The sequence below is a fragment of the Streptomyces sp. NPDC007991 genome, assembly GCF_042958445.1.
Lineage (GTDB): Bacteria > Actinomycetota > Actinomycetes > Streptomycetales > Streptomycetaceae > Streptomyces.
The window spans coordinates 229,156-286,826 of sequence record NZ_JBIBJD010000001.1 but is presented as its reverse complement, the minus strand read 5'-3'; the positions used below and the strand labels follow the sequence as shown (position 1 = coordinate 286,826).

Here is a 57,671-nt window from a genome sequence, read left to right as displayed (position 1 = left end):
TACGCCTTCGACCTGCCGTACCGGGACGAGGACGCGGTCGGGGACATCAAGCAGATCTGGGAGCTGTCCCGGCACCAGTACCTCACCCGGCTCGCCGCCGCCTACGCGGTGACCGGCGACGAGCGGTACGCCGAGCGCGTGGCCGAGCACCTGCGGTCGTGGTGGGCGGGCAACCCACCGCTGCGCGGAGTGCACTGGACCAGCGGCATCGAGCTGGGGATCCGGCTGCTGTCCTGGGTGTGGATCCGCCGGCTGCTCGACGGCTGGCCGGGCGCGGCCGGGCTGTTCGAGGGCAACCCGGTGGCGCTGCGCCAGATCTGGCACCACCAGCGCTGGCTGGCCGCCTTCCCCAGCCGGGGGTCCTCGGCGAACAACCACGTCATCGCCGAGGCCGCCGGGCAGTTCGCCGCGGCCTGCGCGTTCGGGTGGTTCCCGTCCTCGGCGCGCTGGCGGGCCGACGCGCTGCGGTCGCTGGAGCGGCACTTGCGCGGCAACACCTTCCCCTCCGGCCTCAACCGTGAGCTGGCCACCGAATACCACGGGCTCGTCCTGGAGCTGGGCCTGGCCGCGGTGGCCGAGGCGGATGCCGCGGGTGTGCCGGTCCCCATGACGGTCCGTCTGGTGCTGCTGCGGATGACCGACGCGCTCGCGGCCGTCGTGGACAACCGGCTGCGGCCGCCGCGCCAGGGGGACGCGGACGACGGGCACGGTCTGGTCGTGGACGGCGCGGGCACCGACCGCTGGGGCTCACTGCTGGCCACCGGGGACGCCGTGTTCGGCCGGCTCGCCTGGTGGCCGGCGGTGACCGGCACCGATGTGCGCACCCCGCTGCTGGCCGGGCTCGTCAAGCCCACGGAACCGTCCGTGACCCGCCCGGCAAGCCGGCCGGGCCACTTCGCGGACGCGGGGCTCACCATCCTGCGGGGTCCGGGAGAGATCTGGTGCCGCTGCGACGGCGGTCCGCACGGGTTCCTGTCCATCGCCGCGCACGCCCACGCGGACGCGCTGTCCGTGGAGGTCCGGCAGGACGGGGTCGACGTGCTCGCCGACCCGGGGACGTACTGCTACCACGGGCAGCCCGAGTGGCGGCAGTACTTCCGGTCCACCCTCGGCCACAACACGCTGCGGCTGGACGGCGGTGACCAGTCCGTCTCCGGCGGCCCGTTCCTGTGGACCCGGCATGCCGGGAGTCGCGTCCTGGTCGCGGACCCCTCCGGCGAGGGGGTGGGCCGCTGGTGCGCCGAGCACGACGGTTACCGGCCCTCCGTGCACCGCCGACGGGTGGAGCTGACGGCCGCGAGCCAGAAGCTGAGCATCGTCGACGAGCTGCGCGGCCCGCGCCGGGCCGTGCACCTGGCGTTCCACCTCGGCCCGGCGATCACCGCGGACCTGGCCGGGAGCAGGGCACAGCTCACCTGGACCCGGGACGGCGAAGACCGCTCCGCGGTGCTCGACCTGCCCGGGCAGCTGTCCTGGCGGGCGCATCGCGGCGAGACCGACCCGCCGCTCGGCTGGTACTCCCCCGGCTTCGGACGCAAGGAACCCTCCACCACGCTGGTCGGCACCGGCTTCACCGACGGCGCGGAGGACTTCACCACCGTGCTCGGGTTCTTCGGCTAGGGGGACGGGCGCGTGGGGATCAGGAGACGGCATGGGGCGTCGGCGGCGGTACCGCTGGCGCTGGTTCTGCTGTCCGCGACCGGCTGTACGAGCACGCCGAGCGCCGGGGCGGAGCCGGCCGTCGCGCCGTCCACGTCCGGGGCCGTGGCCCGGGTGTGTGCCAAGCCCTCGGCCGGGCCGGGGAAGGCGCCGGCGGGCGCGGTGACGGTCGACCCCGCGAAGGCCGGTGACCTGGCCGCGAAGACCAAGAGCAGCCCCCCGCACACCACGTTCTGGCTACGGCCGGGCAAGCACCGGCTCGACCCGGACCGCTACGCCCAGGTCATCCCCAAGGAGGGGAACCGCTATCTCGGTGCGCCGGGCGCGGTGCTCGACGGCGGGAAGAAGAACCAGTACGCGTTCGGCGGCACCGCCCGCGACGTCACCATCCGCTACCTGACCGTGCAGGGGTTCGTCGCGCCGCATGACGAGGGCGTGGTCAATCACGACTCGGCCGACGGGTGGGTGATCGAGCACGCGGTGATCCAGTACAACTCCGGCGCCGGGCTGATGGCCGGTGCCCGCCAGCAGGTCCGGGCCAGCTGCCTGCGCGGCAACGGCCAGTACGGCATGAACGCGTACAAGGGCAAAGGCCGGATCAGCGGCCTGGTGGTCGAGGGCAACGAGATCACGGGCAACAACACCGGCGACTGGGAGCGGCGGCGGCGGGGCTGCGGCTGCACCGGGGGCGTCAAGTTCTGGGCCGTCGACGGCGCCGACGTACGCGGCAACTGGGTGCACGACAACCGCGGAGCCGGTTTGTGGGCGGACACCAACAACAACGACTTCCGCATCGAGGACAACGTGCTGGAGGCCAACGACGGCGCCGCGCTGATCTACGAGACCAGTTACAACGCGGTCATCCGGAACAACACGATCCGGCGGAACAACTGGGTCGAGGGCCGCAAGGCGGCCGACCGCGGCGACACCTTCCCCTTCGCGACCGTCTACCTGTCCGAGTCCGGCGGCGAACCACGGGTGCGGGCCCGCACGGACAGGATCGAGATCTCCCGGAACGTGCTGGAGGACAACTGGTCCGGGATCACCCTGTGGGAGAACGCCGACCGGTTCTGCAACAGCCCGGCCAACACCTCCTCCGGTGACTGCACGCTGCTGGTGCGGGACACCGACCGCTGTGCGCGGCCGGCGATCGCCACCGCGCCGCTCTACGCCGACTGCCGCTGGAAGACCCAGCGGGTGGACATCCACCACAACCGCTTCCTGCTGGACACGTCCGTCGTGAAGTGCGCCGAGCAGTGCGGCCGCATGGCGGTGCTGGCCAACTACGGCACCTACCCGGACTGGTCGCCGTACCAGGGCGAGCGGGTGGCCGAGGCGATCACCCGCGCGCAGCACAACCGCTGGCACGACAACGTCTACGTCGGACCCTGGACCTTCGTCGCCCACGACCCGAGCCAGGAGCTCGACCCGGCGCAGTGGCAGGCCCCGCCGTACCAGCAGGACGCGGGCAGCACGTTCCGCGCACAGGACGGTGGTTGAGATGGCCGCAGACCGCACGCCGAAGATCGTCGGGACCGTCTGGGGGCTGCTGGTCCTCAACACGCTCGGCTCCGCCGGGGCGAAGACCATCGTCCCGTTGCCCCGCTCCCTCATCCAGATGGTCACCATGGGCGCGCTGGTCGCCGCCTTCGCGCTGGCGCTCGCCGTCAATCTCCGGCTGCGCATCCGGGCCAGCGCCTTCGTGTTCCTGCTGACCCTGCTGCTGGTGCCGAGCGTGATCTCCAGCGTGGACCTGGAGTCCGGGTTCGGCGCGCTGTTCCGCTGCGCCCGGCTGGCTCTCTTCGTCGGCACGCTGTGGCTGCTCAGCCGCTGGTGGGACGGCGGCCTGACGTTCGTCCGGCATCACATCCGGATGTACTTCGCGGTGCTCGGGTCGGTGGCGGCCGGCCTTGCCATCTCCCCGGGCGCGGCCCTGCCCGATCTCTACGGCGGGCGGCTGGTGGGCGCGCTGTGGCCGCTCACCCCGCCGCAGATCGGACAGTACGCAGCGGTGATCATCGGGCTCACCGTGCTGCTCGTGCTGGGCCGCCGCACCGACCGGGGCAGCGCGGCGGTGGTCATCGTGCCGTCGCTCGTCCTGCTCGCGCTGACCCATACCCGCACGGCCACGATCGGCCTGCTCGCCGGGCTGGCGCTGGCGATCGGCTCGCTCGTCCTGACCAGCGCCGCCGCCCGCCGGTTCTTCGCCTGGGCGGTGGTGTGCGCCACGGTGGCCGCGGTGGCGTTCAGCTCCGCGCTGCGGGCGTGGTTCCTGCGCGGGCAGAGCCAGGAGAACTTCTCCAACCTCACCGGCCGGGCCAAGGTCTGGGACGCCCTGCTGGCAGCGCCCCGGACGACCTCGGAGTACCTGTTCGGCGCGGGCCTGGGCGACAAGTCGTTCGGCGGGCTGCCGATCGACAACAGCTGGCTGGCCGTCTACCAGGAGCAGGGCATGACCGGCGTCGCGCTCGTGGCGGCGGTCATCGTCGTGCTGGGCGGCGTCGCGTTGCTGCGGCCGCCGTCGCTGTCGAGGGCCTGCGCGATCTTCCTGATCAGCTACTGCGCGATCGCGTCGTACACCGAGGCCGGGCTGGGCGACGCCTCGCCGTATCTGCTGCATCTGGGCGTGGCCGCCTCGCTGCTGGCGGCACCTGCCGCGGCTCCTGCCCTTTCGGCGCCCGAGATCCCCCGACGGCGTGTCCCGCGACGAGCCCGGAGAACGGAGGTGGCCTGAGCATGCACGTCCTCGTGGTGCACAACCGCTACGCCTCGGCCCAGCCGAGCGGGGAGAACAGGGTCGTCGACCAGGAGGTGGCCCTGCTGCGCGAAGCCGGCCACCGGGTCGGGGTGTTCGAGCGGCGCAGCGACGACATCGCCGCCCGGTCCTTGCTCGGCAAGGCCGCACTGCCCCTCCTCGTGCCGTGGAACCCGGCGGTGCGCACGGAACTCGCCGCCCGGCTGCGCTCCGAGCGGCCGGACGTGGTGCACGTCCACAACGTCTTCCCTCTCCTGTCGCCCGCGGTGCTGGCGGCCTGCGCCGACGCCGGTGTGCCCGCCGTCGCCACGCTGCACAACTACACCCAGGTCTGCCCGCCCGGCACGCTGCAGCGGGACGGCCGGCCGTGCACCGAGTGCGTCGGGGCGGCGCCGCTGCCCGCCGTCCGGCACGGCTGCTACCGCGGCTCCCGCCTGGCGACGGTGCCGCTCGCGGTCAGTCTGTCGGTCAACCGGCGGCGGTGGTGGTCCGGCGTGGAGCGGTTCTTGTGCATCTCCGCGGCGCAGCGCGACGTCCTGGTGCGGGCCGGCCTGCCGGCCGAACGGCTGGCGGTGAAGCACAACTTCGTGCCCGACCCGGACGCCCGCCGCGCGGGCGCGGGCGAGCAGTTGCTCTATCTCGGCCGGCTCGCCGAGGCCAAGGGTGTGCGGCTGCTCATGGCCGCGTGGGACGAGGTCGCCGCGGGCGGCGGTGTGGGCGTGCCGCTCGTGATCGCCGGCACGGGGCCGCTGGAGCGCGAGGTGACCGCCTGGGCGGCGGGCCGGGACGACGTGCGCTACGCCGGCCTGCTCGACCCGGCGGAGTGCCAGAAGGCCGTCGCGCGGTCGGTCGCCGTGGTGGCTCCCTCGACGTGGCTGGAGGCGTTCGGCCTGGTGGTCGTGGAGGCGATGGCGGCCGGGGTCCCGGTCGTCGCCGCCGGTCACGGCGCCTTCGTCGAACTCGTCGAGGACGGCGTCACCGGGCTGCTGCACCAGCCCGGCGAGGCGGCCTCGCTCGCGTCCCGCATACGCCGGATCGCGGCCGAGCCGGGCCGCAACCGGGAGATGGGCCAGGCGGCCCGGCGCCGCTACGAGCGGGGCTTCAGCCCGGCCGTCGGCCTGGAGCGCCTGGTGGAGGAGTACCGCACCGCGATCGCGGGGCGGACGGAATCAACGGGGGACGGAATCAGTGGGGGGCAGTAGATGACACGATGCCGACTGTGCGGCTCGGCGGCGCTGGCGAGCGTCGTCGATCTGGGGGCGACCCCGCCGTGTGAGAGCTTTCTCGCCGCGGACCGACTTGACCAGCCGGAACCGGCGTACCCGCTGCACCTGCGGGTGTGCACCGACTGCTGGCTGGCGCAGATCCCGCCGCTGATCACGCCGGAGGAGACGTTCATGGAGTACGCGTACTTCTCGTCGTACTCGACCTCCTGGGTGGAGCACGCGCGCACGTTCGTCGCCGACGCCGTGGAGCGGGTGGGACTCGGCACCGAAGGCTCCGACGCCTTCGTGGTCGAGGTCGCGAGCAACGACGGGTACCTGCTGAAGCACGTGGTGGACCGGGGGATCCGCTGCCTCGGCATCGAGCCGTCGGTGAACGTGGGCGCCGCGGCGCGCGAGGCGGGCGTGCCCACACTCACGGAGTTCCTGAGCCCCGGCACCGGCTCGGCCGTCCGCGCCGAACACGGCCCGGCGGACCTGGTCGTGGCGAACAACGTGTACGCGCACATCCCCGACGTGGCCGGGTTCACCCAGGGGCTGCGCGCCCTGGTCGCCGACGACGGCTGGGTCTCCATCGAGGTGCAGCACCTGCTGACCCTGATCGAGGAGAACCAGTACGACACGATCTACCACGAGCACTTCCAGTACTACACGGTCGCGTCCGCGATCCGGGCGCTGGCGAGCGGCGGACTCACGCTCGTGGACGTCGAGTTGCTGCCCACGCACGGCGGCTCCATCCGGCTGTGGGCCCGGCCGGCCGGGGTGGCCGGCGAGCCGGGCGAGCGGGTGGCCGACGTGCTGGCCCGGGAGAAAGCGGCCGGGCTGCAGGAGCTGTCCGGGTACACCGAGTTCTCCGCCCGGGTGGCCAAGGTGCGCCGGGATCTCCTCAGGTTCCTCATCGAGGCGGCCGAGCGCGGCGAGACGGTCGTCGGCTACGGGGCCCCGGGCAAGGGAAACACCCTGCTCAACCACTGCGGCATCCGGCCCGACCTGCTGGCGTACACGGTCGACCGCAACCCCTACAAGCACGGCAGGTTCACCCCGGGCACTCGCATCCCGATCCTGCCGCCCGAGCAGATAGCCGCCGACAAGCCGGACTACGTCCTCGTCCTGCCGTGGAACCTGCGGGCCGAGCTGGTCGAGCAGCTGTCCTACGTGCACGACTGGGGCGGCCGGCTGGTCTTCCCCATACCGGAACTGAGCATTGTCGAGGTCAAGGCATGAAGGTCGTTCTGTTCTGCGGCGGTTACGGGATGCGGATGCGGAGCGGGGCCGCGGACGACGTGCCCAAGCCGATGGCGATGGTCGGCCCCAGGCCGCTGATCTGGCATGTCATGCGCTACTACGCGCACTTCGGGCACACGGAGTTCATCCTGTGCCTCGGCTACGGGGCCCACCACATCAAGGACTTCTTCCTCACCTACGAGGAGACGACGTCCAACGACTTCGTGCTCAGAGGCGGGCGGACCGAGCTGCTGTCCACCGACATCTCGGACTGGACGATCACGTTCGCGCAGACCGGCATCGAGTCGCCGATCGGGGAGCGGCTGCGCCGGGTGCGGCACCACCTGGACGGCGACGAGATGTTCCTCGCCAACTACGCCGACGTGCTCACCGACGCCCCGCTGCCGGAGATGATCGAGAAGTTCGCCCGGCGCGACGCGGGCGCGTCGATGATGGTGGTGCCGCCGCAGTCGTCGTTCCACTGCGTGGAGCTGGGCGAGGACGGCCTGGTGGGGGGCATCACCGCGGTGAGCGAACTGCCGCTGTGGGAGAACGGCGGCTACTTCGTGCTCCGCCAGGAGGTCTTCGACCACATTCCCGAGGGCGGGGACCTGGTCGCCGACGGGTGCGCCCAACTGGCCAAGCAGGGCCGCCTTGTGGCGCACCAGCACCGCGGCTTCTGGAAACCGACCGACACCGTGAAGGAGCGGGCGGCGCTCGACGCCGCGTACGCCCGGGGCGAGCGCCCGTGGGCCGTGTGGGAACGGGACAGCGCGACGGTGAGCGCGTGATCCGGCTCGGGGCCGGTCCCCTGGAGCGGATCGTCGCGGTGGGCGCGCACTGCGACGACATCGCCATCGGCGCCGGCGGCACCCTGCTGACGCTGTGCCACGCACGGCCGGGTGTCCGTGTCGACGCGCTGGTGCTCTCCGGCGGTGGCAGCGAGCGCGAGCAGGAGGAGCAGGCCGCGCTCGCAGCCTTCTGCCCGGGCGCAGACCTGCGCCTGACCGTGCTCAAGCTGCCGGACGGCCGGCTGCCCGCGCACTGGGAGGAGGCCAAGGCCGCGGTCGAGGAACTGCGCGAGCGGACCGACCCGGATCTGGTCCTCGCCCCGCGCACCGACGACGCGCACCAGGACCACCGGGGCCTGGCGCGGCTGATACCGACCGCGTTCCGCGACCACCTGGTCCTCGGCTACGAGATCGTCAAGTGGGACGGCGACCTCGGCCGTATGGCGGCGTACCAGCCGCTGTCGCCGGAGATCGCCGAGGAGAAGGTGCGGCTGCTGCAGGAGCACTACCCCTCGCAGCGGCAGCGGCCCTGGTACGACCGGGAGGCCTTCCTGGGCCTCGCCCGGATCCGCGGCATCGAAAGCCACGCGCGCTACGCCGAGGCCTTCGCCGTCGCCAAACTCACGCTCAACCTGGGGGGTTGAACCATGCGCGTACTGCTGACCGGACACCAGGGCTACCTGGGAACCGTGATGGCCCCGGTCCTCACCGCCGCCGGACACGAGGTCGTCGGCCTCGACGCCGGCCTGTTCGCCGACTGCGTGCTCGGCCCGGCGCCCGCGGACCCGCAAGGTCACCGGGTCGACCTGCGCGACGTCACAGCGGAACACGTGGCCGGGGTGGACGCCGTGATCCACCTGGCCGCGCTCTCCAACGACCCGCTGGGATCGCTGGCGCCGGAACTCACCTACGACATCAACCACCACGCGTCGGTACGGCTGGCCCGGCTGGCCCGCGACGCCGGGGTGCGGCGCTTCCTGTACGCGTCGACCTGCTCCGTCTACGGCGCCGCCGGCGGCGACGACCTGGTGGGCGAGGACGCCCCGCTGCGCCCGGTCACCCCGTACGCGGAGTCCAAGGTGCGGGTGGAGGACGACCTGCACGCGCTGGCCGACGGCGACTTCACCCCGGTGTTCATGCGCAACGCCACCGCCTTCGGCCACTCGCCCCGGCTGCGCGCCGACATCGTGCTGAACAACCTGGTGGGCCATGCCCTCCTGTCCGGCGAGGTGCTGGTGCTCTCCGACGGCACCCCCTGGCGCCCGCTGGTGCACGCCGCCGACATCGCACGGGCCTTCACGGCCGCGCTGAGCGCGCCGCGCGAAGCGGTGCACGACCGGGCGTTCAACATCGGCAGCGAGACCAACAACGTCACGGTCGCCGAGATCGCCGAGCAGGTCGCCGAGGCGGTACCCGGCTCCAAGGTGGTGATCACCGGGGAGACCGGCGCCGATCCGCGGTCCTACCGGGTGGACTTCTCCCGGTTCCGCGCCGCGGTGCCCGGCTTCGACTGCGAGTGGACGGTGAAGCAGGGCGCGCTCGAACTCGCCGACGCCTACCGCGGCCACGGGCTGACCCGGGACGACTTCGAGCGGCGCTTCACCCGGCTGGCCGTGCTGCGCGCGGCGTCCGACGCCGGTGCCGTCGACGACACCCTGCGGTGGCGCCCGTGACCGAGACCGGCGAGGAGATGTACGCCCTGGTGGAGCGGCTGTACCCGCTGTGCCGGAGCATCACCGGCGACGGCGTGCGCGCCACCCTGGACATCGTCGGGGAATACCTCCCGCTGCGGGTGCACGAGGTGCCGACCGGGACTCGGGTTCTCGACTGGACGGTGCCGCAGGAGTGGAACATCCGGGACGCGTACATCGCCGACGCCGACGGCCGCCGGGTCGTCGACTTCGCCGCGTCCAGCCTGCACGTGCTCGGCTACAGCGTGCCGGTGTCGGCGACCATGCCGCTGGCCGAGCTGCGCGCACACCTGCACACCCTGCCGGACCATCCGGGTTGGGTGCCGTACCGCACCAGTTACTACAAGCCGGAGTGGGGTTTCTGCCTGGCCCAGGACACCCTGGACGCGATGCCGGACGGCGCGTACGAGGTGCGCATCGACTCCACCCTCGCCGACGGCCACCTCACCTACGCCGAGCACGTGGTCCCGGGGCAGGTCCCCGACGAGGTGATCGTCTCCTGCCACGTCTGCCACCCGTCGCTGGCCAACGACAACCTGGCCGGCATCGCCGTGGCGGCGTTCCTGGCCCGGGAGCTGGCGGAGCGGGCGCCGTACTACACGTACCGGTTCCTCTTCGCGCCCGGCACCATCGGGGCGATCACCTGGCTGGCCCGTAACGCGGAGCGGGTGGAACGGGTCAAGCACGGCCTGGTGCTGGCCTGCGCCGGCGACCCGGGCTCCCTGACGTACAAGCAGAGCAGGCGCGGCGACGCCGAGATCGACCGGGTGATGCGGCATGTGCTGGCCGCCTCCGAACGCCCGCACCGTGTCACCGAGTTCACGCCGTACGGCTATGACGAGCGGCAGTTCTGCTCGCCCGGGTTCGACCTCGGCGTGGGCTCGCTCACCCGGACCCCGTACGCGGGTTACCCCGAGTACCACACCTCGGCGGACAACCTTGACTTCGTCTCCCCTCAGGCGATGGCGGACACCCTCGCGGTCTGCCGCGAGGCGTTCGCCGTCCTCGACCGCAACCGTCGGTACGTCAACCTCAGTCCCTACGGCGAACCGCAGCTGGGCCGGCGCGGGCTGTACGACGCGCTCGGCGGCCGCAGCGACACCAAGCAGGCCCAGATGGCCATGCTCTGGGTGCTCAGCCTCTCCGACGGCGAGCACGGTCTGCTGGACGTCGCCACCCGGTCCGGGCTGCCGTTCGACACCGTCGCCGCAGCGGCCGACGCCCTGCGCGGCGCCGGGTTGATCAAGGCATGACGCCGATGACCACCGAGGAGGAGACGACGGCACCGGCCGGGTCCGCCCGGCGGGCCCTCGTCGGGCGGCTGTCCTGGGGGCTGGCCGACCAGGCGGCCTCCAGCATCAGCAACTTCGTGGTGGGCCTCTACGTGGCCCGCTCGCTGGGGGTGACCGCGTTCGGCGTGTTCAGCCTGGCCTGGGTGACCTACGGCGTGGTGCTCAACGTCTCCCGCGGGCTTGCCACGGACCCGCTCGTGGTGCGCTTCAGCGGGGTGCCGGACGCCTCCTGGCGCGCGGCGGTGGCCCGGTCGACGGGTACCGCGCTCGGGGTGGGTGCGGCCATCGGCGCGGCGTGTCTGCTGGTCGGGCCGGCCCTCGGCGGCCGTGTGGGGCCCGCGTTCGCCTGCCTCGGCGTCATGCTGCCCGGGCTGCTGCTGCAGGACGCCTGGCGGTTCTCGTTCTTCGCCGCCGGCAGCGGGCGGAAGGCGTTCGTCAACGACGTCGTGTGGGGGGTCGCGCTCGTCCCGGCCATGGTCGTGGCGGCCCGCGTGGGCAGCGTGGCCGCGTATCTGCTCGCCTGGGGCGCGTCCGCCACGGTGGCGGCGGGGTACGGCTGCCTCCAGTCCGGCATCCGGCCCCGGCTGACCGGGGCGCGCGGGTGGCTGCGCGAACAGCGCGATCTCGGCTACCGGTACCTGGTCGAGAACGTCAGCCTCAGCGGCGCGAGCCAGCTGCGCGCGTACGGGCTCGGCGCGATCGTCGGCATCGGCGCGGTGGGGGCGGTGCGGGGCGCCGAGCTCCTGATGGGCCCGTTCCTCGCCGTGCTGATGGGTCTTTCGCTGGTCACCGTCCCGGAGGCGGCACGGGTGCTGCGGCGGGCCCCGCGTCGCCTCGGCTCGTTCTGCCTCCTGCTGGGCGGCGGGCAGGCCGCCGCCGCGCTGCTCTGGGGCGGGGCGCTGCTGCTGATGCCGGACCGGCTCGGCGAGTTGGCGCTCGGCAGCGTCTGGCACTCCGCCTCGCAGCTCATCGTGCCGATCGCCCTCGGCGTCGCGGGCGCCGGCCTCGGCACCGGCGCGGCGGCCGGGCTGCGCGCGCTCGGCGCGGCCCGGCGCAGCCTGCGCTCCCAGCTGTTCGCCTCCGTCTGCTACGTCGGCGGCGGGCTCGGCGGGGCGGCCGTGGCCGGCACGGTCGGCTCGGCCTGGGGCGTCGCCGCCGCGACGGTCAGCGGCTCGGCCGTGTGGTGGCTGCACCTGCGATCCGCCCGGCGCGAGCACCACGAAGACCCCATCCGCGAAGAGAGGACGCCATGACCGACCGACCCAGGCTGAGCATCGGCCTGCCCGTCTACAACGGCGAGGAGTACCTGGCCGAGTCGCTCGACGCCCTGCTCGGCCAGACCTACGAGGACTTCGAGCTGATCATCTGCGACAACGCCTCGACCGACGGGACGCAGGACATCTGCCGCACGTACGCGGCGCGGGACTCCCGCATCCGCTACCTGCGGCTGCCCCGGAACATCGGCGCCACGCCGAACCACAACCGTGTGCTCGCCGAGGCCCGCGGCGAGCTGTTCAAGTGGGCCTCGCACGACGACCTGTACGGCCGCGACCTGCTGCGGCGCTGCGTTCAGGCGCTGGACGAGCGGCCCGACGTGATCCTCGCGCACACCGACCAGGCGGTCATCGACGGCACCGGCCAGGTGAAGGTCCCCTACGAGTACACACTCGCCACCGACTCCCCGCACGCGCCGGAGCGCTTCCGCAGCCTGCTGTTCGAGCCGGGGGGCGACGACTTCTACGGGGTGATGCGGACCGACGTGCTGCGCCGGGTGAAGCCGATGGACAGCTACCACCACGCGGACCGCACCTACGTCGCCGAGATCACCCTGCACGGGCGCTTCCACCAGGTGCCGGAGCTGCTGTACTTCCGCCGCGACCACCCCACCCGCGCCGAGCGGGCGAACCCGTCCAAGCGCGCCCGGTGCGTCAACCTGGACCCGCGCCGGGCGGGCCCGCTGCACCCGACGCCCCGGCTGCTCGCCGAGTACGTCTGGGGCTTCGCCTCGGCGATCCGGCGGGCGCCGTTGTCCACTGCCGACCGGCGGGCGTGCTTGCGCCACCTGGCCGCGTGGATGACCAGCCGGGTCCGGCCCGGCGCCGGCGAGCGGGTCGAGGACCGCGCCCCGGTCGACCCGGCCGGGCTCACGGTCTCGGTCGACGCCCTGGTCGCCGGCCGTGAGGGGAGGCAGGCGTGACCCCGGTGCGGGTGGGGGTGTTCGGTCTGCTCGGCTCCGGCAACCTCGGCAACGACGGGTCGCTGGAGGCCGTGCTCGGGTACCTGCGCGCCGAACACCCGAAGGCCGTCGTGGACGCGCTGTGCGGCGGCCCCGAGGCGGTGACGGCCCGGTTCGGGATCCCTGCCACGCGGCTGCACTGGTACCGCGGGGAGTACCGGACCGCGTCGCGTGCGGGCGCGATCGCGGCGAAGGGACTGGGCAAACTCGTCGACGCCGTCCGCACCGCCGCCTGGGTACGCCGGCACGACGTGGTGATCGTGCCGGGCATGGGCGTCCTGGAGGCCACGCTGCCGCTGCGGCCGTGGGGTTTCCCCTACTCGCTGTTCCTGCTCTGCGCGAGTGGCCGGCTGCTGCGCACCCGGGTCGCGCTGGTCGGTGTCGGCGCGGACCGGATCAGCGACCGGCCCACCCGGGCCCTGGTGCGCTGGTCGGCGCGGCTGGCCGCGTACCGGTCGTACCGGGACACCCTGTCCCGCGACGCGATGCGGGCGATGGGCGTGGACACCTCGCGCGACGAGGTCTACCCGGACCTCGCGTTCTCCCTGCCGGCACCGCCGGCGAGCACGCCCTCGGGCTCGCCGGGCACGGTCTGCGTCGGCGTGATGGACTTCCACGGCGGAAACGACGACCGCGCGCGGGCCGACGAGATATACCGGCGCTACCTCGACGGGACGATCCGCTTCGTCCGCACGCTGGTCGAGGAGGGCCGGCCGATCCGGCTGCTCACCGGCGACCGGTGCGATGGGGCGGTGGTCGACGCGATCCTCGACGCGGTGGACTCGCCGCTGGTCACCGCTGCCGAGCCGGCCTCGCTGGCCGACCTGATGAAGGAGATGGCGGCCGCCGACACCGTGGTCGCGGTCCGCTACCACAACCTGATCTGCGCGCTGAAGACCGGCACACCGGTGCTCGCCCTCAGCTATGCGGCCAAGAGCGACGCGCTCATGGACCGGATGGGCCTGGGCGCCTTCTGCCATCCGGCGCGCGAGGTCGACGCCGACCGGCTGCTCGAACGGTTCCGGGCGCTGGAGAAGCGGTCGGCCGAGCTGCGCCGGACCCTCACCGAGCGGAACCAGGCGGCCGGACAACAACTCGCCGACCAGTTCGCCGCGTTGACCGCAGCCGCGTTCCCGGCGACGGACCACGCACCCGCCCACGCGCATCGGGAGGCTCGATGAAAGCGACCGAAGTCCCAGAGATCGCCGGCGCGTACCTGTTCGAACCCACGCCGTACGCCGACGAGCGCGGCTTCTTCTGCCGCACCTTCGACGCCGACGTGGTCCGCTCGGTCGGCCTCGACCCGGACGCCTTCGTCCAGGACAGCCTGTCCCGCTCGGTCCGGGGCGTGCTGCGCGGCCTGCACCTGCGCTCCGGCGCCGGCGAGGCCAAGCTGGTGCGGTGCTCGTACGGGAAGGTCTTCGACGTCGTCGTGGACCTGCGCCCGAACTCGCCGACGTACCTCGGCCGGGCCTTCTTCGAGCTGTCCGGCGACACGCAGGCGACCCTGTACATCCCGGCGGGGTGCGCGCACGGCTTCCAGGCGCTGACCGAGACCGCCGACACCTCGTACCGGATCGACCGCCCGCACGATCCGGCCGAGGACGTGACGATCGCCTTCGACGACCCGGAACTCGCCATTCCCTGGCCGCTGCCGGTCACCTCGATGTCCCAGCGGGACCGGGAGGCGCCGAGCCTCGCCGAGATCCTGAAGCACAAGGAAGGGTGAAGTCAGCTTGGACACCGAAGAGTTCCGGCTCCCCCGGTCGCGGGCGGCCAACGAACGGCTGCACGCCATGGTCCCCGGGGGCGCGCACACCTACGCCAAGGGCGACGACCAGTACCCCGAGAATTTGGCCCCGGTCATCAGCCACGGCAGCGGCGCTCACGTGTGGGACATCGACGGCAACCGCTACATCGAGTACGGCTCCGGCCTGCGCTCGGTCAGCCTCGGCCACGCCCATCCCCGCGTGACCGAGGCGGTACGACGAGAACTCGACCGCGGCAGCAACTTCGTCCGGCCGTCCGTCATCGAGGTCGAGGCCGCGGAGCGCTTCCTGGCCACGGTCCCCACCGCCGACATGGTGAAGTTCGCCAAGAACGGATCCGACGCCACCACCGCCGCGGTGCGCCTCGCCCGCGCCGCCACCGGGCGCCCGCGGGTGGCCCTCTGTGCCGACCATCCCTTCTTCTCCACCGACGACTGGTTCATCGGCACCACACCGATGTCCGCCGGCATTCCGGCGCCGACCACCGACCTCACCGTGTCGTTCCCCTACGGGGACCTGTCCGCCACGCAGGAACTGCTCGCCCGCCACCAGGACGAGATCGCCTGCCTGATCCTCGAACCCGCCACCCACACCGAGCCGCCACCCGGATACCTCGAGGGCCTGCGCGAACTGGCCGACCGGCACGGCTGCGTACTGATCTTCGACGAGATGATCACCGGCTTCCGCTGGTCCGAGGCGGGCGCCCAGGGCCTGTACGGCGTCACCCCCGACCTCTCCACGTTCGGCAAGGCGCTGGGCAACGGCTTCGCCGTCTCGGCGCTGGCCGGGCGCCGCGAGCTGATGGAACTCGGCGGGCTGCGTCACTCCGGTGACCGGGTGTTCCTGCTGTCCACCACGCACGGTGCGGAAACGCACTCCCTGGCCGCCGCGATGGCCGTGCAGACCACCTACACCGAGGAGGGCGTCACCGCGCGGCTGCACGCCCTGGGCGAGCGGCTGGCCGCCGGTGTCCGCGACGCCGCGGCCGGCATGGGCGTCGCCGACCACATCGTCGTCCGGGGCCGGGCCAGCAACCTGGTCTTCGCCACCCTCGACGAGAACGGGCAGCCCTCGCAGCGGTACCGCACCCTTTTCCTGCGCGGGCTCCTCGCGGGCGGGGTGCTGGCCCCGTCGTTCGTGGTGAGCGGCGCGCTCAGCGACGCCGACATCGAACACACCGTGGACGCGGTGGCCCAGGCGTGTGCGGTGTACCGGAAGGCCCTGGACGCCGCCGACCCCACGCCGTGGCTGGGCGGACGTCCGGTGAAGCCCGTGTTCCGCCGCCGGGCATGACACGACGCGGCGACATGACGTCAGCGACGCCCCGGCCGACCGGCGTCGGCCACCCGGTCGACCAGCCACGCGGTCGCCGGTACCACCGCCAGCGCGGTGCACCAGCCGCCGAGGACGTCGGTCGGGTAGTGCGCGCCCAGGGCGACCTGCGCCCAGCCCATGGCGGCGCCGGCGAGGAGCGCCGCGGCGAGCACGAGTGACGTGCCGGCCGTCCCGCGCAGGCCGAGCCGGCCGGTCGCGAACAGTGCCACCACCAGGGCGAGCGCGGTGAGGAAGGCGGTGTGCCCGCTCGGATAGGAGAGGTTGCCGTCGCCGTGGATGGTGCGTCCCACCACGTGCTTCAGCGACGTCGCCGTCGCCACGCTCACACCGGCGCCGGCGACGACGAGCACCGCCGCGCGAGGGCGCCGCAACAGCAGGCAGGCGGTCACCAGGGCCACGACCAGCGCCGCCGCTCCCCCGGGCTCCCCCAGAAAGTCCGTGGCCAGAGCGAGGTACCGCCAGGGCGGCCCCACACTGTCGGCCGTCGGCCGGACGACCCACCTGTCCACCCTGCCGGGCTCACTGTGCCCGGCGTACAGGACTCCGAGAACGACGACGACCACCGCGGCAAGGGCCGCGATCACCCCGAGCCACACGCGCAGCACGCAGGGCAGCACCGCGGGCTTGCGCAGCAGTGCTTCAGCTCCCGGTCCCATGTCCCCCGCCATCACGCTGCCGCCCCCGCCGGTCTCTGATCGCCACCCTAACCAGCAACGCGGCCGCGGAGAACCGCCGCTCGACGAGTGACACCGACAAACGGGTAGGTCACGATGCTTTCAGGAGAATGTGTGCGGTGCCTTCGGGGCCTTCGGCCACCACCCGCCAGCAGCCTGGGCCGGGCAGTTCGACCTCCATGGGAACGGGCCCGGGAACACCTTCCGAAGTGGGTGACAGATCCGCCCGGCCGGTGCCGGCGGTGCCGCCGATTCCCTCCACCGAGACACGCGGGAGGGTCTTCTCACCCACCCACAGAGGGAATTTGCCACCACGACCGGTTCCTCGCCGCTCCAGGAGATCGCCCCATTGGTTCGTCTGTGGCGCGATGAACCAGACGCCATTGTCTCCGACCGCTTTCATACCCTGCCGGGACAGCTCGACAGGAACGTGGGAATCCGGGACGACCGCGTCGTCGCAGGCCGGCCTGTCAGCAGAAGATGTCGTGTCGTGTCGGTCACTGCAAGCCGCAAGGACCGACACGACACAACAGGACATCAGCAGGAGAACGGCTCTTGGTCGAGGCATGGCGTCACGTAACCAGGAAATGACTCCACAGGACACCCAGGGGCAGCAGCAGCAGAACGCTTATGCCCCCTCCCTGCGTCACACGCGTCAGCATGTACCGGGAAGGGCGACCGATCGCGGACGGATCCCCAGTCAACGTGCCGATGATCAACGGCACTCCGAAGAATACGCCATAGGCCAGGCCGCACCACTGCGGAGCAACGTTCAGCAGAGAACTCAAGAGCAGCACCCATGATGCACACGACATACGGAACGTCGTCCACACCAATCCGGTGTCCAGTCCCCACAGCAGCGCTATCACCCAGCCCGGGGTGTCACCAGTGCCATTGGACAAGGTCTTTGCGGTCTGCCGGTGCAACCCGACCGAGAAAGTTCCCCGCTTGACCGCACGGAAGTCCAGGGCGATACCGACCACTGCCGCCACCGCGCACATCACCACCCGAACCGCAAGTGGTATACGAGCGAACGTCACCGTGCCGATCTGATACAGGAGCGCCACCATGAAACCGGCGGCGGCGATATGAGCGAGTGCGAGAATCCCGACGAAGCGCAGGTTTCTCTTCCGCATGTCTTCGGAGTCCCCTTGCACGAAGGGGCGGACGAATCCGATGAAGGACTGGCCTCAAGGACTGAACAGCTGGGCGAACCCGGCCACAGCAGCCAGGCTCACCGTCCACATGGCCACCAGAGTCACGAGCGAAACCAGATGGAGCAGGCAAACGGGCCTTGCCAGCAAGTGGAGCCCTTGGCGCACTCTCCGCAGAACCACGTGAAGCCTTGCGACACACACGTCCACGTTCTTCGGTTGTAACCACTCGGACAGGTGTACCGGTCCTTGGCCACCGCGTAGTAGCACTGCTTGCACATGGCCAGACTGCAGCACGGTGAGCCCTGACAGTCGGCAACGGCGCGGCCCCCCAGGAACAGGGTCGCGATGCCGGCGATCAACGCGGTGGAGGAGGCGCGCAGCACGCGGCGTCGCCGCGCGGGCCGACTGCTCAGTTCATCGAGTTCGGTCGCGACGCCCGTCGAATCGGCGCACAACGTAGGAGTGCTCATACAGCTGTCTTCCCTTCCTCAGCGGGATCAGCGACCAGGGATGCCGCGACATCGTCCGCCGTCAGAAGCGGATCGAGCTGGCGGAACGAGGGGACGGTCTGCCCCAGCACGACCTCGCCCCTTCGGTAGACGAGCGCCGCAGGTGTGATGTCCAGTTCGAGCGCGTCGCTGATGCGCCCGTCAAGGTCCACCGTGCCCTGATTCCGCGGCACTCCCGTGCTGGAGAACCACTCGGCGGCCCGCTCGGCAGACCCCTCGACCAGCACGATCCAGAGTGTCTGCGGCGGCTTGCCATTCAGTTTCTTCGCGATCGTCCGGCAGGTGTCACAGGTGGTCGACAGGAACAGGACCACCAGATGCTCGTGATCGTCGAGTTCCGCCGGAAGACCGATCGCGGACGGCGCGAGCGCTCGGTCGAGCGGAAGATCGATCGGGCTGGGGGCGTCGTCCAACTCAAGTCGCCGCCGGATCAGTTGCTGTGTCTGGTACTGATCGACCAACGCGAGCAGGCAGACCAGTACGAGCACCGACAGGACGGCCACCACTATCCACAAGAAGATCATTTAGGCACCATCGCTCGCATGTACTCCCGGTTCTTCCGAGTCACGGCAACCACCTTGAGGGCTGTGAATCCCGCCAACGCCAGCACCACGGCGACCGTCACTCCCGGACCGGTCGGCGAACGGTCCGGTGTCCAGAAAGCCAGCGCCCCGACCCCGGCCCACACCGGAAGCAGGACGATTTGCCGAGGGCCCAGAAGGCCGGCGTCGACCTGGCCGAAGCATGCGCATTTCACCCGAGTTCCCCGGGCCATCGCCAAGGCCCCCGCGAACGCGAACGCGGCACCGAGCCCGACCACCAGTGCGACGGTGAGCCAAGAGCGCGGAACGCTCAGCAGAGCGAACGCGGCAGCGAGTTCGACGAGGGGGACGCCTATCGAGACCGGGACCATCCACGGGATCCGCAGCGCCGTGAGCGTCGAGCGGAACGAGCGGGGCGCCGCGAGTTTCTCAGCCCCCGCATAAAAGAACAATGCGGCTGCCGCGATACGGACGGCAGCATTCACTACGTCGTATACCGTCACGCCGTGGCAGCCTGGACTGCCATCACCTGGGCGGTGTCCAGCTCCGTGTCCAGCAGACAGACGGCGATACGACTGCGAGTCCTGCTGGCATCCTCCAGCAAGGGGGTCGGGGCGGTGCGCCGGTCGCCGATCCGGTAACCCCCATCGGCGCTCCGCTCGGGAACGCCCGTCACCCACGAGACCACGGGAACGGCCGCGATCTCTTTGCCTTCCCACCAGTTCGTAATCACCACGCGGTCACCGGGACGTGGAATTATCCCTTCCGGAAATCCCACAAGGGGAACCGTCTCCTGTGACGACGTCGCATCAGGTGCCATGGTCGCACGCGAACGGCTTCCCGCTCTGGGGAAATCAACGACCAACTGCCCGTCTTGCGCCTCGCGGACCCTTGCCAGATCGCTCCGCAGCCGGCCGCCCGTGCCTTCGTCCGGCACACTGGCCGACGCGCTACCGGCGGCCGAAACACCCACGCCCAATGCCGCTGCGCCGGTAAGTGCGGTTCTTCGCGCAAAAGACCTTCCACGCCAGTCCATAAGCCACCCTGCCAGGTCGGACTCGATAAGGACCTGGTCACCCTGTCCTAAAGAAGGCCCCCTGTCAGCCCGGGCCGCGCTGGACAGCGGCTGAAACCTCACCACACCACGGAACACCCGAACAGCGCGAAGTACTGTGACTGCAGGTAAGCAGGCTGGAATACGTCCTACCGTTTTTGGTCACGTCTTTGAGGAACGTCTCAAATCCGCCACCTGGTCAATCACTCGGGGTTCCCGCGCCCTTTTCGCGGCCACGTCGGCGATTGTGACTCCCACGACGAGGCCGGAGCTTGCCGGGCGGCCCCCCACCCCACCCCCTTGACCTGGGCGGTCACCGGACCCGAGCCCGCCACGGCCAACGGGACGGCGCGGTTCGCGACGGCCGACGACAGCCGGTGAACTGCCGGTCGTACGGAGGCAGTCGCGCCCGCTCCGGGGCCGGGGTGCGCATCCTGGTCGACTGGTCCGCCGTCGAGGTCTTCGGCGGCAACGGCGAGCCCGTGATCACCGACCAGGTCTTCCCCGCCCCCTCCAGCACCGGCGCCGAGGTCTTCGCCGAGGGCGGCACCGCCACCCTGGACCACATGCGGACGTGGCAGCTGGGCTCCATCTGGCGGTGACGAGCGGGGTCCGTGCGCCGGCCGGCCAGGAGCGCCTTCCGGCGCACGGGCTCAGAAGTGGGTGGTGAGCCCGAAGGCCCGCCGGAATCGGGCCACCCGCATTCCGCATCGCCACGTCGCCCGCGAGAGACGCGCAAGCCCTTGCAGCTGCGACTCAGACCGTTCTGCACAGTGTCGATGCGCATGACGCGCAGAGTGGGCGCCAGGTGCAAAACCGGCCTTCGGGCTGACGCGGACCAGGTCGGCTTGGCGGGTTCGGTAGCCAGTGCAGTGAGGCGACATGCCTGCCACAGGAAGGCTAGGAAGACGATCAGAGCAGGGCAGCTGTGCGGACGCGCCTACACCGTCACGGCGCGAGGTGCAGGCTGTCGCCGCGCTCGTTGGCAGCGGGCCCAACGCCTGGGCAGCTCCTTCCTGTTGACGACGGCGGACCTCCTGACGCCGAAGTCGACGCACCGCAGTAAGGCCCTGCTCAGCGCGGTCCGGCGGAAGGACCGGGGCACGGTCATACCGCGAACGTCCGGCCCTTCTGTCAGGCCGTCGCCTCCTTGGCGCGGGCGAGGAACTCGGGGGCGGTGCGAGGCTCGGCGGGGGCGGTCTGCGGGCTCTGGGCGGTGAGCCGTGCGGACTCGCCGGGCTTCCCCTCGTCCGTCAAGTCCGCGAAGCCGGTCAGCGCGGCGGCGAGGAGCACCACCAGCGCGGCAGAGGTCCCGCTCACTCGGCGGCTCTCCTTGGCCCGACCGTGCAGCGTCAGATAGAAAGTCTGGAGCGACTCCCCGGGTCCGCCGAGTTCGAAGCGGTTACGGACCTTGCCGAGCGGGTTCCAGACCCGGCCGTCCGGCATCCGCACGCCCACCGGCTGGCCGAAGTAGGCGCGCTGGTCGGCGTCGAAGTCCACCCATACCGCACCTGCGCGACGCACAAGTACCTCACCGACGTAGGCGCCGAGCCCGAAGAGAGTGTCCCGCACCTGCTCGCGCTCGGCCCCGCCCTTGCGCAGCCCGTCGATCAGGAAGTCCACGATCCGCAGGCTGACCACGGCGTAGTCCAGCGGCAGCCGGTTGCGGGCGGTGACGCGGGCGACGAACTCCGCGGCGCACGACCGCATCACTTCGGCCCCCGGGGCACGTCCGTCCACTTGGCTCACAGGCCCCCACCCCTTCGCTCGGTCAGTCGGGAGCCCTGCTTCCGACACTCCCGATCGATCAAGCGGATGTCGCGTCACCGACATCACGGGTCACAAGTGTGTTGATTGACACATGAGAAAGTCACAGGAGCCGTACAACCTTGTGGGCTCTAGCTCGTCGGTGTCAGCGTGACGCGGGAAACGATGGCCGCCCTCGCCCTCGTACCGGCGCGCCCGACGCTTGACATCGCCCAGTCTTCACTGCATGTCGAGGACGGGTTGGTGTCGGACGTCATTGCGGCAGACGAAGACGCGGAGCTCGCCGAACCGGCCGACCTCCGCGCCGGTCGGTGAATAGGCGATCTCCAGCGCATGCTGGTCCAATTCCCTGTCCTCCAGCGGCCACCACCGGTCGCTCGCGCCGTCCCACTCGCTGCTGTCCGCCTTGAGGAGCAGCTCGACGCTTCCTTCACAGTCAGGGCAGGAAAGGTTCCTCTTGTCCGTCGCGTGCCAACTCGGCCACCCCCCGATCTTCCAGCCGTACGCGACCGACAGGGCGTACTGATAACGCAACCCGCGTTCCTGATCCACCGTGCCGAGACGTCGGGCGATGTCGTCGGGAAGCTCTTCCATCCATGGAAATTCAACGACTCGCTCCGGCGTGATTCGACACGGGCGCAATTCATACGATTCGTTGCAGGGCTGAACCCGATGGAAGGGATTTTCCCTGGCGCCTTCTGCTGCATTCACAGAATCAAGCCACTCAAGTGAGACTGCGGGGCCCTCGTAATCCGAGTCAGCATATTCCATGTAGTGATCATTTGGGCACCAGTACACTTGCATGAGATCGCATCCGTCCGGATACGGAATCTCGGGAAAATCGCGCCGGAAGAACTGTGCCACGGATTCCATAGGGCGCGGCACGTCCCGACCGTCGTCATCCATCGGATGCTCTTCACAGGCGGGGCGCGCGCTTCCCTCGACGTCAAGCATGGGGCCGCCGATGTGACTGTCGACCTCGCGGGGGTTCCCCGGCCGGGGATGCAGGCGCACGGTGATCCTGCGCCATTCCGACAGGTCGGGGATGATCGCTGTGATGTCCACCTCGGGGGCGGGGGTGGTGTACACGAGCTTCTGATCCTTTCTGAAAAGGGCCGAATGCCAAGCCGCGGGCCGTGGCCCCGAGCATACCGCTCGGGGCCACGGCAAACGGGGTGAGCGAACTCAGCCCAATGTTGTCCAAGTACCGTTCCGGTAGGCCCAGTTCGGGAACGTCCGGTGGTCCGATTCACCGGTACTCGTGTAGTAGGACATGCTCACCCCGTAGGGACGACTGGCCCCTTCGCGGTAGAGCAGACTGACGTTGTAATAGACCGACACGCCAGGTTTGACGAGAGCCGCCACACGCTTCTCGAACTGATGGTACATGTTCGCGGAATTTGTCGGGTTCTGCGCACAGGTGAAGAGGTTGTCCTCACGCGTGCCGTCGCCGCCGAGCTTGGCTCCGATGATGTGACAGCGGGACACGCTGAATCCCTGGTCGCGCGCATCCTGATATCCGGAGATGGGCAGCGAAGCCGCCCTCGAGCCCGTCCCCAGCGGAGCCGTCAGACAAGCCTCCCCGCCCTGCGCTTTACCGTCCCTCAGGGGGTCGTACCGGATGGCGGGGCCGGACCAGCTGCCCGACGTGCAGTCCTGACGGTTCTTGTTCATCGGGGACGGAGCCGGACTCGGCGTCGGCAGCGGCCTGGGCTTCGACTGGGGTTCGCTGTCCTTCCGCGGCTTCTTGTCGGGCTTCGGCGCCGGGTCGTCCTGCGTGGCTTCCTCGATGGAGTCCCGAATGCCCTCGGCCGTGGATGTCAGGCCGTCCGCCATACGGTCGAGCATGCTCTCGCGCCCCGACTGCTCAGCGGCGACTTCGTCCGTGATCAGTGCCGCGGCCACCACCACGACGGCTACGGCAGCGACGAGCACGAACCCGAAATGGCCGTCGTACTCGATGAAGTTGGCAGGGTTGCCGCCGCCGAAGGCGTACCGGTTTCCGGTGAAAGGATCCGTGCCGAGGTTCATGTCGGCGAGGGCACCGGTGTACATGTCCCGGCTTGTGAAGCGGTTCAGGCCCGGGCTGTAGTCGCGGAAGCCCATGTCGTACGTGCCGGACTGGGCGTCCCAGCGCTTGGCGTTGAACCGGTAGGGGTTGTAGTCCTCCTTCCCGGGATTGCCGGGGTCAGGCTTGTCGATGCCGGTGAACTCGGACGTGTCGTCGGAGCCGTAGGCCGTGTAGCCGTACGTGGCCTTGGTGTCGCCGGCTCCGTCCGTGAGCGTTTCGACGTCGGTGTGGCCGTTGTAGCCGTAGTAGCCGTCCTCGGTTGTGCCGTCGCTGTTGTGCTTGATCTGCGACAGACGCTCGCCCCACGGGCTGTACTGGTACGACTTGGTCAGCTGGCCGGCGACGTTCTCGTCCAGGACCTCGGACGAGAGGCCCAGATATCCGAAGTCGGTGGTCTTGCCGTCCGCCGTCTTCGAGGCGGTGCGGTCCAACGGGTCGTAGGTGTACGTGGTCGACTTCATCGCTCCCGTCGAGTCCGCGCTCTGGGACTCGACGACGTGGTCGAAGCCGTCGTACACGTTCCGGCTGGTCACCTTGCTGCCCGATGTCACCGACTCCAGGCGGCCGAACGGGTCGTAGTTGTAGGTGGACGTGGTGCCGCCGACGGCGGTTGCACTCAGCAGGCGGTTGCGGTCGTAGTCGTAGGCGGTGGTGAGGTTCTTGACGGTCTGGCTGACGACGTTGGCGTTGTCGTCGTGCACATAGTTCTCGGTCCCTGCGCCGTTGCCCGTCTTGACCGCCTTGGCGAGCCGGTCGGCCGGGTCGTAGGTGTAGTCCGTGGTGGATTCGAGGTACGCCGCGTGGTTGTCGGCATTCATCTTCTTCGCCACGTCCTGCGCCTTGTTGCCGTTCGGGTCGTAGGCGTAGGTGTGCGAGGCGACGAGGGTGGTGCCGTTGCCCTTCTTCTCCACCGAGGTCTTCAGCGCACCGTCGAGGTAGTACGTGTGGTCGACGGTGTTGCCGTTGGCCTTGGTCTCCTTCAGCGGCTGGCCGCGGTCGGTGTACGTGTACGACGTGACCTTCGGCGAGGGGTCGGTCGGGGACTTGCCGATCGACGCCGTCTTGACCAGGTCACGCAGGTCGTACGTGTACTTGGAGTACTGGACGGGGTGAGTGACCGTATCCACCAGGCCGTTCGCGTCGTAGGCGTACGACGTGGACTTCTTCTCCTGGCCGGCCTGGAGCTCGGTGACCTTGTCGACCTGGTTGAGGCCGGTGTACAGGACCGAGTACGCGTCGATCTTCGCACCAGACGAGGTGTCGTCGATCTTGGTCAGATTGCCGTTGAGGTCGTACTCGTACGCGAACGTCCGCTTCTCGTTGTCGGTTTCGGCAGAGTTGTCCCTGATCAGCTTCACGGCGTCCGCGACCACGGCACCGCCGCTGTTCTGGAACAGCTGCAGCTTGGCTTCGTTGCCCTGCTTGAAGGAGTAGGAGCCCAGCGAGACCCAGGTGCCCTGATGGGCAGTCGCGTTCTGGTCGATCGTCTTGTCGGTCGTCCCGGCCTCATGGGTGAGCGTGTACTTGGCCGTTGTCGCGGCCCCCGTCACCTTCGGGAACTTCACGTACGCGGTGTACGTGCCGTCCTTGGGGATGTTGAGCGTCCACGTGAAGGCGTCAGTGCCGGTTCCGGCCGCGTGGGTCTCGTGGCTGTAGCCCTGCTGACCGGCGATGTCCCCCTTCGTCCAGGTGCCGCTCTTCGCGGTGTTCTGAGTGTCGGAGTTGTCCACCAGGACGACCGACTTGCCCACCGGGACCCCGTCGTCCGAGCGGGACTTCAGCGAGCCGTCGGGGTAGTACGACCAGGACATCGTGCGGTCCGAGGAGCCGCCCGCCGAGGTCAGGGTCCGAGTGGTCTGCTTGCCCAACTCGTCGTAGTCGTACGTGGTGACGATGTCCCAGGGATCCGTGGATGACCTCGCCCAGCCGTTGTCGAAGTAGCCGTAGGTCGTGTCGTTGCGGACCGTCTCGCCCTGCGACGGCGGCAGCGAGGTCTTCGCGACCCGGCCCACCTTGTCGTAGGTGGTCTGCGTGTAGACGTTGGGGTTGTTGTAGCGGCTGTCCGCCGGATCGTACGGCTGGTACTGCTTGACCGGGCGGTTCAGCGCGTCGTACTCGGTACGGGCGGTGAACGCGGTGGTCGTACCGGCCGCGACCGCACGCGGGCTGATCACCTTGGTGGTGTTGCCGACCTGGTCGTACTCGTACTTCGTCGTACGGTACGTGATCGAGGTCGTGCCGTCGTGCGGGACCTTGACCTCGGTCTGCTTGCCGCGCTCGTCGTAGGTGATGAGCGTGGTGTTGTTCTCCGCGTCCGTGGCCGATGTGACCAGCGAGTCCTTGTCATAGCCCCGCTTGGTGGTCTTGCCGGCCGCATCGGTGACGACCGTGACCCGGTGGTTGAGGTCGTAGTCCGTCCTGGTCGTGTAGTCGGTCGTGTCGGTCGTCGCGTTCTTCTTCGGGTCGATGACCTTGGTGACGTTGCCGACGTTGTCGTACTCGTACGAGACCTTGTCGCCCTTCGCGTTCACCGCGGAAGTGAGCTGGTAGATCGCGTCGTAGTGGTTCGTCGTGATGTAGTCGGTCGTGTCCGCCGTGGTCGCCGTGCCCTTGGGCTCCGTTGTTGTCTTGGGGTTACCGACCTTGTCGTAGGTGTACGTCGTGGTACGCGGGGTGGTCTGGTTGTTCGCCGGCGCCGTCGCCGACGTGATTTGGTCCGCGTTGTCATACACCGCCGTCGACACCGCACCGTTCGGCGCCGTCGACTTGGTGACGTTGTCGTTCTCGTCGTACACCGGCGCCGGGGTCGTGATCAGGACGCCGGCATCCTGGTCCTTCGGCACCACGTTGACCAGCGGACGGCCGAACGTGTCGTACGTCTGCGTGCTCGCCTTCTGGTTGGCGTCGATGACCTTGGTCACCTGGCCGCGCTCGTCGTACTCAAACGATGTCGACCTCTGGAGAGCGTCCGTGATCGTCGCCGGGTAACCGGTCGGCCCGAAGCCACTGTTGGTCGTCGCGTTACCGTTGGCGTCCGTCGCCTTGGTCAGCTGCCCGTAGGAGTCGTACTCGTACTTCGTCGTGTAGTCGTCCGGGACCGAAGTCGTCGCGACACCCTTGGGGTCGGTGACCGTCTTCAGGTTGCCGAAGGTGTCATAGCCGAACTGCCAGGCGCGGCCCTCGGGAGACGTCTTGCGGAACAGGTCCGCCGAGAAGCCGTCGGCGCGGGTCTGGTACTCGTACCTCGCGGCGTTGGCCGGCCACTTGGAGGTGTCCGTCACGCAGGTGGTCGTCTGGTCCGGGACACCCGACTTGTTGTTCTCCGCGTCGCGCTGCCAGAGGGGGTAGCCGGTCTTCTGGTCGTAGCAGTACGCGGTCTTCGCCCCGTTGTCCTCCTCCAGGTACGTGACGTTGTTGTCGGCGTCCCAGCTCATCTTGGTGTTCTGGGACTTGGCGTTGGTCGTCTGGACCGGACGGGCGAAGTCGTCGGTCACGTACTTCGTGGCGTGCGCCTCGGCGTCGGTGACGGTGGTGTCGGTGAACTTGGTGTTCGTGGTGTTCGTCGCGTACGCGAAGCCCGTGTCACCGTCGAGGCGGTCGTTGATGGTCTTGGTCCACCAGTGGTACTTCGGGTCGTCGCCCGCCTGCGGCGCGTAGTACGCCAGGTCGGTGGCGTTGCCGCGCGGGTCGGTGGCCTTGACCAGCTTGACGTTCTTGTTGCCCTGAGTGGCGTCGTAGGTGAACTTGAACACCTTCGGCTGGCTGGAGCCGTCACCGTCGGTGAACCGGCCGAGCAGACCCTTCGTCGTGTAGAAGAAGGAGATCTTGCGGACCGGCAGGCCCGAGACGGACCCGGAGATGTCCGTGATCGACTTGACGTGGTCGTAGATCTTCGAGTTCGTCAGGTTCGAGCCGGTGACCTTGGCGCCCGTGTCGTCGATGTAGTCGTACGACGCGTCGCCCTTCTTGTAGTACTCGACCCGCAGGGTCTGCCTGCCGGCCGGGTCGGTGATGTACGTGAGGAACTTGGTCGGCTTGTTGTTGGACTTGCGTTCCTCGTACGTGTACGTCTGCGTGTTGCCGTTCTTGTCGACGACGGACGTCAGATAGCCGTCGCAACCGAAGAAGAAGCGTGTGCCGTCCGGGCGCAGGAGTGTCCACGCGTCCGGCACCGGGTCCTTGTCCGGGGTGCAGTCCAGGCCCGCCTTCATCGTGATGCGGTAGTGGACGCCCGCAGGGGCCTTCCACGTGCCGTCGGCCTGCTTGGTGAAGACGTGCGTCGTGCCGTCGCCGTCCGGCAGACGGATCTGCGTGGCGTTGGCGTTCGGCTTCGGGTGGAATTCCAGCGGGGCGCCCAGCCGGATGGGCCCGGCCAGCTGCGCCGACCAGCCCGCACCCGACACGGTGTCGGAGGTGTCCAGCGAGTTGTACGCGAACCGGGCGAACGTCGTCAGTCCTCGGCCGGGGTTGGTGAACGCGTTGTAGGACCACACGCTGTTGCCCGACGCCAGGTTGTTCATCACCGTCGAACCGGCCCCGGTGTTCTTGCCGGTGTAGGAGTAGAACTTCTCCAGGCCGAGCGTGTTGGAGGTGGGGTCCTCCACCGCCACGTTCTGCTTCAACGACGCGATGCCGCCGGTCCCGGCCGACAGCCAGCTGCCGTCGGAGACCTTCTTCACGTCCCAGCCGAGCACGTACTCGGTGCGCTTGCTGCCCGAGTCGGAGTTGATCGGCGTCTTGAGCTGCGCCTGGATCGTCGCCGACTGGCCGGGCGACAGCGCCGGTATCGCCGTCGACAGCTGGTTGCCGCCGGTCGTCACGTCCGTACCGTCCGGCAGCTTCCAGGTGTACGACAGCTGCCGCTCACCGCTCGCCCACGCACTCGAGGTGGTGTTGGTGACCGTGAAGTCCACCGTGTAGGTCGAGTTCGGCGTCATTCTGGCCGGCGTCTGCGGCGCGTAGTAGGTGTCCTCCGTGGTGGAGTCGACGTAGATCACCCGCAGCAGCGGGCCGAGCTGGTAGTCGGAAGCCTCCGAGGCCAGGAACAGCGTGCGTTCCTGCGGGCCGGTGGCGGATTCGTCCTTCAGCCTGACCATCGCGCCCTTGTTGCTGGTCGGCGTCTTGATCCAGCCCTGGGTGAGAGAGGTGGCGTCCCACCAGTGGCGACCCACCTCCGAGACCTGCGCGACAGTGTCCGACACGGTCGCCGAGTAGTCACCGCCCGGCGTCGTCCACGCGGTGGTGGAGCCGGCGTTGTTCCAGGTGGCGGTGGTTTCGGCGAAGTCGCGGGTCAGACCGCGCAGCTCGTAGATCGCACCGTTCGTGCCGGTGGTGGTCTCCGCGCCCCACATGAACAGCCGCGACTCCAGCACCGTGGCCGTGGTCGGAATGTCGGAGGTGGCGAACTTCATCGCCGTGCGGGTCTTGCCGTACGTGGCGGAGTTGTTGCCCACGCTCAGCCACTTCTGGCCCACGCCGAAGGACTGGATGGCGTCCTGGTTGGTGGTCGGCTGTGCGGACGACAGGGTCGTGTCCGTCACCCCCGATGTGCCCTGGATCAGCCGCATCGTGCGGCCCGCCTTCGGCACGCCGACGATGCGGGTCGGTGAGCCGAGCAGCTCGCCGCTCTTGGTCTTCACCGCCAGCTGGTAGTAGTACGAGCGGCCGATCTCGTTCGCCGAGGAGTCCGGGGTCGGTGTCGCGGTGGTGTCCGTGTAACTGGTGGACGCCTTGTCGATCGGCGCGACGAGCGTCGCGGCCGAGGGCGTGAACGCCTGCTGCGTGGAGCGGTGCAGCTGGTACTCCGCGATGTCCAGACCGCTGTCGCCGGTGCTGTTGGAGTACGCCTTCCACGACAGCTCCGGGCCCGTGCCGTGGATCACCGTCGGCGAGTTCAGGGCGGTGCCGACCTTGCCGTAGGTGACCGTCAGCCGCGGGATCGTGGAGGTCTCGCCGCCGTAGTCGCCGTCGCCGGCCTCATAGCGCGGACCGCCGGTCTTGGCGGTCGCCGACTCGTCCGTGGCCTTCAGCACGAAGCCGTGGTTGGTGGCGGTACCGTCCAGCCACTGCTGCACCGTGTCCGTGACCGGGAACTTGTGCCACTGGTTGTACTCGCCGGTGTTCTTCACGATCGACGCCGGGTTCACCCAGCGCACCGCGTCCGCGATCACCGCCGTCGAGCTGTCGGTGTCCCCGAGGACCACCTTGCCGGCCGTGCCCTTGGCGAAGTCGATCTGCGAGCCGCCGTTGAGGGAGGCCCACACCCCGCCCGAACCGGCCGTCTGGTCCACGGTGTAGGTGGCCGTTCCGTCCTGACCGGTCACCGTGTACGGGGCCGCCGTGGAGCGGTCCGAGGCCGTCACATAGTGCGCGTCCACCCGGTAGGAGGCCGTCTCCGGGATCTTCGGCTGCCAGGTGTAGGTGTCAGTGGTGATCGAGTCCTTGTTGTACAGGTAGTCGCCGTCGATCCCGTACGTCTGCGACCCGGGCTTCCATGTGCCGACCGCCGCCGTCGTCCCGGCGTCCCCGTCGTCCACCTGCACGCTCGTGCCGGACAACTCGCCCACCAGCGCACTGGTCTTGTCCCAGGTCGCCGACAGCTCGTCCCACGTGCCGGTGGCCCGGTAGGCGCCGATGGTCACGTCGTTGGCATTGGTCGTATGCGCCTGGTCGAAGTACATCTCCAGGCGCGCGGTGTCGATCCGCGTACCCGACGGGATCTCGCTCAGCGGGAACTTGATCAACGACCGGGAGGTACCCGTGTCGGTCTTGCCCGCCGACAGCTTCCAGGTCGTGTTGAAGTTCACCGACGGCTGATCCGACAGGACCATCGTGTCCTGCGAGTCGGTCGGCGACGGCGCGATCGTGATCGTCGGGTCGATCACCACCGGATACTGCCGCTCCTTCGACGCCAGCCACTTCGCGTCCGGCGTGACGGTCAGCTTCCAGGAGTCGCCGTCCTTGGTGAGCTTCTGGGTGACCTTGGTGCTGTAGGTCCCACCGAAGACGGATCTCTCCGCCTTCTTCGCGTCCGTCATGTACGGGGCCGGGATCACCAGCTCCGGCGTGTGCGGCAACTCGCCGTACAGCGCGATCGAGCCGTCCTTGCGCGCCTTCGGGGTCAGACCGTCCGCGTCCAGCGTGAACGTGAACTTCACAGGCGTGTCGGGGCGTTCGGCCAGGGTGATGTTCTCCTTCACCCGGCCCGGACCGACCGCATACTCGATGTCCGCGCCGTGCACCACGTCCTCGTACGTGACCGTGGATCCCTTGGCCGCCGGCTTGAGATCGTCGTCCTTCACACCGTCGAGACCGAGGGTGACCGAACGGCCGCTCGGCGAGGCGAAACGCACCAGCCGGTCGGCGTCATCACCGAACCAGGACCGCCCGTTGTTCGTGGTGTTGGCGAACTCGAAACCCTTCGCCTTCGTACCACGCACGGCGGTGTCGACGGGTTTCCAGGAAGCCTTCTTGCCCGACCCCGAGCGGTACGACGTCGGCACCGCCGACAGCTCCGCCTCCACCCGGCCGTCCGACAGCTGCCAGAACCGCGCACTCGCCGTGCGCCGGCCCTTCAGCTCCTTGACCCGCTTCGCCTTCGGAGCGGCCTTGCCCTTCGGCAGCTTCTGCCGGTCGGCCATCTCCAACTCGTCATGCGACGGAGGCTTTTCCCATCCCCCGCCATCGTCATCGTCATCTGCGAACCAGCCCTTAACGGTGTCGACAATCCCCTTGTCATCACCGTCATCAGCGGGCGCCGCATACGCGACCTGGGGCAACGCGGTACTCGTCACCGCGGCTACCACCAGGCACGCCATCAGCCTGCCCCGTCTGGGTTTCACGCCAAACCTTTCCTCACGCGCCATGGCATAAACATGCCGCCGGAATTAACCCCCGACCATGAAAAACGAGCCCATAGGCAGGGGGCGCCGGATTTCTAATCACTCCGCTGACGCCATGTCAAGTGTTGGGACATAGCGGACGATTGACAATGAACAGGTCGCCGAATGTCCGATTTTCCCCTTCGCTTGCTGTCGGCGAACGGCATCGGGTATAACCCGCCCGGTTCGACTTCGAGCAGTCCCAATTCGAGGGGGATAATTCATGGCCGGCAACAACACAGGGGAATCCGCGACGCCGTCACTTTTCCGGCGCGCGGACCGGTCGGGTCTCATCGTGGCGGGCGCGGTACTGGCCATCTGCGCGGGGCTCGTGGTGTACGGCGTCGCGGACACCGGCGGGAGCGACAGCAAGCCGCAGCGCGGTACCCCCACCGCCTCGGTCACCTACGAGGTGTCCGGCCAAGGCACCGCGGACATCACCTTCCAGTCCCGCAGCAAGGCCGGAAAGGCCACCGTCGTCAAAGCCGCCGCCCTGCCCTGGCGCAAGACCGTCGACGTCCCCCTCGGCCAGGACCCGACCATCAGCATCACCCTCGGCGAGAACGGCGGGCAGGCCCGCTGCACGCTCGCGATCCGCGGCCGGCACGTGCAAAGCGCCACCGCCAGCGGCACGTTCGGCCGCGCCACCTGCACCGGCGCCCTGCCCACCACATCCGCGACCGCGAGCTGAGCTCGCGCTTCCCCTCACCCAAGGAGTTCCCTGTGCACGCCCTTCCCGGAAGGCTCTGCCCACCGCCGCACTTCTCAGCGTCCTCGCGGTGATCTCCGCCTGCGGCGGGCAGGACACACACCAGACCACGGCCTCCGACTCGGTCGTGGTACCGCAGTCATCGCAGGATCCCGCTGCCGCCCCCTGGCAGCGCGTCGCCCAGCACCCCCGGCTCCTCCTCCGCCAGCCCCTCCGCCTCCGCCTCCACAACGGCCGGCGATGCGGAGGGGACCGGACGGTCAGCGAACGGCAGGGGGTCCGGGCCAGGATCGGGTTCGGACTCCGGCGATGCGGGATCCGCCCTCCGGTTGGAAGGCGCAGTTCAGCACGAGCGCCGGCCGCGTCGGCTCCAACGGCGTGACCGACGGGGCCAGCCGACGTCAGGGCACGTACACCACCCCCACCGGCACCTACAGGATCACCGAGGGGGTCGGCCACGTGGCGGGCGGCACCGCGATGCCGTATCACGTGGTCACCGACGACGACTGGTGGGTGGAAGACCCCGAGTCGCAGTTCTACAACTCCCTGCACGGCGAGCAGGGAGCGGACTTCCCGCTCACCGAGTCCGGCGACCGCGGCAGCGAGCGTGGCCCGGGGCCCTAGGGAAGCTGGATTCCGGACCAAGCATCGACTTCGCACTGTCTGTCGGTATTGTTCCCTGCGGCCACGACTGTGCCGTTGGCACGCAGGCCGAGGGTGTGCGTTGAACCGGCCGCCACGGCGACAATGTCACGCCAATCGCCGACTTCGCACTGTCCGTAGCTGTTGTCACCCACTGCGAGGACCCGCCCGGACGCAGTGACCCCGACGGTGTGGTGGCTGCCCGCGCCGAGCGCCACCACGTCTTCCCACTCATCGACCTCGCACGCCCCGGCTACCCGGTCTCCGGTCGCAACTGCCCGCCCGTCGGCTCTGAGGCCGACGGTATGGAGATACCCGGCCGAAATGGCGGCCAGGTCACGCCACCCTTCAACGTCACACTGCCCTCGTCGGTTGTTCCCCGCGGCCAGTGCGGAACCGTCCGACCGGACGCCGACCGAGTGCCAGTCACCACACGAGACGACGACCATGTCGCGCCAGGACTGCACGTCGCACTGTCCTTCTGAACTCCGGCCAACTGCCAGCACGCGGCCATTCGCGAGTAGCCCGAGCGTGCGGCGCCAGCCTGCGGCCACGGCCGTAACGCCTCGCCATCCGGCGACATCACATTGCCCATCGCCATTCCACCCCGTTGCCAGCACCGTGCCGTCCGACCGGAGTCCCACCGTATGAGACCTGCCCGTGTTCGTCGCGGTATGGACGTTGCCGGCTGCCACCGCGACGACGTCTTCCCATCGCTCGACACGACATTCAGCGGCTGCGGTATTGCCCACGGCGAGAACGGTTCCATCCCAGCGCCGTCCGACCGAATGACGCCTTCCGGCCGCCAGCGCCGACGAGTTGGCGAGCATTCCGCCTCCTTGCGCTTGGCGCGCGTTGCGACATGGGATTCCACCTTACTTCGGCCTGGAATCAGAGCGGGGTCCTCAGTGCGTAGGCGGCGGAACCAGTGCAGTAGTGCGATGGCGCCTTCCACGACCCAGCGGTGTACGCCGAGTCCGGAGCCGTGTTCGGTGCCGCGCCGGGCGATGTGCGGGGTGATTTCCAACCGTCGGACCTGGTCGCGGTAGCTCTCGTGGTCGTAGCCGCGGTCGGCGTAGAGGTGCTTGGGGCGGCGCAGCGGTTGGCGTGCGTTTGCCTCGGATCGGCGTAACCGCTCGGATCAGTGGGATCAGCTGGGTCACGTCGTTGCGGTTGCCGCCGGTTAGCGTGGCGGCCAGAGGGGTGCCGTGGGCCTCGACGATCACGTGTGGCCGACCGCGGTTCGGCCAGCAGCATCTCGTGCAGGCGCTGCCATCGAGCCGGCGACGCCCCGGTTACCGGAAGCGCCGCTCAGGTCGCCGCCGTACTTCCAGCTCTTGGCGTCACGCGAGTAGTAGTAGCCGATCTTCGCGTACCAGTGCCGGTCACCGAAGGGGACCGAGCGCGGGGCCGTCAGCGCGAAGATTGGTCTTGTCCTGCCGGAGCTTCAACGCGTCCGCGCGGGACCAGACGGCGGTGAAGTCGTCGTCCGCGCTGTACTGCCGCGTTCCCGTCAGGGACGCGGCCGGGGTGTCGGCGGAAACTGATGTCGCCACACCGCCCAGCGCCGCAAGGGCCAGTAAGCCCGTGGCCAGCCGTAGCAGTACTCTTCGTGCTCTGCGCATGCGTCGCCCTTCCAAAGAGGGTGATCGAATGGAACACAACTGGAAGCGATCGAGTGCGCGGATACCCCCTTTCTCGCCAGGCGCTCCCTCACCTCTCACCACTGGCAATGACCTTCTGCCTTCAGGGAGTTGAAAGGCGAGCAACTTCCAGGCCGGCAGTCACGGGATGGCGTGGAACTGGTCCTGGGACGCGGAGATTGGTGGGGAGGTCGCCGATGAAGCCGATGCACCGGTACCCATGGGCGATCAGGTCGGTCTCGACGAGGTCGCGGGAAGCGTGCCGGTTCAGCACTCGGCTCGCGGCCCTGACCTGCTCGGTTGTCGGGCAAAACCCGCCATGGCAGGACCAGTTGGCGCAGCCGACGACCGCCGGTGGTGCCTGACAGGCGGGCGGGCCGCCCCGGCCAATTCCGCCTGAACCGTTGACGCGCTGGCGGGGTTCCGCTCATCATCGGGCCACTCGATGTCATCGATGACACCAGTCAACGATGACAAAAGTCAACGATGACACTCCTGGTCGGCGACGTGGACGTCGACGCCAACCAGGGCGTCACTTCCGGTCGGTCCGCACCGAGTTCCAGGCTCGGCCCAGCGGAGCCAGAGCACAGGAGACGCGATGAGTTCTGGACGTGTATCCCGGCATGCCCGCGTGCGGATGATGGCGGCGGTGGCGACCGTCTGCGCCCTGTCCGCCGCCCCGCTCGCCCCGCTCGCCCCTGAGGCCCTCGCCGCCGACACCCTGCCGTACTCCGAGACCTACCGGCCCCAGTTCCACTTCACCCCGGAGAGGAACTGGATGAACGACCCCAACGGCCTCGTGTACTACAAGGGCGAGTACCACCTCTTCTACCAGTACAACCCCAATGGCAACTCCTGGGGTGACATGTCCTGGGGCCACGCGGTGAGCACGGACCTTGTGCACTGGAAGCAGCTGCCGCTCGCCCTGTCGCACGACGACGAGGAGATGGTGTTCTCCGGCGGCGCGGTCGTCGACTGGGACAACACCACCGGGTTCGGCACGACGACGAACCCGCCCATGGTCGCGATCTACACCAGCGCCTACAAGAACGGCGGCAAGCAGGCCCAGTCGCTCGCCTACAGCACCGACCGCGGCCGTACCTGGACCAAGTACCAGGGCAATCCCGTCATCGACATCGGCTCCAAGGACTTCCGCGACCCCAAGGTCCAGTGGTACGAGCCGACCAAGAGCTGGCTCATGACGGTGTCGCTGTCCGCCGAGCACAAGGTGCAGTTCTACTCGTCGAAGAACCTCAAGGACTGGGAGCTGCAGAGCGAGTTCGGCCCGGCCGGTGCGACGGGCGGCGTGTGGGAGTGCCCCGACCTGTTCCCCCTCGCGGTCGACGGGGACCCGAAGAAGACCAAGTGGGTCCTGGTCGTCAACATCAACCCCGGTGGCATCGCGGGCGGTTCGGCCGCCCAGTACTTCATCGGCGACTTCGACGGCAAGAGGTTCACCGCCGAGGACAAGGGCACCTACACCCCGCCCACCGGCACGGTGGTGCAGGACTTCGAGGGCACGGACTTCGGATCGTGGACGACCACGGGCACCGCGTTCGGCACGGTGCCGGCAGCCGGGGCGGTGGACGGACAGGGAGCCGTCTCCGGCTACGACGGCAAGGGCCTCGCCAACAGCTTCCACTCGGGTGACGGCACCACCGGCACCCTGACCTCGCCCTCCTTCACCGTCGACAGCAAATACCTGAACTTCAAGGTCGGCGGTGGTCGGCACCCGCACGTGGCCGGAACCGTCATGGAGCAGGGCCCGCCGCCCGCGGGTACGATCCTCGCCGACTTCGAGGGCGGCACCTACGGTGGTTGGACGGTCACCGGGGAGGCCTTCGGCACCGCACCGGCCACCGGCACCCTTACCAACCAGCAGGAAGTCTCCGGCTTCCTGGGAAGCGGCCTGGTCAACAGCTACCTGAACGGCGACTCCACCACCGGCACCCTTACCTCACCCGAGTTCACCATCGACAAGGACTACGTCAACTTCCTGGTCGGCGGCGGCAACCACCCTGCCGGCTCCGACAACCCGACCGCCGTCGAACTCCTCGTCGACGGCCAGGTGGTCCGCAGCACCACGGGACAGGACGGCGAGGCGCTCAACTGGGCCTCCTGGGACGTCAAGGACCTCGCCGGCAAGAAGGCCCAGATCAAGATCGTCGACGACAACAGCGGCGGCTGGGGCCACATCAACGTCGACCACATCATGCTCTCGGACGCCCAGGCCCAGCCCGTCTCCCAGGAGACGTCCGTCAACCTGATCGTCGACGGCAAGGTCGTCCGCAGCGCCACCGGCGCCAACAGCGAGACCATGGACTGGGCCTCCTTCGACATGCGCCCCTACGCCGGCAAGGAGGCGCAGATCCAGATCGTCGACATGAACACCGCCGGCTGGGGCCACATCCTCGCCGACCAGTTCACCGAAGCCGACGCTCCCGCGAAGTCCGTCGTCCAGCGCGCCGACTGGGCCGACTACGGCAAGGACTACTACGCGGCCGTTTCCTGGGAGAACGCGCCGGGCGGGAAGCGGTACATGATCGGCTGGATGAACAACTGGGACTACGGCGGCGCCATCCCCACCTCACCCTGGCGCGGCGCCCAGAGCATCCCCCGGGAGGTGGCCCTGCGCACCATCGACGGCCGCATCCGGCTGACCAGCCAGCCCGTGAACAGCGTGACGTCGCTGCGGCAGGCGCACCCTGCGTCCGCGGTTGGCGCCACCGTCAAGGACACCTCCAAGACCCTGATCGGCTCAGCGGCCAACGGCAAGGCCCTCGACATCGAGGCGACCTTCTCCCTCAAGGACGCCGAACGCTTCGGCCTGAAGGTGCGCACGGGTGCGAACGGCGAGGAGACGGTCATCGGCTACGACACCACGACACAGGAGCTGTACGTCGACCGCAGCCACTCCGGCGCCGTTGACTTCAACAGCAACTTCCCCGGCGTCCAGACCGCACCGCTGAAGGCGAGGGACGGGAAGGTGAAGCTTCGGATCCTCGTCGACTGGTCGTCCGTCGAGGTCTTCGGCGGCAGCGGCGAGGCCGTGATCACCGACCAGATCTTCCCCGACCCCGCAAGCCAGGGCGTGCAGGTCTTCGCCGAGAACGGCTCGGTGAAGCTGGACAAGGCCGTCGTCTGGCACCTCGGCTCCGTCCACAAGTGATACCCACAACCGACAAGGACACGGGCCCGTGGAGAAGACCCTGCTCGCCGAATGCGCAGTCAGCCGGATTTCGCGGTGGACGGCGGGCAGCGCGACACCCTGTGCCGGTCTCATCCCCCGAACCCCGGCCGGACCACGGCCAGCGCCGCGACGAACACCCCGAGATACAGCCAGGCCAGATAGCCCATCGCCGGTCCGGACGGCCAGGTCGCTGTGCGCAGTGACGCGAACTGTTCCGCGCCGGCCCACAGGAAGCCCAGCGCGGTCAGCGGCAGCCAGCCGGCCAGTGTGGCCATCCCGCGCAGCTCCCAGGGACGGACCACGCCGAGCGCCACGGCCGTCCCGGCCAGCGCGCAGCCCACGGTCAGCGCGGCCGAACCGCGCAACCCGACGACGTTCGAGTACAGCGTGGCGCCGGGCACAACCCGGGCGCCGGTCTTGCGGGCGAACTCGAAGTGCATGAAGACACATGCACACAGCACGGCCCCCAGCACCGCGTGCGCCCCCGGACCGCCACCGCTCGCCTCCCGGAACGACAGCCAGATGTGCACGCTGAGCATCGCCTGCACCGGATAGCTCACCAGCAGGTTGACGAAGATCCGGTCGCGGACCATCGCCGACCAGCGCTCCAGTCGCACGAGGAAGCAGATGTAGCCCAGGTCCAGCAGCAGCCAGCCGGCCAGCAGCGGCGAGCGCCAGCCGGTAAGTGCAAGCTCCGCGACGACGATCAGCGCCATCGCGATCCGCAGCTCCCGTACGTCGATCGCGCCGCGCTGCAGTGGCCGGGCGGGGTTGTGCAGGCGGTCGTACTCCAGGTCCTTCTGTTCGTCGACGACCCGGATGAACAGCAGCGCCAGATAGACGGTGGCGATCTCGGCCATGAGGGAGCCACCGAGCCTCCAGTCCCGCTCCGGCGCGAGGAGCGCGAGGGTGCCCTGGAGGCCGAGGACCCACAGGACCGCGTAGACGGCGTAGATGCGGGCGGGAGCCCGTTCGGCAAAGAAGGCGCGCAGACGGCGGGCGCTGCGGGCGGCAGAGCGGGACTCGTGGGCCACCGGGTGGGAGGCTTCAGTGGCGGTCATGCCTCGTCCTCCTCAAAGATCTTCACGGTCCCGGCCGCGCCGTCCATCTCCACGCGAGCGCCGTCGGGGATCCGGGCGGTCGCATGCGGAAGCGCCACGATGGTTGGGATGCCGAACTTACGCCCGGAGATGGCGGTGTGAGACAGCAGGGTGCCGCGTTCGACGACGATGCCCCGTGAGGACAGCATCAGGAACAGCCAGGCGGGGTCGGTCTCGCGGGCGATGAGGATCATGTCGTCGGAGGGCGCGTCGAGGTCGTGCGGGTCGATGACGACGCGCGCGGTGCCCCGCACGACGCCGCCGCTGGAGCCCAGGCCGCTCAGGGTGCCCGAGGCGGTTGGGTCCCGGTCCGGGTTCGGCAGCGCGTCCCGCACGGGGCCCATGGTCACGAAGTCCATGGGCAGTTCGGCGTCCCGCGCGTGGAACTCGGCTCGGCGTACGGCGGCCAGGCCCCGCAGGTCGTCGGTGACGGCTGTGCCGTCGTAGGTGCCGAGGATCTCCTCCTCGGTCAGATGCACCACGTCTCCGGCCTTCTCCAGCAGACCACGCGCGGCCAGATCGGCGCCGAGCCTGCGATACACCTGGCGGCCGAAGCCGTACAGCTCGCTGCGGCGGTAGCGGGTGTTCTCCCGCATGTTTATGTACCGGCGCTGCCCGGCCAGCGCGGCGCGCAGCGCGGCGCGACGCAGCGGGTGCCCGGTGAGCAGCTCGGCCAGCCGCGTCTCACCCGCCCGGCGGGCCTCGGCCTCGCGTTCGCGCAGCAGGGCGCGGGTGAGGTCGCCGCGCGCGTACTCGGCGGCGGTGCACAGCAGTTGGGCGGGTTGGTCACGGGGGACCGGCACCTCCAGCTTCAGTTCCTGCAGGCCCCGGTCGCCGTGGAGGTGGGTGTGAGCGCGCATCCGGTCGGCGAGGTCACTGCCATAGACGCCCCGGTCGATCTCGTCCCACACCTCCTCGGGGGGCTTCACGGCGAGCGCGGCGAGGACGCCCGGGGTAGCGCGTATCCGTTCGGCGATCTCGACGATCGACATCAGGATGACGACGCTGCGGTTCTCCTCCCCGCCGCACAGCAGATCGCTGTGCAGTCCGGGGTCCGCCTGGGGCGTCCAGCGGTCGAACATCTTTATGGCCAGCGTCTCGTGCATCTGCAGCAGGATGTCGTTGACCAGTGTGATGCCCCAGCGGTCACCGGCCTCTCTCCACAGCGACCGCATCAGCAGCGCGAGTTGCAGCGGATCGGCGGTCTTCGCGGCCTCCCGGTGCGCGGCGAGGACCTCCTCCCACCAGGTCTCGAAGTCCTTCACCGCGGCGCCGTGCGTCAGCAGCCGCCACGCCAGGCGCACCATGGTCGCCGCCGTCACCGGAAACAGGGCGGGGTCGGTGAGCGGCGGGGTAGGCCGGACGTGGGTGACCGACGGGGACATGCCCATCATCCGCTCGAAGCTTTCCCGCCACAGGGGGAAGGTCCGGCTCAGTCCGTGCAGGGTGTACCAGACGCTCAGCGAGTAGTAGACCCGTCCGCGCAAGAGACCGATCATGCCGCGCAGCTCGCCCTCGTGCCGGTCGAGGACCCTGCGGGGTACGCCGAGCAGCCGGTAGAAGTCGTGGAAGTCCTCACGGTAGAAGCGCTGGGCGAAGGAGTAGGTCAGCGCCGTGGTGACGCCCGGGTAGGACTCGGTGATGTTCGCGTTGCTCCACAGCCGCTGTCGGTCCAAGTCCAGCACCACCGGTCGTGCCTGGAGGATGTGCAGCCGGCCGTCGGCGGTGTAGGTGCCCTCGATGTCCTGCGGGCAGCCAAAGAGCTTCTCGATACGGTCGCCGACCGCCACGACCTGCTGGATCTGCTCGTCTGTGAGCACGGGTGCGTACCGCAACTCCTCGGGGGCGGGCACCGTGCGGGGGCCGTCGGCGAGCCGGTCGGGGTTCTCCTCCATCAGTTGCGTCTTGTGCGCGAGCACGGAGCGCACCGTGTCGCCGCGGCGGCTGATGAAGTAGTGGTCGACCGGGACCTTCTCCTGTACGACACCCTCGCCGATACCGAGGCCGGCCGCGAGCACCCGGTCGCGAGCGCCGGTCAGCGGATCGCAGGTGAACAGTACGAACGAGCGGCGGCCGAACTGCATGCGCTGGACGCCGACGGACACCGCGAAGCCGCGCTGCGTGCCGCCCCGGGCGGCCCGGTACAGCAGCGCCTGTGGCCCGAACCCGGAGGCCCAGCACTGCCGTACCCGGTCCAGAAGCTGATGTCGGGTGACATACAGGAAGCTGTCGCTGATCCCGGCGAACGCGTCGTGCGTCGAGTCCTCCCCGGCGTCTGTGCCGGTGCCGACGATCGAGGAGCGCACCGAGACCACGGCTTCGGGCCCGAAGACCTCGTCGAAGGCGTCGTACAACTGCCGTTCGACTGTGGTCGGTACGGGGGCTGCGAGGACCGTCTCGCGCAGTGCGGACGCCCTCTTCTCCAAGGTCTCGGGGTCAGCCGTGTCAAGGCCGGTGAGCAGGGCGTCGAGCTCGGCGCGCACGGGGCGCAGCACCTCGGTGAGCACTCCTGCCGACACGCAGAAGAAGCGGGGCACCGGGAAGCCCGCAGCCGCCATCCGCGCCTGCCGGGATAACTTCGGACCGACCTCCGCCTCGTTCAGCAGGGCCCGCCCGCGAAGTACCGGACGCTTCCTGCCGTGCCAGGAGAAGGTAGGGATGCGCAGTGCGTTCATCGAGCTGGTCACCATATCCGGGGGATGGCACGACGACGGGTCGCCGCGTAGTCGGAGTAGCCGGGGAGCGTGAGGAGGGTCCGCTCCTCGACGAGGATGCGCACGACCAGCGTCGGCAGCAGGACCATCAGGGCTGCGGCGCTGTAGGTGTTGAGGAAGAACAGCACGAAGACGATGTGGGCGAGGGCCATCCCGAGATAGGCGGGATGCCGCACCCACCGGTAGGGGCCGCTCCGGACGATCTGGTGATCGTCGAGCACCCGGACCCGGTGCGAGTAGAAGCGGCCGAGGGTCCAAACGCCCCACAGTCGGAAGCCGACTGCCGCTGCGAAGAGCACCGGCAGCGTCAGCATCCAGGGGTGGTAGGTCTGGACGTCGGCCGCCGGCAGACAGGCCGCGACCACGGTGGCGGCACGGGCGGTGCCGTAGACGTAGATCGTGCCGCGGTCGGTGGCCATTTCGGTCGACGTCGAGCTGCGGACGGTCGTCCAGGTCTCCAGCAGCAGCCACACCAGATGGAGCCCGGCGAGCGCCACGGCCACCCGCTGCCAGGGAGAGGTGAGGTCGAGCAGCCCGCCGACCATGGCCGTGCCGGTCGCCGCGACACACACGCCAAGGATCAGCAGGGGGTATTTGTGCAGTAACCACATGGGGGAACCTCCGCAGGACGGCGGGCCGGCGGACGGGGCTGGCCACCGGTGGTCAGGACGCGTCGGCCCGGCCCAGGGCCAGGTGCTCCGTCACGCCGCGCTGCTCCGTGTGCCGTTTCGCCAGCGTGCGGGTCGTCCTGCGGATGCCGACCGCCTCGATCTGTTCGGCCCGCTGCGCGTCGATCACCGTCAAAGCCATCGAGCCTGAGGCGGCCAGGACATCCGTCTGCAGAAAGTCGCACCGTCCCTTGAACCGAAGCCGGTCGGGGCCTTTGCGCTCGATGTGCTCCAGCGTGTACTCCAGCCGGGTCGGCAGCGGGAGCAGAAACTTGTGGAACGTGGTCTGGAGGGAGTTGAGGATGAACCGACGTGCCGTGCCCGTCGGCGTCAGCAGATGCCGCTCGCCGACGACGACCGACATCTGCCGTACGGCCTCCGTGATCACCATGCCGGTCACATGTGAGCCGGTGGTGTGGTCGAGAACCATTTCCTGGCGGTCGGAGATGCGCAGAGTCGCCTGGAACAACCGGTCGTCGACCTTGCTCAGCCCGGCGATGAGAACGTTCTCCGGAATACGCTTGTGCACCTCGAAGCAGGGCAGTGGCGCCGGTAGAGGTATGTCCATGAGTATCGACTCCGGCAGACCGTGCCGGCGCAGCACGGCGCGGACGATCTCACGCTCGTACTCCTCGATGCCCTGCCCCGGCAGTATCACCGGTGGTGAATCGGACGGCTGCCTCTCCGCAAGCACAGAACCTAATCGGGACAGCGGCACCAAGTCTCCTGGGGCGGCTCTGTCGGCCATATTGTCACCTACGACGAACACGAATGCTCGGGGCACGGATCTCACCCTTCCTCTTCACTGGACAGAAGACGTTTGGATTCGCGTGAAGACCGGCTTATGCTCGCGCCACGAGCTCGTAGGCTTGCCTGACATCGAGGAGGAACAAGACCTCCGACGCGAAATCACCGTGGTCGAGCCGGGCCGGACTCACCGGCACGGCTTTCGCCTTGGAGGGGCCGCCCACGGGCTTCATCCGGCGTGCCCTGTGGAGTGCGCAGGCCAGAACGGCCGCGTCCCGCTGCGCCTCCGGTATGCCGAGGGTGGACACATGGTCACGCGCCTCTTCCAGCAACGCCGGGTCGATGTAGTTGTGGAGCACGAGGATGGCGTCCCGGGTCTCGATCACCTTGCGGTAGGCGAACATCTTCCAGGGAACGGGGGGCCACAGAATCTCGAACAGCCGGGGCCGCGACTTGGTCAGAGTGACCGCCGGCACAGCCTCAGTCAGTTCTTTCCAGAGCGGCCACAGCCGCCACACGATGGAAATGTCCACGCATATGCAGTGCGCAGCTCTCACTGCCGGCACCAAGATCGCCGCAGCCCGAAAGAGGCCGTGAGCCTCCATAATAAGGGGCTGGCATTCCGCGATCCAGCCCACGGGAAAGAACAGCCGCATGAGGTGGCCCACCCAGAAGAGGCCAGCGAGGGCTGTTCCTATACCGAAGAGCCGCAGGCTCCATATGAGCGAGAGTGATGCTCCGCCCCGGGCGTACCGCCAGCACATTATCACGCATAGCACGTTGGTCCCCAGATGGGCGGCTATCAGGAGAAGCCAGTAAAGGGCGAGGAGCGGCGAATCACCTGCCCCGGTGACGACGTAGTCGTGCGGCTCCTCGTTGACCGCGTCGATCACGATGAGAGCGGCGAGAAGAGTGCAGGTGCCTCTCTGGTGCCAGCGCCGCAGGCGCCGGCGAGCCGTAGTCTCGGCGACGAAGTACAGCACCGCAGCCGCCGAGACGACTCCGAAGAGGTTCCTGACCAGGCCGACGGCATGCCCCCGCCCGAGCAGATCGGTGGTGGCGGCGCTCACGGAGGGCAGATTCAAGGTCATCGCGATGACCGCCGTGGCGACGGCCAGCCACAGCCCACGCTGCTGCGGGGAACGGAAGACGAAGGGAGCCCGCAGGAGGACGGCCACCCACAGCACCATGGTGCCGACGCTCTGCTGCCAGGCGCTCAACGCCACCGCCGCAGGCTGCTGCGGGGGCCGTCGAGTCCCAGTCCCTCTTCCAGCCTGGCCACCACGTTGCCCGACTTCCGGTCCACTCCCGACAGCGCACGGGTGCGTATTTCACTGGCCATGATCTCCGCCTCCCGCTCGTGGCGTGCGGAGAAGTTCGACCGAGCGAGAACCTTGCGGAGCAACCCGGGATCCAGATCGGGGAACAGCTGCGAGACCGAGCCGGTGCCGCCGCCTTCCGGGCTGTGCGACTCGTGATTGAAGAGCATATGGCCGATTTCGTGCAGGACGATGTGCTCCTGGTGTAATCGGCTGGTCTGGCGCTCGTAGAAGAAGTGGTCGTCGGTCTCCGTCGCCAGCCATAACCCGTAGACGCCCTCCATGAGGTTCTGCAGGGGAACCGAGTGGAGATGTATCTGACGCTGTCTTCGCTCCTCCAGCTGTCGGCAGAATCCTTTCAGCGAGAAGGGCTGCGGGAGGTCGAACTTGCGCAGCATCGCCTGGCAGCGACGGCGCAACAAGACGTCTCGATACACCATGCAAGATCCTCCGGAGGTGCTCCAGGGCGACGAAGACGGACACGAACCGCTCGAAGCGGCGCTACCCCGGCCGCATCACAACGGCATTGCTTGACACGGTCGGCGTGCACGGACCTCTGGGCGGCACCATGCCTACGAATGCGAAATTCTCTGCATGTCAACCCTCCCCCTCGGAATCACCGCCCTTGGGTGGCAGTTCGTTCATTTTTCGCACCTCATGAACGAGCGCCAGGAGAGCGTCGAGACTTGCCGCGGAGAGCCCCTCCGCCCGCAATGCCAGGTTACGAACGCGACTGTCCCGCATCGCATGCACCAACTCCAGTTGCCTGTCGACCTGGTCCGTCACATCATCGTCGAAGAAATAGGCTGGCGGAACCCCGAAGAACTTCGCCAGACCTTCGATGTGACGCAATGTCGGATTGTCCCGTTGCCCTTTGCGCAACAGCCAGATGTAGCTGCCGGAGATCGACACCCCGGCCTCGGTGATCTTCTGCGCCACCTCTTCATTGCCATAAGGCCCACGGCCTGAGGGGACGACCACCTGGAACAGATGATTGAGCTTGTCGGCGAGGCTATGCCTCGGTGCGTCGGAAACGGCGGACATGACTACGCCTCCTTGGGAGCCATCGGACGCCATCCCCCGTGCTCATGTGGCAATTCGGCTGGCATGAGCGAAACTCTGACCGCGCACCGGATGGCGCGCGCCGCAACACCGTCTGCGAGCAGCCGGAGTGGACTCGGCGGCGAGAGGCGCACACCGAGCCGTTCACCATCCTCACCGGTTGACAGGTACGTCCTTGGCCGTACCGAGCATCACCGCCGCGGCCGCGTCGAGCCGCGCCGCGATCCATCCCTCCAGGGTGCTGCCCGAGCGCTCGGCAGCCAGTCGCCAGCGCTGCACTCGTTCGGGACTGGCCTTGATCCGCGGAAGGGCCTCCGGCGCCTCTGCGTGTGCGGTCTTCCCCTTCCGGGCCGCCCTCACGTTCTTCCGCAGTTCGTTGCGCGACCAGCCGAAGCGCCGCGACTGGTCCAGCCAGTAGTCCTGTTGTTCCGGTGTCAGCGCCGCGACCTCGGCGTGATGCTGGAAGCTGAGTTCACTCCGACGTCGTGCGTGGTCGAAACGTCTCGCCACCCAGGCGTAGTTGCGAATGGTCTGGTAATCGAGACCGGCGGCCTTGACGGCCCTGCGATAGCGATCGGTGTACCGAGACTCCCCGTAGATGATCCAGTCGCCCAGACACCATGCCGACGAATCGGCCAACCTGGCGATGCGCTGGCCGGCTCGCTCCCACACCTCGTAGTCGAGGCCCGCGGGTATACGCAGTCCGACCCGAGTCGCCAACACCCCGTCGTCCAGCCCCTGCTCGGTTCTTCTCTCACCTGCGCCGACGTATGGCTGCTGCTGACTTCTCCCCTTCGGTCCCGGCGCAGCAGCAGACGTTTCACCGTTGGCTGTCACCACATCACCCTCTAGTCGAATAGCCGAGGAATGGACGTCAGTACACGCTCTTCTCGCCAAACGACGATGCGCCGGGTACCGGAACTACGACACTCACGCGACAATCGAGCGGCATCCGCACAGCTCGAGGCGCTCCGCCCGGGTCGTTCCCGCCGACTGTTATCCGCACTCTCCACGTCGATGACGTCGTGCTGAAGAGCGACTCTAAGAGGAGGCTGTCACTCCCGTCAACTGGTGTGTGAGAATAGGGCAGTTGGTATCCACCTCAGTCGAAGGCCTTCTGCCGCGCGAAGCCTGCGCCCGCTAAGCTCGGCTCGGGTGCGGCACGGAAACACGACGTGGAATCACGCGCTCACCAGCCGCGTTAGCGACCGGGCAGACCTCCAGGCGCTGTGGCGGTCTTCTTCCCGGATCTGCAGAATCGCTACGTAGAACGGGTCATTTCGCCTCCGTATGCGGGGGCTCATCCCAGCCGCCCTGCCAGAAGGCTCGTTGTGCGGACCGGTTGCCGGCATCCGATCGTGCATTTGTGGCCATCGAGACGTCGAGGAGCACTCATGAAAGCCAGAGAACTGTCGGTCGCAGGGGTCGTGGAGTTCACCCCCGAGGTGTACAGGGACCAGCGAGGGTCGTTTGTATCACCCTTCGAGGAATCCACCTTCACGCAGGCTGTCGGCCACAAATTCTTCCCGGTGGCGCAAATGAGCCACAGCAGGTCCCGCCGCGGAACGCTCCGTGGCATCCATTACACCCGGACTCCCCCGGGCATGGCCAAGTACGTCTACTGCCTGTCGGGGCGAGCCCTGGACATCGTCGTGGACCTGCGGCTCGGCTCCCCGACCTTCGGCCGCTGCGACACGTCCGAACTCGGCGGGGACAGCTGCCGTGCCGTGTACGTGCCAGCCGGCGTCGGTCATGCGTTCGTCGCGCTGCAGGACGACACGTTGATGTCGTACTTGATGTCCGGCGGATACGACCCGGGCAGGGAACTCGCCCTGGCCGCACTCGATCCCGCCCTGGCGCTGCCTGTCCCGCGGGGACTCCCGCTCCTGCTGTCCGATCGGGACCGGGCGGCGCCGACACTGGCAGAAGCGCGGTCGCGGGGTGATCTCCCCGGCTACCGGGCGAGCATCGAGGCGATGGAGGCGCTGTGCGGGTGAACGGACGCCGACCCCGGATCGCGGTGCTGGGTGCGTCCGGGTTCATCGGGTCCGCGATCAGCGCCGAGCTCGCCGAGCGGCCGGTACGGCTGCGCACGGTCGCGCGCAGGCCCTTCCCGTGCCTCACGGGGCCGTCGCCGACGTAGCGCCGTTCCAGGCCGACCTGACCCGGCCCGGTGCCCTCGCGGACTCGGTCACCGGCTCGGACGTCGTCATCTATCTGGTCGCCCACATCACGGGTCCCGGCGGCTGGCGGGCGAGTGAGGACGACGCGCATGCGGCAGGCGTCAACCTGGGTCTGGTGCGCGACCTCGTCGCGGCTCTCCGTGACGGGCGCCGGTCGGGTCCGCCGCCGACGGTGCTGTTCGCCGGGACCGTGATGCAGGTCGGGGTGCCCCCGAACGGAAGGATCGACGGCACCGAGCCGGACGCGCCCGGTACGGCCTGTCCGCGGCAGAAGCTGGCCGCCGAGCGGCTGCTGCGGGAAGCCACCGAGGAGGGCGTGCTGCGGGCCGTCTCCTTGCGCCTGCCGACCGTCTACGGCCATGTGAGCAGAGCACCGGAGGGCGGCCGGGACAAGGGTGTGGTGGCGATGATGATCCGCCGGGCACTGCGCGGTGAAGGGGTGACCATGTGGGGCGAGGGAACGGTCCGCCGGGACCTGCTGCACGTGGACGACGTCGCCGCGGCGGTGCCGGCCGCGTCGCCGCCGCCGGGTCGGCGCCGACGCCTGGGGGCCGGCCGACCGCCGCCGCCAGCCAGGCGGCGGCGTGGTGACGCCGGGCGGCACGGCGGGGGCGGTCGGGCGTCGTCCAGGTGGCGGCGGCCAGCTGGCGTCCGGCCGGGGCGGCGTCGGCGGGCGCCGGGGCAGTGGGCGGCGGCGCGGTGTTCACCGCGGCCCTGGACGCCGTCGGGCGCGGCGACGACCTGACCGGGCGGCGCTGGGTGCTCGGGACCGGCCGGGGCGAGCCGCTGCGCGATCTGTTCGGCCGCGTCGCCGTCGCGGTGGCCGCGCGCACCGGGCGGCCACCGGTCCCGGTGACGCGGGTGGTACCGCCGGAGTACGCCGAGCCGATCGACTTCTGCGACATCGAGGTCGACGCGCGGGCGTTCCGCTCGACCACGGGGTGGCGAACGCGGGTCGGGCTCGAGGACGGGCTGCGCCGCACCGCGGCGGCGCCGGCCGGCGGGGAGGCTCCGGCGCCGGGCTGAGTCCGGCGAGCCGGCCGTCCCGCCCGGCCGAGCCGGGCGGGACGGCCGGCTTCAGAGCGCGACCGCTCCTGTGTTGAGTGCCGATATCAGCGTCCGGGCTTGGACGTTGACGTAGCGTCCTCGGCGTACCAGGTCACCGAGCTGGCCGGGGGTCGCCCACATGAATCCGGGTGGCGGGGTGCGCGGTGCGACGTCCGGGCCGGCTTCGACGACGGTGTAGCGGCTCACCGCGTTCAGGAAGCGGCCGCCCTCCTCCGAGTGCCAGGCGTCGAACAAAGTCCGCTCCGGTGCCGCCGCGAGCACCTCGTCCAGGAAGGGCGGCCGGCCGTCGACACCTGCCTCCTCGGGCACGGCCTGCACGGTGGGTGCCAGTTCGACGGCGTCGGTCAGCCCGCCCTCCGTCCGGGCGTGCGCGAGGAGATGGGGCACGCCGTCGAACCTGCGCAGCAGGAAGGCGGCAAGCCCGCGGCCCTTCGGTTCCACGAGCGGCTGGCTCCATCCCGCCACCTCCCGGTTGGCCGCCTCGACCCGGACGGCGACCACGCGGAACCCGCCGTCCGAGGCCGGCTCGAAGGAGGCCGGGGTGCGCTGCCAGCCGTGCAGCCCGGCCAGCGGGACGAGTTCGGCACGCATGTCGCTGACGGCCCGCCGCATGGAGAGCCACGACTGCAGGGCGACGTCGGGGTTCCGGGCGCCGGGCTCGGAGCCGAGCACCGGCGCACAGGCCAGTACGCTCCGGACGTCCATGTTCACCAGCAGGTTGCGCCGGAGAAGCGCACCGATCTGGCCGAGGGTGAGCCAGCAGAAGTCGCTGCCGGTCTCGACGGGTCCGGCGGCCTCGACGATGACGTTCCGATTGGACTTTCGGTAGAACCACTCACCGTGCTCCGACTGGAGGACGTCGACGAGGACCCCGCCGCGTTCCGGCCGGGTGAAGTAGTCGAGGTACTTCACCACGGAACCGCCGTGCGCCCGGGTGTAGTTGCTCCGGGTGGCCTGCACCGTCGGCGAGAGCTGAACCGGCTCGGGGTTGCCCGGCTCCGCTTTGGCCTGCATCAGGAAGTGCAGGACCCCGTCGAACTCCTTGGCCAGGATGCCCAGGATCCCGATCTCCGGCTGGTTGATGATCGGCTGCTCCCGGGCGTCCGGAGCGCCGGGACCACCGGTGATCCTCAGCCCTTCGACGGTGAAGAACCGGCCGCTGCGGTGGCCCAGGTTGCCGGTGTCATGGTGGAAGGACCAGCCGTCGAGGTCCTCGAAGGGGATGCGGTGCACCTGGAAACGGTGTGCCCGGGCGCGGTCCCGCAGCCAGGGTTCGACGTCGGCGGTTCGTATCCAGTGCCCCTCGTCGACGGCGAGCGCGGAACGGGCGAACCGCGCCGAGAGGTCGTCGTCGGTGCGCGGAACCAGCGTGCTGGGAGCGTACATCGCGTCTCCTCACCTTCCCCAGGCGACCAGGGAGTGGTCGCCGACGAGCAGTTCGCCGGGCTTCCCCTGGGCCCCGGGGGGAGCGATGACCGCGGAGCGGCCGATGAGCGAGCCGGCCAGGCCACGCGTGCGCAGCACTCGGGTGCCCTCCATGATGACGGAGTCGGCCAGCACGGAGCCTCGCAGTTCGCAGTCGGCCCCGACCGACGTGCAGGGGCCGATGTCGCAGTCCTCCACCACCGTTCGGGCGCCGATGATGGCGGGGCCCTCGATCCGCGAGCGCACCACCACAGCGCCGGGCTCCACGACGACCCGGCCGGTCAGCCGGCTGCCGCCGTCGACGTCTCCGTCCACCCGTGGCTCCAGCTCTTCGAGCAGGCGGCGATTGCATGCCAGCAGGTCCTCGGGCCGTCCGGTGTCCTTCCAGAACCCGGTGTGCTCGGTCGCCCGAACCGTGGCTCCGGAGGCCACCAGCCACTGGATGGCGTCGGTGATCTCCAGCTCGCCGCGGGCGCTGGGCGGTATGGCGTCCACCGCCCGGTGGACCTGCGAGGTGAAGAAATAGACCCCGATCAGTGCGAGATCGCCGCGGGGCTCGGCCGGCTTCTCCGCGAGAGCGAGCACCGTCCCCTCACCGTCGATCTCGGCGACGCCGAACTGGCGCGGGTCGGCGACCTTCTGCACGACCACCTGTGCCGAGGGGCGGCCCGCGCGGAAGTCCCCGGCGGCCTGGAGGACCCCCGGCAGCAGGATGTTGTCGCCGAGGAACATGGCGAAGTCGTCGTCACCCAGGAAGGGGCGGGCCGACCGGACCGCGTGGGCCAGTCCCAGGGGCCGTTCCTGGTGAATGTAGGTGACGGGTGCCCCGAGGCGGGCTCCGTCGCCGACGGCGGCTTCGATCTCCGCTGCCTTGTCGCCCACCACGATGCCGATCTCGGTGACGCCCAGTTCTGCGACGCGGTCCAGGACGTGTGCGAGGACGGGCCGGTTGGCGACCGGGACGAGCTGCTTGGGCATCGAGTGGCTGAACGGACGCAGCCGAGTGCCTGATCCTCCGGCCAGGACGAGCGCCTTCACGGGCCTCTCCTTCCTCGTGGTGCACGGGCGCGGTTCCCCGTGGTCATCGGTCCCACCGGAGGTAGACGAGCGGTGCGTCGCGGCCCGGGACGTCCAGTACCTGGAGCTGCCCGGAGTCGATGCCCAGCACCTCCCGCAGCGCCGCCGTCTCACCGGGCCACTTCGGGTGCGCCAGCTCGTCGAAGGCGATGATGCTGCCCCTGGTCAGGTAGGGACGGATCGCCTCAAGGGCGTCGCGTGTGGGCTCGTACAGGTCGAGGTCGAAGTAGGCCAGCGCGATGATCGTCTGAGGGTTGTCCCGCAGGTACGCGGGAACGGTGGCGCGGACGTCACCCTCGACGACGAAGGTGCGCTGGACGTGTCCGAGCGGCTCGACCGCCTCGTGGCACTCGATCACTTCGCGCAGGTGCTCGGTGAAGCCGTCGGCAGTGGCGAACCGGCCCACGGTGGCACTCTGGCTGACCTTGTCCTGATCGGCCACGTCGGGAAATCCGGTGAAGGTGTCGAAGCCGATGATCCGGCGGGTGGAGTTGTAGGGCTCGTGGATGCCGCGCAGCGCCGTGAGCGCGGCGAGGTGCCGTCCGTGCAGCACGCCGAACTCCATGATCACTCCGGGGACGCCGGCGCACATCCGGTAGAGGGCGTCCATGGACAGCAGGTCGGAGACCTGGTGACGCCGCATGTAGATGCCGAGGTGGTCGATGAGGTACTCGGGCGGGATCAGACTGCCGCTCATCAGCTTGGTCAGCCGTTCGCGGGCGTCGCGCTCCCGCTCCGATTCGCGAGGCAGGATCCGGGGATCGGTGTGACGGGGCATGCAGGTGCTCCTCACGGAAAGAGGGGGTCAGGTGATCCAGGCGTCGGGAGCCGGTCCCCCCCGGCCGATGGGCGGGAACAGCTCCTCGAGGCGAGTGGTCTCCGCCTCGTTCAGTGGCGACGCGAGCGCCCGTAGCGCCCCGTCGACCTGCTCGGGGGTGCGCGGCCCGATCACCGTGGACGTGACCCCGGGGCGGGCCGTCACCCAGGCGAGGCCGACCTCGGCGGGGTCCCTGCCGATCTCCGCGCAGAACCGCTCGTAGGCCTCGACCGCCCTGCGCACGGCCGGGTCGCCCAGGGCTGTTTCGGCGCGTCCCTGGGCGGACTTGACCGCGGTACCCGCGGCGGTCTTGCGCAGCACACCACCGAGCAGCCCGCCGTGCAGCGGCGACCAGGGGAGCACCGCCATGCCGTGGGCGCGGGCCGCCGGGATCACCTCCAGCTCCGCGTGCCGCACGAGCAGGTTGTAGAGGCACTGCTCCGAGGCGAGCCCTGGGGGGCGGCGGCGCTCGTCGGCGGGCGGGGGCGAGGCGGCCGGCCGGTCCGGGTGCCCGGGGGCCTCGCCGGGGAGCAGGTCCGCGCGGTGCGTGGAGACCTCCTCGCGGGTGCGGTGGCGGGAGGCGGCGGTCTGCACGGTGGCGATGTCCCACCCGGCGAAATTCGAGGAACCGACGTAGCGGATCTTGCCCTGCCGGACGAGCCGGTCCATCGCCTCCCAGACCTCTGCCCAGTCGGCCTCCCGGTCGACCCGGTGCATCTGATAGAGGTCGATCCGGTCGGTGCGCAGCCGGCGCAGTGATGCCTCGCAGGCGGCGACGACGGCCTTGGCGGACAGCCCGCCGTCGCCCGGGGCATCGGTCATCGCGTTGCCCACCTTGGTCGCCAGCACGACGTCGTCACGACGGGCCGGCGCCTTGGTGAACCAGCGGCCGATGACCTCCTCGGTGTGGCCCTTGTGAACACGCCATCCGTAGATGTTCGCCGTGTCGATGAAGTCGATGCCGCCGTGGAAGGCGTGGTCCATGAGCCGGTGCGCCTGAGGCTCCTCGACACGTCCGCCGAAGTTGACGGTTCCGAGGCACAGCCGGCTCACCGTCAGGCCCGTACGGCCGAGGCGGGTACGGGTGGGGGCCGGGGTCGTCGCGGCGTCTGCTCTCATCATCGGTGGCCCCTCGGCGCGGTGCACGTGGGCGGGACGTGGGCGGCTGTCAGCTGTTCCAGCGCGGGGACGATCGCAGAAGGGGCCGGCGTGCCGAGCGCCTCACGGCGCAGCCGCTCGGCGGCGGTCCGGTAGGAGGGGTCGTCGAGGACCTCCTTCAGGTGCATGCGGAGCAGGTCGGGCGAGAGCCGGTCGGAGTCGGCGACGTAGACGCCGGCGCCCTGCTCCTGGAGGCCGTTGGCGTAGGCCACCGGCCCGTACCACTTGTTGCTCCAGAACTCGCCGGGCACGACCAGCTGGGGCACGCCGCTCTCGAGCGCCGAGACCATGGTGCCGAAACCGCCGTGGTGGACGACGGCCGCGCACGAGGGGAGCAGGGCCGTCAGCGGCACGTAGTCGTAGGTGCGCACGTTGTCGGGGAGAACGCGGTCTCGGAGGTCGGCGGCGGTGAACGTGGCGACGACCTCGACGTCGAGGTCCGCGACGGCCTCCAGCAGGGCGGCGGGCGAGGCCTCGGAGTACGTGCCGCCCCGCTGCGAACCGCCCATGGTGATGCACACCCGGGGCCGCTGGGGCGGGGCGTCCAGTTCGCGGGGCACCACGGAGGGCCCGTTGTAGGCGAGCTGCCGGACCGGCACGCGGTGCACACCACCGGGGCGCCAGGCCCACTCCGGCTGGGTGTCGACGGTCCATCGGCCGGTGACGGCGTCCTCGGCGAAGTCGCTGCCGTACCGGTCGAGCAGCGGTTCCAGCCAGGCACGCAGCGGGTCCTGCCGGGTGTCGTCCGGGGCTCCGCTCCGCCACGCCCGGCGCAGCTGTACCAGGGCGTCCGTCCCGCCCAGCACACGGGCGTGCGCGGCGCCGCAGGCTCGGGCGGCTATGGCGCCCGCGTAGGTCATCCAGTCCCACAGCACCAGGTCGGGGCGCCAGGAACGGGCGAAGCCCACGAGGTCGTCGAGCATCGGCTCCGGGCAGCAGTGCCGCAGGAAGTTGTTGACCGCGGAGTCGAGTTCGGCCCAGGGGTCGTCACCGCCGTAGTCGGACTGCACCGGGTTGCGCGCGGGCAACGGCCGGGGAGGCGGGGCGGCTTCAGGACCGGCGGCGGCCACCTCCTCCGCGGCCCCGGCCATCGGCACACCCACCGAGACCGCGGTGAGGCCCGCCGAGGTGATCGCTTCGGTCAGGTCGGGCTGGCATGCCACCCGTACCTCGTGCCCCGCGGAGCGCAGTGCCCAGGCGAGCGGGGCCAGCACATAGAGGTGGGACTTCAGCATCGGCAGGGTCAGCATCAAGACGCGCATGTGCACCCTCTCCAGCACCCGGCTCCGGGCATAGTGACACGCATTCCGATCCCATTCCGTGAAGTAATGTGAGACCGCCGCATTCGAGGCGAGCGGCACCGCGAGGTGGCTCTTGAATTCGTGGCGAATGTCGTCGACGACCTTAGCCCGGCACCTGCCGGGTGTCCACGAATAGACGACATCGAAAAACTCCGCCGGCCGTCAATGCAGGTCACGGCGATGACATAAGACATGTGTACCGCCGGCGGGACAGGATCGGCAATCCGGATTTCCCTGCGCGATTGCTTTATCAACGCCGTCGTGTATGGTTTGGCAACCCGGATTCCATTTTCGCTGCTCCCACATATCGAGTTACCGTCCGGAACAGCACACGATGGTGATCCGACATGAATCCCATCGGTCGACCCTTTCAGGGGGATGAGGTATGAGGATCCTGGTAACCGGCGGGGCCGGCTTCATCGGCTCCTACTACGCGCGCAGTCTCCTCGCCCAGAAGTATCCGGGCGCCGAGCGGGCGGAGGTGACGGTGCTGGACAAGCTCACCTATGCCGGGAACACCTCCAACCTCCCCATGAAGCACCCCCGGCTGCGCTTCGTCCGCGGCGACGTGTGCGACCGCCGACTCCTGCTCGACGTCCTTCCCGGGCACGACGCGGTGGTGCATTTCGCCGCCGAGACGCACGTGGACCGATCGCTGACCGTGCCGGACATCTTCGTCCGGACCAACGTCGGCGGCACCCAGAACCTGCTGGACTGCTGCCTGGAAACGGGTATCCGGCGCGTCGTGCACGTGTCCACCGACGAGGTCTACGGCTCGATAGACGAGGGCGCCTGGACCGAGGAGGCCCCGCTGCTGCCCAACTCCCCCTATTCGGCCTCCAAAGCGGGTGCCGATCTGCTGGCACGCGCGTACTGGAGTACGCACGGCCTCAATCTGTCCATCACCCGGTGCTGCAACAATTACGGCCCGTACCAGTACAACGAGAAGGTCATTCCGGCCTTCATCACCAATCTCCTGGGAGGCCTCCCGCTCCGGCTCTACGGCGACGGCGGAAACATCCGGGAGTGGGTGCACGTCGACGACCACTGCCGGGCGGTGCACACGGTGCTGCGTCACGGCCGGGCGGGGGAGGTGTACAACATCGGGGGCGACCCGCTCTCCAACAAGGACCTGACCGGACGGCTTCTGGAGCTGTTCGGGGCGGACTGGGACCGCGTGCGCTTCGTGAGGGACCGCAAGGGCCACGACCGGCGCTACGCGGTGGACGACAGCAAGATCCGCACTGAACTGGGCTACGTTCCGCGCGTCGGACTGGACGAGGGACTGGCCGCAGTCGCCGCCTGGTACCGGGAGAACCGTGCCTGGTGGAACCTGGCCCAGGATGCCGTCGGGTACGCCTGAGCGGTGCCGGCGAGCGGCAGGGGAACGGTCCGGTCGTCGCAGGGCGACCGGACCGCTCCCGCACCTTCACCCCTTGCCGCCCAGGTTCTGCCAGAACGCGTCGGCCAGCTCCTCGACGAGGCCCCCGGCGGCCGGCAGGAAGTTCACCACCAGTCGCAGGCCACCCTCCTCGTCCGGCCACACCTCGGTCTGCAGCGGCGTGGTCAGCCCGGCATACGGCGGGCGCACCGGCCGGCCCCGCAACGGGCCGAGGTCGAGCCCGGGCGCGGCATCGCCCTGCACGACGAAGTTCGTCTGGAACAGCGGAGTGCCCGGCGTGCGGGACGGCATGACCTCCCGCAGCCGTCCGATCAGCAGGTCGAAGCCGACGTGCTGGGCCGCCAGAGCGCGGCGAACCAGCGGCGCCGCGCCGTCCGTCGTGATGCCCAGGGCCTCCCGCACCCGGATGCAGACCATGTTGACGTGGCACCCGATGACGTCCTCCATGCCCGCGTCCAGGCGCTGGGCCACCGGAACGACCACGCCGAAGTCATCCTGGCCCGTCACCGCGGCAACGGCCCGGGCGTAACCGGCCATCAGGACGGTGAACAGGGTACGGCCGGAGCGCGCCGCCTCGTCGCGCAGCGCTGCGGCGGCCTCCCTCGACAAGCTCCGCACCACGCGCGACGGCCCCCGGCGGTTCGTCTCGGGGGCCGGTCGCAGCGGCAGCTCGGGCGTGTCCCGCAGCTCGTCCACCAGCTCCTGGAGCAACGGCTCCACGGCGGGCAGCGCCGCTCGATGCGCGTCCCACAGCGCCCGGGTCCGGGCCAGGGACGAGGTGCGGCCCCGCTCGGCGACCCCCCGGTAGCCTTCCCCCAGGTCGCGCGCGAGCACCGTCTCCGACCAGCCGTCGAAGGCGATGTGGTGCACGACGTACCCGATGGCCGTGGCGCCGCCACCGGCGATCGGCGTGGCGGCGAGCCGCCAGATCTCCCCCCGGGTGATCTCCAGCGGCCGGAGCAGTTCCCGGTGGACCTCCCGGACCGCCTCCTCCTCCGAGGCGGCGCCCGGGAGCAGTGCGGTCCGCGGCGCCGGAGTGTTCCCCGGTACGGCGCCGGGCACCGGGGTGTCCCGGTAGGCGGCGCGCAGCGCCTCGTGCCGGTCGTGGACGTACGCGGCGGCACGGTCCAGGGCGGCGATGTCGACCGGTCCGTCGACGACCCACACGCCGGTGCAGTGGGCCATCCGGTCGTCCGGGGCGCTGCCGTGCTTTGCGAGGAAATCGCGCTGTACCGGCGTGAGCGGGACCGGTCCGCCGTCGTCGACCGCCCCGGACGCCGGTGCGGGCGTGACTCGCAGGGAGTCGGCCAGGCCGCGCGCGCTCCGTTCGCGCAGCAGCAGTGAGACGGGTACCGGCCTGCCCAACTCGGAGGTCAGGCGCGCGCACACCCGTCCGGCGTCCAGTGAGGTCCCACCGAGCGCGACGAAGTCCGCGCCGGAGGGCACCTCGTCCCGTCCCAGCACGTCGGCGCAGACCCGGGCCACGAGGAGGGTGAGGTCGTCCCCGGGGTCCTCGGCGGCGCCGGCCGCGGGCGCTTCACCGGCGGGCGGGGTGCCCTCCGCGCCGTCCAGCAGGGCCAGCAAGGCGGTCTCGTCGACCTTCCCGCGGGAGGTCTGCGGGATCGTGTCGACGGCGATCACGGCCTCGGGAACGTGGTACGGAGCGAGTACCCCGCGCAGTGCGGACAGGGCTCCGGCCAGCCGGTCCCCCCCTTGCTCCGGTACGCAGAACGCGGCCAGTCCGCGGTAACCGCCGTCAGCCGCGCGGCGCGGGACGGCGACGCACCGCCGCACTTTCAGCACCCGCTCGATCTGCC

48 protein-coding genes and 2 pseudogenes (2 of these 50 only partly in view) are annotated in these 57,671 nt (G+C 69.5%); 23 read left to right on the top strand and 27 right to left on the bottom strand.

The features are described from left to right. The 14 genes in view from ACFZDA_RS01225 to ACFZDA_RS01160 are tightly spaced (at most 12 nt apart) and all read left to right on the top strand, a layout consistent with a single transcriptional unit that may run on beyond the window. A protein-coding gene (locus tag ACFZDA_RS01225) for a heparinase II/III family protein (protein ID WP_391073026.1) crosses the window boundary here: on the top strand, positions 1-1,620 show its 3' portion. Its footprint begins 324 nt before the window's first position; only the last 1,620 of its 1,944 coding nucleotides appear in the window; its start codon lies off the left edge, out of view; its stop codon occupies positions 1,618-1,620. Positions 1,621-1,632: 12 nt separating this feature from the next. After that, positions 1,633-3,159: a right-handed parallel beta-helix repeat-containing protein gene (locus ACFZDA_RS01220; protein ID WP_391073023.1), complete on the top strand. Its 1,527-nt coding sequence runs from the start codon at positions 1,633-1,635 to the stop codon at positions 3,157-3,159. Position 3,160: 1 nt separating this feature from the next. After that, a complete protein-coding gene (locus ACFZDA_RS01215) occupies positions 3,161-4,393 on the top strand; it encodes an O-antigen ligase domain-containing protein (protein ID WP_391073020.1) in 1,233 nt (410 codons plus the stop codon). Positions 4,394-4,395: 2 nt separating this feature from the next. Next, complete coding sequence (locus ACFZDA_RS01210; RefSeq protein ID WP_391073017.1) at positions 4,396-5,616, top strand: glycosyltransferase; 1,221 nt, start codon at positions 4,396-4,398, stop codon at positions 5,614-5,616. After that, positions 5,617-6,861 (top strand): methyltransferase domain-containing protein, encoded by a 1,245-nt coding sequence (locus tag ACFZDA_RS01205; protein ID WP_391073015.1) that lies wholly within the window; start codon positions 5,617-5,619, stop codon positions 6,859-6,861. It begins immediately after the preceding gene. Then, positions 6,858-7,652 carry a glucose-1-phosphate cytidylyltransferase gene (locus tag ACFZDA_RS01200; RefSeq protein WP_391073012.1) on the top strand — a complete coding sequence of 265 codons (795 nt, stop codon included), beginning with the start codon at positions 6,858-6,860 and terminating at the stop codon, positions 7,650-7,652. Before ACFZDA_RS01205 ends, ACFZDA_RS01200 begins: the two co-directional genes overlap by 4 nt. Continuing rightward, a complete protein-coding gene (locus ACFZDA_RS01195; RefSeq protein WP_391073009.1) occupies positions 7,649-8,296 on the top strand; it encodes a PIG-L family deacetylase in 648 nt (215 codons plus the stop codon). Before ACFZDA_RS01200 ends, ACFZDA_RS01195 begins: the two co-directional genes overlap by 4 nt. 3 nt (positions 8,297-8,299) lie before the next feature. Further along, positions 8,300-9,325: an NAD-dependent epimerase/dehydratase family protein gene (locus tag ACFZDA_RS01190; RefSeq protein ID WP_391073006.1), complete on the top strand. Its 1,026-nt coding sequence runs from the start codon at positions 8,300-8,302 to the stop codon at positions 9,323-9,325. Then, complete coding sequence (locus tag ACFZDA_RS01185) at positions 9,313-10,596, top strand: DUF4910 domain-containing protein (protein WP_391073004.1); 1,284 nt, start codon at positions 9,313-9,315, stop codon at positions 10,594-10,596. The genes ACFZDA_RS01190 and ACFZDA_RS01185 overlap by 13 nt, the downstream gene beginning before the upstream one ends. After that, entirely contained in the window at positions 10,593-11,888 is a 1,296-nt protein-coding gene (locus ACFZDA_RS01180) for a hypothetical protein (protein ID WP_391073001.1), read from the top strand. Before ACFZDA_RS01185 ends, ACFZDA_RS01180 begins: the two co-directional genes overlap by 4 nt. Next, complete coding sequence (locus ACFZDA_RS01175; protein WP_391072998.1) at positions 11,885-12,832, top strand: glycosyltransferase; 948 nt, start codon at positions 11,885-11,887, stop codon at positions 12,830-12,832. The genes ACFZDA_RS01180 and ACFZDA_RS01175 overlap by 4 nt, the downstream gene beginning before the upstream one ends. Beyond that, on the top strand, positions 12,829-14,052 hold the full coding sequence (locus tag ACFZDA_RS01170; RefSeq protein WP_391072995.1) for a polysaccharide pyruvyl transferase family protein: 1,224 nt from the start codon (positions 12,829-12,831) through the stop codon (positions 14,050-14,052). The genes ACFZDA_RS01175 and ACFZDA_RS01170 overlap by 4 nt, the downstream gene beginning before the upstream one ends. Then, on the top strand, positions 14,049-14,600 hold the full coding sequence (rfbC, locus tag ACFZDA_RS01165; RefSeq protein WP_391072993.1) for a dTDP-4-dehydrorhamnose 3,5-epimerase: 552 nt from the start codon (positions 14,049-14,051) through the stop codon (positions 14,598-14,600). The genes ACFZDA_RS01170 and rfbC overlap by 4 nt, the downstream gene beginning before the upstream one ends. A 7-nt stretch (positions 14,601-14,607) precedes the next feature. Continuing rightward, on the top strand, positions 14,608-15,933 hold the full coding sequence (locus ACFZDA_RS01160) for a glutamate-1-semialdehyde 2,1-aminomutase (RefSeq protein WP_391072990.1): 1,326 nt from the start codon (positions 14,608-14,610) through the stop codon (positions 15,931-15,933). 20 nt (positions 15,934-15,953) lie between these two features. Here the strand turns inward: ACFZDA_RS01160 and ACFZDA_RS01155 are convergent, their stop codons facing one another. The 6 genes from ACFZDA_RS01155 to ACFZDA_RS01130 all read right to left on the bottom strand — a co-directional run bounded on the left by ACFZDA_RS01155 (position 15,954) and on the right by ACFZDA_RS01130 (position 19,593). Continuing rightward, on the bottom strand, positions 15,954-16,631 hold the full coding sequence (locus ACFZDA_RS01155; RefSeq protein WP_391072987.1) for a phosphatase PAP2 family protein: 678 nt from the start codon (positions 16,629-16,631) through the stop codon (positions 15,954-15,956). Positions 16,632-16,740: 109 nt separating this feature from the next. Then, a complete protein-coding gene (locus tag ACFZDA_RS01150; protein WP_391072985.1) occupies positions 16,741-16,941 on the bottom strand; it encodes a hypothetical protein in 201 nt (66 codons plus the stop codon). Between the two features lie 280 nt (positions 16,942-17,221). Further along, entirely contained in the window at positions 17,222-17,785 is a 564-nt protein-coding gene (locus ACFZDA_RS01145; protein WP_391072982.1) for a hypothetical protein, read from the bottom strand. A gap of 487 nt (positions 17,786-18,272) precedes the next feature. Next, entirely contained in the window at positions 18,273-18,839 is a 567-nt protein-coding gene (locus ACFZDA_RS01140; RefSeq protein ID WP_391072979.1) for a hypothetical protein, read from the bottom strand. Beyond that, complete coding sequence (locus ACFZDA_RS01135; protein ID WP_391072976.1) at positions 18,836-19,360, bottom strand: MauE/DoxX family redox-associated membrane protein; 525 nt, start codon at positions 19,358-19,360, stop codon at positions 18,836-18,838. The genes ACFZDA_RS01140 and ACFZDA_RS01135 overlap by 4 nt, the downstream gene beginning before the upstream one ends. Continuing rightward, entirely contained in the window at positions 19,357-19,593 is a 237-nt protein-coding gene (locus ACFZDA_RS01130; RefSeq protein ID WP_391072973.1) for a hypothetical protein, read from the bottom strand. The genes ACFZDA_RS01135 and ACFZDA_RS01130 overlap by 4 nt, the downstream gene beginning before the upstream one ends. A 743-nt stretch (positions 19,594-20,336) precedes the next feature. Here ACFZDA_RS01130 and ACFZDA_RS01125 point away from each other — a divergent pair. After that, positions 20,337-20,513: a GH32 C-terminal domain-containing protein gene (locus tag ACFZDA_RS01125; RefSeq protein ID WP_391072971.1), complete on the top strand. Its 177-nt coding sequence runs from the start codon at positions 20,337-20,339 to the stop codon at positions 20,511-20,513. 724 nt (positions 20,514-21,237) lie between these two features. Here ACFZDA_RS01125 and ACFZDA_RS01120 read toward each other — a convergent pair. From ACFZDA_RS01120 to ACFZDA_RS01110, 3 genes and pseudogenes are all read right to left on the bottom strand, one after another. Then, positions 21,238-21,621, bottom strand: a pseudogene (locus tag ACFZDA_RS01120) (hypothetical protein); the annotation flags it as partial. 276 nt (positions 21,622-21,897) lie between these two features. Beyond that, positions 21,898-22,767 (bottom strand): hypothetical protein, encoded by an 870-nt coding sequence (locus tag ACFZDA_RS01115; RefSeq protein WP_391072968.1) that lies wholly within the window; start codon positions 22,765-22,767, stop codon positions 21,898-21,900. A 96-nt stretch (positions 22,768-22,863) separates the two neighbouring features. Further along, complete coding sequence (locus tag ACFZDA_RS01110) at positions 22,864-31,566, bottom strand: DNRLRE domain-containing protein (protein WP_391074536.1); 8,703 nt, start codon at positions 31,564-31,566, stop codon at positions 22,864-22,866. A 286-nt stretch (positions 31,567-31,852) separates the two neighbouring features. Here ACFZDA_RS01110 and ACFZDA_RS01105 point away from each other — a divergent pair, with 286 nt between their 5' ends. Together ACFZDA_RS01105 and ACFZDA_RS01100 are read left to right on the top strand one after the other, a co-directional pair. Continuing rightward, entirely contained in the window at positions 31,853-32,320 is a 468-nt protein-coding gene (locus ACFZDA_RS01105; protein ID WP_391072965.1) for a hypothetical protein, read from the top strand. Positions 32,321-32,647: 327 nt separating this feature from the next. Beyond that, entirely contained in the window at positions 32,648-32,962 is a 315-nt protein-coding gene (locus tag ACFZDA_RS01100; RefSeq protein ID WP_391072963.1) for a hypothetical protein, read from the top strand. On the opposite strand, the gene ACFZDA_RS01095 is transcribed toward ACFZDA_RS01100, so the two are convergent. The 4 genes and pseudogenes from ACFZDA_RS01095 to ACFZDA_RS01080 form a co-directional block, all read right to left on the bottom strand. Further along, positions 32,959-33,810 carry an RCC1 domain-containing protein gene (locus ACFZDA_RS01095; protein ID WP_391072960.1) on the bottom strand — a complete coding sequence of 284 codons (852 nt, stop codon included), beginning with the start codon at positions 33,808-33,810 and terminating at the stop codon, positions 32,959-32,961. The two genes, ACFZDA_RS01100 and ACFZDA_RS01095, sit on opposite strands and share 4 nt — an antisense overlap. A gap of 80 nt (positions 33,811-33,890) precedes the next feature. Further along, positions 33,891-34,224: pseudogene (locus ACFZDA_RS01090) on the bottom strand (transposase); the annotation flags it as partial. After that, positions 34,203-34,397 carry a hypothetical protein gene (locus tag ACFZDA_RS01085; RefSeq protein WP_391074533.1) on the bottom strand — a complete coding sequence of 65 codons (195 nt, stop codon included), beginning with the start codon at positions 34,395-34,397 and terminating at the stop codon, positions 34,203-34,205. The gene ACFZDA_RS01085 and the pseudogene ACFZDA_RS01090, both read right to left, overlap by 22 nt. Beyond that, on the bottom strand, positions 34,366-34,605 hold the full coding sequence (locus ACFZDA_RS01080; RefSeq protein WP_391072957.1) for a hypothetical protein: 240 nt from the start codon (positions 34,603-34,605) through the stop codon (positions 34,366-34,368). Before ACFZDA_RS01080 ends, ACFZDA_RS01085 begins: the two co-directional genes overlap by 32 nt. A 616-nt stretch (positions 34,606-35,221) precedes the next feature. Between ACFZDA_RS01080 and ACFZDA_RS01075 the strand changes: the two genes are divergently transcribed. Further along, entirely contained in the window at positions 35,222-37,792 is a 2,571-nt protein-coding gene (locus ACFZDA_RS01075; protein ID WP_391072954.1) for a GH32 C-terminal domain-containing protein, read from the top strand. Positions 37,793-37,902: 110 nt separating this feature from the next. Here ACFZDA_RS01075 and ACFZDA_RS01070 read toward each other — a convergent pair whose 3' ends face one another. From ACFZDA_RS01070 to ACFZDA_RS01035, 8 genes are all read right to left on the bottom strand, one after another. Continuing rightward, positions 37,903-38,874, bottom strand: coding sequence for a hypothetical protein (locus tag ACFZDA_RS01070; RefSeq protein ID WP_391072951.1), 972 nt, complete (start codon positions 38,872-38,874; stop codon positions 37,903-37,905). After that, positions 38,871-41,588 (bottom strand): PEP/pyruvate-binding domain-containing protein, encoded by a 2,718-nt coding sequence (locus ACFZDA_RS01065; protein WP_391072949.1) that lies wholly within the window; start codon positions 41,586-41,588, stop codon positions 38,871-38,873. The genes ACFZDA_RS01070 and ACFZDA_RS01065 overlap by 4 nt, the downstream gene beginning before the upstream one ends. Positions 41,589-41,596: 8 nt before the next feature. Beyond that, complete coding sequence (locus ACFZDA_RS01060) at positions 41,597-42,238, bottom strand: isoprenylcysteine carboxylmethyltransferase family protein (protein WP_391072947.1); 642 nt, start codon at positions 42,236-42,238, stop codon at positions 41,597-41,599. 52 nt (positions 42,239-42,290) lie between these two features. Next, positions 42,291-42,953 (bottom strand): AfsA-related hotdog domain-containing protein, encoded by a 663-nt coding sequence (locus tag ACFZDA_RS01055; protein ID WP_391072945.1) that lies wholly within the window; start codon positions 42,951-42,953, stop codon positions 42,291-42,293. A gap of 184 nt (positions 42,954-43,137) precedes the next feature. Beyond that, a complete protein-coding gene (locus ACFZDA_RS01050; RefSeq protein ID WP_391072942.1) occupies positions 43,138-44,268 on the bottom strand; it encodes an MAB_1171c family putative transporter in 1,131 nt (376 codons plus the stop codon). Beyond that, positions 44,259-44,801 (bottom strand): hypothetical protein, encoded by a 543-nt coding sequence (locus ACFZDA_RS01045; RefSeq protein WP_391072939.1) that lies wholly within the window; start codon positions 44,799-44,801, stop codon positions 44,259-44,261. The genes ACFZDA_RS01050 and ACFZDA_RS01045 overlap by 10 nt, the downstream gene beginning before the upstream one ends. A gap of 157 nt (positions 44,802-44,958) precedes the next feature. Then, positions 44,959-45,405: a helix-turn-helix domain-containing protein gene (locus tag ACFZDA_RS01040; RefSeq protein ID WP_391072936.1), complete on the bottom strand. Its 447-nt coding sequence runs from the start codon at positions 45,403-45,405 to the stop codon at positions 44,959-44,961. Positions 45,406-45,576: 171 nt separating this feature from the next. Next, positions 45,577-46,260, bottom strand: a complete 684-nt coding sequence (locus ACFZDA_RS01035) for an LmbU family transcriptional regulator (protein ID WP_391072934.1) — start codon at positions 46,258-46,260, stop codon at positions 45,577-45,579. Positions 46,261-46,817: 557 nt separating this feature from the next. Here ACFZDA_RS01035 and ACFZDA_RS01030 point away from each other — a divergent pair. From ACFZDA_RS01030 to ACFZDA_RS01015, 4 genes are read left to right on the top strand one after another with little or no spacing between them, the layout of a single operon-like run. Further along, positions 46,818-47,420 (top strand): dTDP-4-dehydrorhamnose 3,5-epimerase family protein, encoded by a 603-nt coding sequence (locus ACFZDA_RS01030; RefSeq protein WP_391072931.1) that lies wholly within the window; start codon positions 46,818-46,820, stop codon positions 47,418-47,420. After that, the gene (locus ACFZDA_RS01025) at positions 47,417-47,566 is read left to right on the top strand and encodes an NAD-dependent epimerase/dehydratase family protein (protein ID WP_391072930.1); all 150 of its coding nucleotides are present in this window, start codon (positions 47,417-47,419) and stop codon (positions 47,564-47,566) included. The genes ACFZDA_RS01030 and ACFZDA_RS01025 overlap by 4 nt, the downstream gene beginning before the upstream one ends. After that, positions 47,539-48,351, top strand: coding sequence for an NAD-dependent epimerase/dehydratase family protein (locus ACFZDA_RS01020; protein ID WP_391072928.1), 813 nt, complete (start codon positions 47,539-47,541; stop codon positions 48,349-48,351). The genes ACFZDA_RS01025 and ACFZDA_RS01020 overlap by 28 nt, the downstream gene beginning before the upstream one ends. Then, positions 48,306-48,632 carry a hypothetical protein gene (locus tag ACFZDA_RS01015; protein WP_391072926.1) on the top strand — a complete coding sequence of 109 codons (327 nt, stop codon included), beginning with the start codon at positions 48,306-48,308 and terminating at the stop codon, positions 48,630-48,632. Before ACFZDA_RS01020 ends, ACFZDA_RS01015 begins: the two co-directional genes overlap by 46 nt. A gap of 51 nt (positions 48,633-48,683) precedes the next feature. On the opposite strand, the gene ACFZDA_RS01010 is transcribed toward ACFZDA_RS01015, so the two are convergent. The 5 genes from ACFZDA_RS01010 to ACFZDA_RS00990 are packed head-to-tail and all read right to left on the bottom strand — an operon-like array spanning position 48,684 to position 54,413. Further along, complete coding sequence (locus ACFZDA_RS01010; protein ID WP_391072924.1) at positions 48,684-50,060, bottom strand: NDP-hexose 2,3-dehydratase family protein; 1,377 nt, start codon at positions 50,058-50,060, stop codon at positions 48,684-48,686. A 9-nt stretch (positions 50,061-50,069) separates the two neighbouring features. Further along, a complete protein-coding gene (locus tag ACFZDA_RS01005) occupies positions 50,070-51,137 on the bottom strand; it encodes a glucose-1-phosphate thymidylyltransferase (RefSeq protein ID WP_391072923.1) in 1,068 nt (355 codons plus the stop codon). 43 nt (positions 51,138-51,180) lie between these two features. Continuing rightward, complete coding sequence (locus tag ACFZDA_RS01000) at positions 51,181-51,954, bottom strand: TylF/MycF/NovP-related O-methyltransferase (protein ID WP_391072921.1); 774 nt, start codon at positions 51,952-51,954, stop codon at positions 51,181-51,183. A 27-nt stretch (positions 51,955-51,981) separates the two neighbouring features. Next, positions 51,982-53,115 (bottom strand): aldo/keto reductase, encoded by a 1,134-nt coding sequence (locus tag ACFZDA_RS00995; RefSeq protein WP_391072918.1) that lies wholly within the window; start codon positions 53,113-53,115, stop codon positions 51,982-51,984. Beyond that, positions 53,112-54,413, bottom strand: coding sequence for an activator-dependent family glycosyltransferase (locus ACFZDA_RS00990; protein ID WP_391072916.1), 1,302 nt, complete (start codon positions 54,411-54,413; stop codon positions 53,112-53,114). The genes ACFZDA_RS00995 and ACFZDA_RS00990 overlap by 4 nt, the downstream gene beginning before the upstream one ends. A gap of 424 nt (positions 54,414-54,837) precedes the next feature. On the opposite strand from ACFZDA_RS00990, the gene rfbB reads away from it, so the two are divergent. Beyond that, complete coding sequence (rfbB, locus tag ACFZDA_RS00985) at positions 54,838-55,815, top strand: dTDP-glucose 4,6-dehydratase (protein WP_391072913.1); 978 nt, start codon at positions 54,838-54,840, stop codon at positions 55,813-55,815. A 66-nt stretch (positions 55,816-55,881) separates the two neighbouring features. Here the strand turns inward: rfbB and ACFZDA_RS00980 are convergent, their stop codons facing one another. Beyond that, a protein-coding gene (locus tag ACFZDA_RS00980; RefSeq protein WP_391072911.1) for an amino acid adenylation domain-containing protein crosses the window boundary here: on the bottom strand, positions 55,882-57,671 show its 3' portion. It continues 1,282 nt past the right edge of the window; 1,790 of the gene's 3,072 nt are visible here — the last part of the coding sequence; the start codon falls outside the window, past its right edge; it ends in the stop codon at positions 55,882-55,884.

What these genes read in the sequence shown, in the direction of transcription:
- ACFZDA_RS01205 (WP_391073015.1), top strand. Translation starts at nt 5,617, where the DNA reads ATGACACGATGCCGACTGTGCGGCTCGGCGGCGCTGGCGAGCGTCGTC.
- ACFZDA_RS01040 (WP_391072936.1), bottom strand. Translation starts at nt 45,405, where the DNA reads ATGTCCGCCGTTTCCGACGCACCGAGGCATAGCCTCGCCGACAAGCTC.
- ACFZDA_RS01095 (WP_391072960.1), bottom strand. Translation starts at nt 33,810, where the DNA reads ATGCTCGCCAACTCGTCGGCGCTGGCGGCCGGAAGGCGTCATTCGGTC.
- ACFZDA_RS01210 (WP_391073017.1), top strand. Translation starts at nt 4,396, where the DNA reads ATGCACGTCCTCGTGGTGCACAACCGCTACGCCTCGGCCCAGCCGAGC.
- ACFZDA_RS01080 (WP_391072957.1), bottom strand. Translation starts at nt 34,605, where the DNA reads ATGCGCAGAGCACGAAGAGTACTGCTACGGCTGGCCACGGGCTTACTG.
- ACFZDA_RS01155 (WP_391072987.1), bottom strand. Translation starts at nt 16,631, where the DNA reads ATGGGACCGGGAGCTGAAGCACTGCTGCGCAAGCCCGCGGTGCTGCCC.
- rfbB (WP_391072913.1), top strand. Translation starts at nt 54,838, where the DNA reads ATGAGGATCCTGGTAACCGGCGGGGCCGGCTTCATCGGCTCCTACTAC.
- ACFZDA_RS01140 (WP_391072979.1), bottom strand. Translation starts at nt 18,839, where the DNA reads ATGATCTTCTTGTGGATAGTGGTGGCCGTCCTGTCGGTGCTCGTACTG.
- ACFZDA_RS01200 (WP_391073012.1), top strand. Translation starts at nt 6,858, where the DNA reads ATGAAGGTCGTTCTGTTCTGCGGCGGTTACGGGATGCGGATGCGGAGC.
- ACFZDA_RS00995 (WP_391072918.1), bottom strand. Translation starts at nt 53,115, where the DNA reads ATGATGAGAGCAGACGCCGCGACGACCCCGGCCCCCACCCGTACCCGC.
- ACFZDA_RS01000 (WP_391072921.1), bottom strand. Translation starts at nt 51,954, where the DNA reads ATGCCCCGTCACACCGATCCCCGGATCCTGCCTCGCGAATCGGAGCGG.
- ACFZDA_RS01180 (WP_391073001.1), top strand. Translation starts at nt 10,593, where the DNA reads ATGACGCCGATGACCACCGAGGAGGAGACGACGGCACCGGCCGGGTCC.
- ACFZDA_RS01065 (WP_391072949.1), bottom strand. Translation starts at nt 41,588, where the DNA reads ATGAACGCACTGCGCATCCCTACCTTCTCCTGGCACGGCAGGAAGCGT.
- ACFZDA_RS01030 (WP_391072931.1), top strand. Translation starts at nt 46,818, where the DNA reads ATGAAAGCCAGAGAACTGTCGGTCGCAGGGGTCGTGGAGTTCACCCCC.
- ACFZDA_RS01145 (WP_391072982.1), bottom strand. Translation starts at nt 17,785, where the DNA reads ATGCGGAAGAGAAACCTGCGCTTCGTCGGGATTCTCGCACTCGCTCAT.
- ACFZDA_RS00990 (WP_391072916.1), bottom strand. Translation starts at nt 54,413, where the DNA reads ATGCGCGTCTTGATGCTGACCCTGCCGATGCTGAAGTCCCACCTCTAT.
- ACFZDA_RS01105 (WP_391072965.1), top strand. Translation starts at nt 31,853, where the DNA reads ATGGCCGGCAACAACACAGGGGAATCCGCGACGCCGTCACTTTTCCGG.
- ACFZDA_RS01190 (WP_391073006.1), top strand. Translation starts at nt 8,300, where the DNA reads ATGCGCGTACTGCTGACCGGACACCAGGGCTACCTGGGAACCGTGATG.
- ACFZDA_RS01075 (WP_391072954.1), top strand. Translation starts at nt 35,222, where the DNA reads ATGAGTTCTGGACGTGTATCCCGGCATGCCCGCGTGCGGATGATGGCG.
- ACFZDA_RS01215 (WP_391073020.1), top strand. Translation starts at nt 3,161, where the DNA reads ATGGCCGCAGACCGCACGCCGAAGATCGTCGGGACCGTCTGGGGGCTG.
- ACFZDA_RS01010 (WP_391072924.1), bottom strand. Translation starts at nt 50,060, where the DNA reads ATGTACGCTCCCAGCACGCTGGTTCCGCGCACCGACGACGACCTCTCG.
- ACFZDA_RS01100 (WP_391072963.1), top strand. Translation starts at nt 32,648, where the DNA reads ATGCGGGATCCGCCCTCCGGTTGGAAGGCGCAGTTCAGCACGAGCGCC.
- ACFZDA_RS01110 (WP_391074536.1), bottom strand. Translation starts at nt 31,566, where the DNA reads ATGGCGTGCCTGGTGGTAGCCGCGGTGACGAGTACCGCGTTGCCCCAG.
- ACFZDA_RS01070 (WP_391072951.1), bottom strand. Translation starts at nt 38,874, where the DNA reads ATGACCGCCACTGAAGCCTCCCACCCGGTGGCCCACGAGTCCCGCTCT.
- ACFZDA_RS01175 (WP_391072998.1), top strand. Translation starts at nt 11,885, where the DNA reads ATGACCGACCGACCCAGGCTGAGCATCGGCCTGCCCGTCTACAACGGC.
- ACFZDA_RS01060 (WP_391072947.1), bottom strand. Translation starts at nt 42,238, where the DNA reads ATGTGGTTACTGCACAAATACCCCCTGCTGATCCTTGGCGTGTGTGTC.
- ACFZDA_RS01045 (WP_391072939.1), bottom strand. Translation starts at nt 44,801, where the DNA reads ATGGTGTATCGAGACGTCTTGTTGCGCCGTCGCTGCCAGGCGATGCTG.
- rfbC (WP_391072993.1), top strand. Translation starts at nt 14,049, where the DNA reads ATGAAAGCGACCGAAGTCCCAGAGATCGCCGGCGCGTACCTGTTCGAA.